Origin of the sequence: Plantactinospora endophytica, from assembly GCF_016862915.1 — a bacterium.
In the GTDB taxonomy this organism is placed as follows: Bacteria; Actinomycetota; Actinomycetes; order Mycobacteriales; family Micromonosporaceae; genus Plantactinospora; species Plantactinospora endophytica.
The window spans coordinates 230,687-288,357 of sequence record NZ_BONW01000005.1; the positions used below are offsets into that span (position 1 = coordinate 230,687).

General features: G+C 72.5%; 51 protein-coding genes and 4 pseudogenes (2 of these 55 running past the window's edge). 29 read left to right on the forward strand and 26 right to left on the reverse strand.

Translation table 11 applies throughout. The features are described from left to right. Positions 1-583, reverse strand: partial view of a TetR family transcriptional regulator gene (locus Pen02_RS08445; RefSeq protein WP_203865360.1) — the 5' portion only. 353 nt of this gene lie to the left of the window's left edge; 583 of the gene's 936 nt are visible here — the first part of the coding sequence; its start codon is at positions 581-583; its stop codon lies beyond the left edge, outside the window. 156 nt (positions 584-739) lie between these two features. Here Pen02_RS08445 and Pen02_RS08450 point away from each other — a divergent pair, with 156 nt between their 5' ends. Both Pen02_RS08450 and Pen02_RS08455 read left to right on the forward strand, forming a co-directional pair. Next, complete coding sequence (locus Pen02_RS08450) at positions 740-1,666, forward strand: ABC transporter ATP-binding protein (protein WP_203865361.1); 927 nt, start codon at positions 740-742, stop codon at positions 1,664-1,666. Further along, the gene (locus tag Pen02_RS08455; RefSeq protein ID WP_203865362.1) at positions 1,663-3,291 is read left to right on the forward strand and encodes an ABC transporter permease; all 1,629 of its coding nucleotides are present in this window, start codon (positions 1,663-1,665) and stop codon (positions 3,289-3,291) included. The genes Pen02_RS08450 and Pen02_RS08455 overlap by 4 nt, the downstream gene beginning before the upstream one ends. A 128-nt stretch (positions 3,292-3,419) precedes the next feature. Here the strand turns inward: Pen02_RS08455 and sigB are convergent, their stop codons facing one another. Further along, on the reverse strand, positions 3,420-4,463 hold the full coding sequence (gene sigB, locus Pen02_RS08460; protein WP_372445593.1) for an RNA polymerase sigma factor SigB: 1,044 nt from the start codon (positions 4,461-4,463) through the stop codon (positions 3,420-3,422). Between the two features lie 444 nt (positions 4,464-4,907). Between sigB and Pen02_RS08465 the strand changes: the two genes are divergently transcribed. Continuing rightward, positions 4,908-5,696, forward strand: coding sequence for a sporulation protein (locus Pen02_RS08465; RefSeq protein ID WP_203865502.1), 789 nt, complete (start codon positions 4,908-4,910; stop codon positions 5,694-5,696). Positions 5,697-5,780: 84 nt separating this feature from the next. Here the strand turns inward: Pen02_RS08465 and dtd are convergent, their stop codons facing one another. The 6 genes and pseudogenes from dtd to Pen02_RS08495 all read right to left on the reverse strand — a co-directional run bounded on the left by dtd (position 5,781) and on the right by Pen02_RS08495 (position 11,519). Continuing rightward, positions 5,781-6,203 carry a D-aminoacyl-tRNA deacylase gene (gene dtd / locus Pen02_RS08470; RefSeq protein ID WP_203865363.1) on the reverse strand — a complete coding sequence of 141 codons (423 nt, stop codon included), beginning with the start codon at positions 6,201-6,203 and terminating at the stop codon, positions 5,781-5,783. Positions 6,204-6,208: 5 nt separating this feature from the next. Beyond that, positions 6,209-7,693: a DUF7782 domain-containing protein gene (locus Pen02_RS08475; protein ID WP_203865364.1), complete on the reverse strand. Its 1,485-nt coding sequence runs from the start codon at positions 7,691-7,693 to the stop codon at positions 6,209-6,211. A 114-nt stretch (positions 7,694-7,807) separates the two neighbouring features. Continuing rightward, entirely contained in the window at positions 7,808-9,058 is a 1,251-nt protein-coding gene (locus Pen02_RS08480) for a CPBP family intramembrane glutamic endopeptidase (protein ID WP_203865365.1), read from the reverse strand. 287 nt (positions 9,059-9,345) lie between these two features. After that, positions 9,346-9,972, reverse strand: a pseudogene (locus Pen02_RS08485) (lytic polysaccharide monooxygenase auxiliary activity family 9 protein); the annotation flags it as partial. A 334-nt stretch (positions 9,973-10,306) separates the two neighbouring features. Further along, on the reverse strand, positions 10,307-10,747 hold the full coding sequence (locus Pen02_RS08490; protein WP_239140263.1) for a cupin domain-containing protein: 441 nt from the start codon (positions 10,745-10,747) through the stop codon (positions 10,307-10,309). 193 nt (positions 10,748-10,940) lie between these two features. Further along, positions 10,941-11,519 carry a hypothetical protein gene (locus tag Pen02_RS08495; RefSeq protein WP_203865366.1) on the reverse strand — a complete coding sequence of 193 codons (579 nt, stop codon included), beginning with the start codon at positions 11,517-11,519 and terminating at the stop codon, positions 10,941-10,943. Between the two features lie 474 nt (positions 11,520-11,993). Between Pen02_RS08495 and Pen02_RS08500 the strand changes: the two genes are divergently transcribed. From Pen02_RS08500 to Pen02_RS08520, 5 genes are all read left to right on the forward strand, one after another. Beyond that, on the forward strand, positions 11,994-12,392 hold the full coding sequence (locus tag Pen02_RS08500; protein ID WP_239140265.1) for a RidA family protein: 399 nt from the start codon (positions 11,994-11,996) through the stop codon (positions 12,390-12,392). Between the two features lie 885 nt (positions 12,393-13,277). Then, positions 13,278-13,643: a nuclear transport factor 2 family protein gene (locus Pen02_RS08505; protein WP_203865368.1), complete on the forward strand. Its 366-nt coding sequence runs from the start codon at positions 13,278-13,280 to the stop codon at positions 13,641-13,643. Positions 13,644-13,751: 108 nt separating this feature from the next. After that, on the forward strand, positions 13,752-14,396 hold the full coding sequence (locus Pen02_RS08510; RefSeq protein ID WP_203865369.1) for an ASCH domain-containing protein: 645 nt from the start codon (positions 13,752-13,754) through the stop codon (positions 14,394-14,396). Between the two features lie 17 nt (positions 14,397-14,413). Further along, entirely contained in the window at positions 14,414-14,992 is a 579-nt protein-coding gene (locus tag Pen02_RS08515) for an HhH-GPD-type base excision DNA repair protein (protein ID WP_203865370.1), read from the forward strand. A 295-nt stretch (positions 14,993-15,287) separates the two neighbouring features. Next, entirely contained in the window at positions 15,288-16,502 is a 1,215-nt protein-coding gene (locus Pen02_RS08520) for a low temperature requirement protein A (RefSeq protein WP_203865371.1), read from the forward strand. Between the two features lie 184 nt (positions 16,503-16,686). Here the strand turns inward: Pen02_RS08520 and Pen02_RS08525 are convergent, their stop codons facing one another. Further along, positions 16,687-17,094 (reverse strand): YlcI/YnfO family protein, encoded by a 408-nt coding sequence (locus Pen02_RS08525; RefSeq protein ID WP_239140266.1) that lies wholly within the window; start codon positions 17,092-17,094, stop codon positions 16,687-16,689. Then, on the reverse strand, positions 17,091-17,381 hold the full coding sequence (locus Pen02_RS08530) for a hypothetical protein (protein WP_239140268.1): 291 nt from the start codon (positions 17,379-17,381) through the stop codon (positions 17,091-17,093). The genes Pen02_RS08525 and Pen02_RS08530 overlap by 4 nt, the downstream gene beginning before the upstream one ends. A 149-nt stretch (positions 17,382-17,530) precedes the next feature. On the opposite strand from Pen02_RS08530, the gene Pen02_RS08535 reads away from it, so the two are divergent. Beyond that, the gene (locus Pen02_RS08535) at positions 17,531-17,890 is read left to right on the forward strand and encodes a DUF3099 domain-containing protein (protein WP_203865506.1); all 360 of its coding nucleotides are present in this window, start codon (positions 17,531-17,533) and stop codon (positions 17,888-17,890) included. A 101-nt stretch (positions 17,891-17,991) separates the two neighbouring features. Further along, positions 17,992-18,369 (forward strand): DUF4259 domain-containing protein, encoded by a 378-nt coding sequence (locus Pen02_RS08540; RefSeq protein ID WP_203865373.1) that lies wholly within the window; start codon positions 17,992-17,994, stop codon positions 18,367-18,369. A gap of 24 nt (positions 18,370-18,393) precedes the next feature. On the opposite strand, the gene Pen02_RS08545 is transcribed toward Pen02_RS08540, so the two are convergent. Together Pen02_RS08545 and Pen02_RS08550 are read right to left on the reverse strand one after the other, a co-directional pair. Next, entirely contained in the window at positions 18,394-19,317 is a 924-nt protein-coding gene (locus Pen02_RS08545) for a carbohydrate kinase family protein (protein WP_239140322.1), read from the reverse strand. A gap of 263 nt (positions 19,318-19,580) precedes the next feature. Further along, positions 19,581-20,495 carry a pseudouridine-5'-phosphate glycosidase gene (locus Pen02_RS08550; RefSeq protein WP_203865375.1) on the reverse strand — a complete coding sequence of 305 codons (915 nt, stop codon included), beginning with the start codon at positions 20,493-20,495 and terminating at the stop codon, positions 19,581-19,583. Positions 20,496-20,602: 107 nt separating this feature from the next. On the opposite strand from Pen02_RS08550, the gene Pen02_RS08555 reads away from it, so the two are divergent. The 3 genes and pseudogenes from Pen02_RS08555 to Pen02_RS08565 all read left to right on the forward strand — a co-directional run bounded on the left by Pen02_RS08555 (position 20,603) and on the right by Pen02_RS08565 (position 23,693). After that, the gene (locus tag Pen02_RS08555) at positions 20,603-20,821 is read left to right on the forward strand and encodes a DUF3039 domain-containing protein (protein ID WP_203860995.1); all 219 of its coding nucleotides are present in this window, start codon (positions 20,603-20,605) and stop codon (positions 20,819-20,821) included. Between the two features lie 39 nt (positions 20,822-20,860). Further along, positions 20,861-21,481: pseudogene (locus tag Pen02_RS08560) on the forward strand (trimeric intracellular cation channel family protein); the annotation flags it as partial. A gap of 484 nt (positions 21,482-21,965) precedes the next feature. Further along, entirely contained in the window at positions 21,966-23,693 is a 1,728-nt protein-coding gene (locus Pen02_RS08565) for a DEAD/DEAH box helicase (protein WP_203865376.1), read from the forward strand. 187 nt (positions 23,694-23,880) lie between these two features. Here Pen02_RS08565 and Pen02_RS08570 read toward each other — a convergent pair whose 3' ends face one another. Together Pen02_RS08570 and Pen02_RS08575 are read right to left on the reverse strand one after the other, a co-directional pair. Next, positions 23,881-24,114, reverse strand: coding sequence for a DUF7455 domain-containing protein (locus Pen02_RS08570; RefSeq protein WP_203860997.1), 234 nt, complete (start codon positions 24,112-24,114; stop codon positions 23,881-23,883). Positions 24,115-24,359: 245 nt separating this feature from the next. Further along, positions 24,360-26,003 (reverse strand): RNA polymerase sigma factor, encoded by a 1,644-nt coding sequence (locus tag Pen02_RS08575; protein ID WP_203865377.1) that lies wholly within the window; start codon positions 26,001-26,003, stop codon positions 24,360-24,362. 290 nt (positions 26,004-26,293) lie between these two features. On the opposite strand from Pen02_RS08575, the gene Pen02_RS08580 reads away from it, so the two are divergent. Further along, positions 26,294-27,118 carry an inositol monophosphatase family protein gene (locus Pen02_RS08580; RefSeq protein ID WP_203865378.1) on the forward strand — a complete coding sequence of 275 codons (825 nt, stop codon included), beginning with the start codon at positions 26,294-26,296 and terminating at the stop codon, positions 27,116-27,118. Positions 27,119-27,275: 157 nt separating this feature from the next. Here Pen02_RS08580 and Pen02_RS08585 read toward each other — a convergent pair whose 3' ends face one another. After that, positions 27,276-27,818, reverse strand: coding sequence for a LytR C-terminal domain-containing protein (locus tag Pen02_RS08585; protein WP_203865379.1), 543 nt, complete (start codon positions 27,816-27,818; stop codon positions 27,276-27,278). A gap of 421 nt (positions 27,819-28,239) precedes the next feature. Between Pen02_RS08585 and Pen02_RS08590 the strand changes: the two genes are divergently transcribed. Together Pen02_RS08590 and Pen02_RS08595 are read left to right on the forward strand one after the other, a co-directional pair. Continuing rightward, entirely contained in the window at positions 28,240-28,536 is a 297-nt protein-coding gene (locus tag Pen02_RS08590) for a DUF4193 domain-containing protein (protein WP_203861001.1), read from the forward strand. A gap of 201 nt (positions 28,537-28,737) precedes the next feature. After that, positions 28,738-29,688, forward strand: coding sequence for a hypothetical protein (locus tag Pen02_RS08595; protein WP_372445594.1), 951 nt, complete (start codon positions 28,738-28,740; stop codon positions 29,686-29,688). 207 nt (positions 29,689-29,895) lie between these two features. Here Pen02_RS08595 and Pen02_RS08600 read toward each other — a convergent pair whose 3' ends face one another. Further along, the gene (locus Pen02_RS08600; protein ID WP_203865380.1) at positions 29,896-30,387 is read right to left on the reverse strand and encodes a DUF3093 domain-containing protein; all 492 of its coding nucleotides are present in this window, start codon (positions 30,385-30,387) and stop codon (positions 29,896-29,898) included. A 93-nt stretch (positions 30,388-30,480) separates the two neighbouring features. Here Pen02_RS08600 and dut point away from each other — a divergent pair, with 93 nt between their 5' ends. The 4 genes from dut (at position 30,481) to Pen02_RS08620 (ending at position 33,196) form a co-directional block, all read left to right on the forward strand. Next, complete coding sequence (gene dut, locus Pen02_RS08605) at positions 30,481-30,987, forward strand: dUTP diphosphatase (protein WP_203865381.1); 507 nt, start codon at positions 30,481-30,483, stop codon at positions 30,985-30,987. A 110-nt stretch (positions 30,988-31,097) separates the two neighbouring features. Further along, the gene (locus Pen02_RS08610; protein WP_203865382.1) at positions 31,098-31,850 is read left to right on the forward strand and encodes a DUF3710 domain-containing protein; all 753 of its coding nucleotides are present in this window, start codon (positions 31,098-31,100) and stop codon (positions 31,848-31,850) included. A gap of 223 nt (positions 31,851-32,073) precedes the next feature. Further along, positions 32,074-32,454, forward strand: a complete 381-nt coding sequence (locus tag Pen02_RS08615) for an OB-fold nucleic acid binding domain-containing protein (protein ID WP_203865383.1) — start codon at positions 32,074-32,076, stop codon at positions 32,452-32,454. 43 nt (positions 32,455-32,497) lie between these two features. Further along, complete coding sequence (locus Pen02_RS08620; RefSeq protein ID WP_203865384.1) at positions 32,498-33,196, forward strand: DUF3159 domain-containing protein; 699 nt, start codon at positions 32,498-32,500, stop codon at positions 33,194-33,196. 92 nt (positions 33,197-33,288) lie between these two features. On the opposite strand, the gene Pen02_RS08625 is transcribed toward Pen02_RS08620, so the two are convergent. Next, positions 33,289-33,984 (reverse strand): potassium channel family protein, encoded by a 696-nt coding sequence (locus tag Pen02_RS08625; protein ID WP_203865385.1) that lies wholly within the window; start codon positions 33,982-33,984, stop codon positions 33,289-33,291. Position 33,985: 1 nt separating this feature from the next. Then, complete coding sequence (locus Pen02_RS08630; RefSeq protein ID WP_203865386.1) at positions 33,986-34,651, reverse strand: potassium channel family protein; 666 nt, start codon at positions 34,649-34,651, stop codon at positions 33,986-33,988. 198 nt (positions 34,652-34,849) lie between these two features. Between Pen02_RS08630 and Pen02_RS08635 the strand changes: the two genes are divergently transcribed. Then, on the forward strand, positions 34,850-36,973 hold the full coding sequence (locus Pen02_RS08635) for an APC family permease (protein WP_203865387.1): 2,124 nt from the start codon (positions 34,850-34,852) through the stop codon (positions 36,971-36,973). After that, on the forward strand, positions 36,970-38,418 hold the full coding sequence (locus Pen02_RS41620; RefSeq protein ID WP_239140270.1) for a class I SAM-dependent RNA methyltransferase: 1,449 nt from the start codon (positions 36,970-36,972) through the stop codon (positions 38,416-38,418). The genes Pen02_RS08635 and Pen02_RS41620 overlap by 4 nt, the downstream gene beginning before the upstream one ends. Before the next feature lie 63 nt (positions 38,419-38,481). On the opposite strand, the gene Pen02_RS08645 is transcribed toward Pen02_RS41620, so the two are convergent. Continuing rightward, entirely contained in the window at positions 38,482-39,264 is a 783-nt protein-coding gene (locus Pen02_RS08645; protein ID WP_203865388.1) for an RNA ligase family protein, read from the reverse strand. 103 nt (positions 39,265-39,367) lie between these two features. Further along, on the reverse strand, positions 39,368-39,619 hold the full coding sequence (locus tag Pen02_RS08650; RefSeq protein WP_203865389.1) for a hypothetical protein: 252 nt from the start codon (positions 39,617-39,619) through the stop codon (positions 39,368-39,370). Between the two features lie 459 nt (positions 39,620-40,078). On the opposite strand from Pen02_RS08650, the gene dxs reads away from it, so the two are divergent. Then, positions 40,079-42,079, forward strand: a complete 2,001-nt coding sequence (gene dxs / locus Pen02_RS08655; protein WP_203865390.1) for a 1-deoxy-D-xylulose-5-phosphate synthase — start codon at positions 40,079-40,081, stop codon at positions 42,077-42,079. 142 nt (positions 42,080-42,221) lie between these two features. On the opposite strand, the gene Pen02_RS08660 is transcribed toward dxs, so the two are convergent. After that, on the reverse strand, positions 42,222-43,412 hold the full coding sequence (locus Pen02_RS08660; protein ID WP_239140272.1) for a hypothetical protein: 1,191 nt from the start codon (positions 43,410-43,412) through the stop codon (positions 42,222-42,224). A 339-nt stretch (positions 43,413-43,751) separates the two neighbouring features. On the opposite strand from Pen02_RS08660, the gene Pen02_RS08665 reads away from it, so the two are divergent. After that, on the forward strand, positions 43,752-45,599 hold the full coding sequence (locus Pen02_RS08665) for a DUF6311 domain-containing protein (protein ID WP_239140277.1): 1,848 nt from the start codon (positions 43,752-43,754) through the stop codon (positions 45,597-45,599). Further along, complete coding sequence (locus Pen02_RS08670) at positions 45,596-47,527, forward strand: DUF6311 domain-containing protein (RefSeq protein ID WP_239140278.1); 1,932 nt, start codon at positions 45,596-45,598, stop codon at positions 47,525-47,527. The genes Pen02_RS08665 and Pen02_RS08670 overlap by 4 nt, the downstream gene beginning before the upstream one ends. 82 nt (positions 47,528-47,609) lie before the next feature. Here the strand turns inward: Pen02_RS08670 and Pen02_RS08675 are convergent, their stop codons facing one another. Then, on the reverse strand, positions 47,610-49,586 hold the full coding sequence (locus tag Pen02_RS08675; RefSeq protein WP_372445595.1) for a putative glycosyltransferase family protein: 1,977 nt from the start codon (positions 49,584-49,586) through the stop codon (positions 47,610-47,612). A 160-nt stretch (positions 49,587-49,746) separates the two neighbouring features. On the opposite strand from Pen02_RS08675, the gene Pen02_RS08680 reads away from it, so the two are divergent. The 3 genes and pseudogenes from Pen02_RS08680 to Pen02_RS08690 form a co-directional block, all read left to right on the forward strand. Continuing rightward, entirely contained in the window at positions 49,747-51,099 is a 1,353-nt protein-coding gene (locus tag Pen02_RS08680) for an outer membrane protein assembly factor BamB family protein (RefSeq protein ID WP_203865392.1), read from the forward strand. A gap of 81 nt (positions 51,100-51,180) precedes the next feature. Then, positions 51,181-51,867, forward strand: a complete 687-nt coding sequence (locus tag Pen02_RS08685; protein WP_203865393.1) for a response regulator transcription factor — start codon at positions 51,181-51,183, stop codon at positions 51,865-51,867. Between the two features lie 8 nt (positions 51,868-51,875). Then, positions 51,876-53,021, forward strand: a pseudogene (locus Pen02_RS08690) (sensor histidine kinase); the annotation flags it as partial. A 355-nt stretch (positions 53,022-53,376) separates the two neighbouring features. Here Pen02_RS08690 and Pen02_RS41625 read toward each other — a convergent pair. Further along, a complete protein-coding gene (locus tag Pen02_RS41625; protein WP_239140279.1) occupies positions 53,377-54,381 on the reverse strand; it encodes a DUF2637 domain-containing protein in 1,005 nt (334 codons plus the stop codon). 212 nt (positions 54,382-54,593) lie between these two features. Further along, positions 54,594-55,844: pseudogene (locus Pen02_RS08700) on the reverse strand (MFS transporter); the annotation flags it as partial. Between the two features lie 278 nt (positions 55,845-56,122). On the opposite strand from Pen02_RS08700, the gene Pen02_RS08705 reads away from it, so the two are divergent. Further along, positions 56,123-56,506, forward strand: coding sequence for a VOC family protein (locus Pen02_RS08705; RefSeq protein ID WP_203865395.1), 384 nt, complete (start codon positions 56,123-56,125; stop codon positions 56,504-56,506). A 310-nt stretch (positions 56,507-56,816) separates the two neighbouring features. Here Pen02_RS08705 and Pen02_RS08710 read toward each other — a convergent pair whose 3' ends face one another. Further along, positions 56,817-57,308: a roadblock/LC7 domain-containing protein gene (locus tag Pen02_RS08710; protein WP_239140286.1), complete on the reverse strand. Its 492-nt coding sequence runs from the start codon at positions 57,306-57,308 to the stop codon at positions 56,817-56,819. Then, positions 57,305-57,671: the 3' portion of a hypothetical protein gene (locus tag Pen02_RS08715; RefSeq protein ID WP_203865396.1), read on the reverse strand. 5 nt of this gene lie beyond the right edge of the window; only the last 367 of its 372 coding nucleotides appear in the window; the start codon falls outside the window, past its right edge — the gene reads right to left on this strand; its stop codon occupies positions 57,305-57,307. Before Pen02_RS08715 ends, Pen02_RS08710 begins: the two co-directional genes overlap by 4 nt.

Genomic DNA, 57,671 nt, shown 5'->3' on the forward strand with positions numbered 1-57,671 from the left:
GGGCCGCCGTGCCCGCCAAGGTCACCGGTGCGGGCGGTGCCGGTTCGCCGAGCAACCGGGCCACTCCGTCGAGCATGTCCGCCCGTAGTTCGTCGTCGGGTACGTCGGCGAAGAAGACGATCGGGTCACTGAGTACCGCAGTGGCCTGGATGGCGCGGATCCGCTCGCGCCGGGTCGCGTTCGGGCCGGCCACCAGGTCGTGCGCGTGGGTGGCGAGCCGCAGGATCCGGGCGTACGTGCTGCCCTGGGAGAGCAGCGTCATGTCGTGGTAGAGCGTCCCCAGTGGGCGACGGTGTCGCAGCAGGGTGTCGAGCCAGCCCTCCAGTGCCGCCCAGCGGGCCGCCGGCCAGGGCATCCGGGCCGCCCGGTCGAGCGCCGCCTCCAGATCCGAGATGAGCGGCTCGGCCAGCGCCACCAGGAGGTGTTCCTTGCTGGGGAAGTGGTAGAGGATGCCGGCCTTGGTCAGCTCCAGCCGGTCGGCGATCTGCCGCAGCGAGGTGCGCTGGTAGCCCTGCGTGCCGAACAGGTCCAGGGCGGTACGCAGGATCCGGCCCGGAGTGTCGAGGGTCGGCGGCGCGTCCACCCGTGCAGCGTACCGGGCACTGACCGACGATCAGAAATTTGTGACAGTCGTCCTACCATCGGTCAGTACACTGGGGATCGAGACACCGTCACGATCCCGCTCGACGCGTCGTCTGCACTGTGGACGACGCGGAATCGGCACTAGCAAGGGAGCGTCATGACCGCGATCTCGGTGGCCGGCCTGGTGAAGACCTTCGGGGCCACCCGCGCGCTGGACGAACTGGACCTGACCGTCAGGTCCGGTGAGGTGCACGGGTTCCTCGGACCGAACGGGGCGGGCAAGTCCACCACCATCCGGATCCTGCTCGGCCTGCTCCGCAGGGACGCGGGCCAGGTCAGCGTGCTCGGCGGTGATCCATGGCAGGACGCCGTGGGGCTGCACCGCCGGTTGGCGTACGTGCCCGGCGACGTGAACCTCTGGCCCAACCTCTCCGGCGGCGAGGCGATCGACCTGTTCGGTGCGCTCCGGGGCGGCCTCGACCCGGCCCGCCGGGACGAACTGCTGCGGCGCTTCGACCTCGACCCGACGAAGAAGTGCCGCACCTACTCGAAGGGAAACCGGCAGAAGGTGGCGATCGTGGCCGCGTTCGCCTCCGACGTGGAGCTGCTGGTGCTCGACGAGCCGACCTCCGGACTGGACCCGTTGATGGAGGCGGTCTTCCGGGAGTACGTCTCCGCGCTGCGCGACGCCGGCCGGACGGTCCTGCTCTCCAGCCACGTGATGTCGGAGGTGGAGGCGCTCTGCGACCGGGTCAGCATCATCCGGGCCGGCCGTACGGTCGAGTCCGGCACCCTGGCCGAACTGCGCCACCTGACCCGTACGCCGATGACGGTGGAGACCGAACGACCCGTCGACGGGCTCGCCGACCTCGCCGGGGTGCACGCGGTGACCGTCTCCGGCCCGACCACCCGGTTCGAGGTCGAGTCCGGCACCCTCGACCCGGTGCTGACCCACCTGGCCAGGTTCGGCGTACGCACGCTGACCAGTACGCCGCCGACGTTGGAGGAGCTGTTCATGCGGCACTACGGGGACGGATCCGACGCCGTCCCGGCGGAGCGTGCGGTGCCGGCGGGTACCCGATGACCACGTTCACCGGCACCGCCCGGCTGACCAGGCTGGCGCTGCGCCGGGACCGGGTCAAACTGCTGGTCTGGGCGCTGGCCGTGCCCGGGGTGGCCGCCCTGGTCGCGCAGAGCGTCGCCGGCATCTACGGCACCGAGCAGGACCGGATCGGGTACGCCACCACCAGCGCGGCGAGTGTGGTGGCCCGGGCGTTCAACGGCCCGGTCTCGGGACCGAGTCTCGGCTCGGTGGTGACCGCCGAGGCGTACACGATGCTGGCCCTGCTCGCCGCGTTGCTGAGCACCTTCGCGGTGGTCCGGCACACCCGGCAGAACGAGGAGACCGGTCGCGCGGAACTGCTCGGCTCGGCGGTGGTCGGCCGGCACGCCCCGCTCTCGGCGGCCCTGCTCACCACGCTGGCGGCGAACGTACTCAGCGGGCTGCTGCTCGCCGGGGTACTGATCGCCGGCGAACTGCCGGTGGCCGGCTCGCTGGCTCTCGGTGCCGCGATCGCGGGTATCGGGATCTCGTTCGCGGCGGTCGCCGCGGTAACCGCCCAGATCTCCGGTACGGCGCGCGGCGCGAACGGCATGGCCGCAGCCGTCGTCGGGCTCGCCTTCCTGCTCCGGGCGGCCGGAGACGCCTGGGGCGACGTCACCGTCGACGGGATGCGGGTGGTCAGTGCCTGGCCGTCCTGGCTCTCCCCGCTGGGCTGGGCCAACCAGGTCCAGGCGTTCGACGGCAACCGCTGGTGGGTACTGGCGCTGACCGCCGGGTTCGCGGCCCTCGCCGTCGGTACGGCCTTCGCGCTGACCTCGCACCGCGACCTGGGCAGCGGGCTGCTGGCGGTCCGCCGGGGACCCGCGACGGCGCCCCGGGCACTGCTCAGCCCCGTCGGGCTGGCCTGGCGGTTGCAGCGCGGCGTGGTGCTCGGCTGGGCGGTCGGCGTCGCGGTGATGGGACTGTCGATGGGCTCGGTCGGCGACGAGGTGGGCAGCTTCGTCGGCGACAACGAGGCCGCGAGCGAACTGATCGCCCAACTCGGCGGCACCGACGAGTTGGTCGACGCGTTCCTGGGCACCATGATGGCGATGTTCGCGCTGGCGGTGGCCGGGTTCGCGGTCCAGTCGGTGCTCCGGCTCCGGGCCGAGGAGACGGCCGGCACCCTGGAGGGACTGCTCGCCACCGCGCTCAGTCGGCCCCGGTGGTTGCTCAGCCACCTGTGCTGGGCCGCGCTCGGCACGGCCGGCCTGCTGGCGCTGGCCGGCGCGAGCACCGGGCTGGGCTACGGCCTGGTCAGCGGTGACGTGCCGGGCGAGGTGGCCCGGCTGACCGTGGCCGGGCTGGTCCAGGTGCCGGCGGTATTGGCGCTCGCCGGACTGGTCGTGGTGCTGTTCGGGCTGCTGCCCCGGCTGGCCGTGGCGCTGTCCTGGTCGGTCTTCCTGCTCTGCGTGCTGGTGGGTCAGCTCGGCGCACTGCTGGAGTTGCCGCAGGCGGTGCTGAACCTGTCCCCGTTCACCCACCTGCCGGCGGTGCCGGCAACCGACCCGACCGCCACCCCGCTGGTCGCGCTGCTCGTCGTCGCCGTCGCGCTGACCGGGCTCGGCCTGGCCACCTTCCGCCGCCGGGACCTGGCGATCGGCTGAGCAGCCGGGCACTGTCGCCATCCGGCGCAACGCGGACGCCTATCCGGTGCAACGCGGACGCCTATCCGGTGCAACGCGGACGCCCCCGCCACCTGTGCAGGTGGCGGGGGCGTCGACGTCGAAGGAGCTCAGCTCGCGTACGCCTCCAGCCGGTCGGCCCGGGACGGGTGCCGCAGCTTGAGCAGGGTGACCTTCTCGATCTGGCGGATCCGCTCCCGGGAGAGGCCGAACTCCCGACCCACCTCGTCCAGGGTGCGCTGCCGGCCGTCGTCCAGGCCGAAGCGCAGCCGGATCACCGCCTGCTCGCGCTGCGAGAGAGTGGCCAGCACGATCTCCACCTCGTTGCGCAGCATGCCCCGGGAGACCGTGTCGCCGGGCTCCTCGCGGGGGTCGACGGCGGCGACGAAGTCCCCGAGGGCGCTCTCGCCGTCCTCGCCGACGGCCTGGTCCAGGCTGACCGGCTCGCGGTCGTAGGAGATGAGTTCGATGACCTGGAACTCCGGCACGCCCAGCGCGGCGGCGACCTCGGCCACGGTGGGCTCCCGGCCGTGCTGGGTGGCCAGGTCGCGGCGGGTCCGGACCATCCGGTTGACCTGCTCGACCATGTGTACCGGGATGCGGATGGTGCGGGCCTGGTCGGCCATGGCTCGGGTGATGGCCTGGCGGATCCACCAGGTGGCGTAGGTGGAGAACTTGTAGCCCTTGGTGTAGTCGAATTTTTCGACGGCGCGGATGAGGCCGAGGTTGCCTTCCTGGATCAGGTCGAGGAACGCCATGCCCCGCCCGGTGTACCGCTTCGCGATGCTGACCACCAGCCGCAGGTTCGCTTCCAGCAGGTGGTTCTTCGCGGCCCGCCCCTGCGCGGCGACGGTGGCCAGGTCCGCCCGCAACTGCGCCGGCAGCGTACCCCGCAGGTCGGTGCCGAGCTTCTCCTCGGCGTAGAGCCCGGCCTCGATCCGCCGGGCCAGGTCCACCTCCTGCACGGCGGTGAGCAGCTTGGTCCGGCCGATACCGTTGAGGTACGCCCGGACCAGGTCGGCAGAGGCGCCGCGCTCGTCGGTGGCGTCGAGGTCGACCATGGCCTGCCCCGGCCCGCCGTCCCCGGTCGGCTCGTTATCGGTGCCGGCCGCGCTGGCCGGGTGAGTGTGGCTCTCGCTGTGTTGCAGGACCATCATCTGTCGCCTCCCCGCTTCGACAATGTGGCGCGTACCAGCGGACAACCGCGCTGGTGACACATAGCTTGGCCGGTAGGGCGTGAAGCCGAGGTGAGGAGAGCGTGCGGTTGGCATGAAACCGGGAGGTCGACGAACCCGGATTTGTCCGGTTCTTCGGCCTTGATCCGATTGATTACCGCCCGGCGGCCATGCCCGGCCCGGCACACACATCCGGGCTCAAGGCAAGGCGCATATCCGGGCTCGGGGCAGGCGCACATCCGGGCTCGGGCGAGCATGCATCCAGGCCCGGAGCAGGCGCACATCCGGGCCTCGGGGCGAGCACAGGTCCAGGCTCGGCCGGGCACACATCCGGGTTCGGGCCGGCACGGACCTGGGCGGGAGTTGCCGGCGGCGGTTACCGTGCGAGACGGACCGAGATCAAAATGACGGATGGAGGACGTGGTGGTCTTCAAGCGGTTGATGCAGGCGATGGGCGTGGGCGGTCCGTCGGTCGAGACGGTGCTGACCAACCCGAACTGCCGGCCAGGCGGTCTTCTGGAGGGCCAGGTCCACGTCTCGGGCGGCGACCACCCGGTCGACGTCGAGTACGTCTCGCTCGGCCTGGTGACCCGGGTCGAGGTGGAGAGCGGTGACAGCGAGTACAACACCACCCAGGAGTTCCAGCGGCAGCGGGTGACCGGCCCGTTCCGGTTGGAGAGCGGGCAGCGCCACGACATCCCGTTCCGTTTCGAGGTGCCGTGGGAGACGCCGCTCACCGAGATCGGCGGCCAGCACCTGCACGGGATGACCATGGGGCTGCGTACCGAGCTGGAGGTGGCTCGCGCGGTGGACAAGGGCGATCTCGACCCGGTGGCCGTGTACCCGCTGCCGGCGCAGGAACGCGTCATCGACGCTCTGGTGCAGCTCGGCTTCCGGTTCAGCCGGGCGGACGTCGAACGCGGCCACATCTACGGCGTACAGCAGACCCTGCCGTTCTACCAGGAGATCGAGTTCTACCCCGGTCCCCAGTACGCCCGGGCGATCAACCAGCTCGAACTGACCTTCGTGGCGACGCCGCAGCAGTTGCAGATCGTGCTGGAGATCGACAAGCGAGGCGGCCTCTTCACCGAGGGTCGGGACGCGTTCGGCCGGTTCGTCGTCGACTACGCGACCGTCGACCGGACCGACTGGACCCGGCAGCTCGACGGCTGGCTCCGCCAGTCGATGCAGAAGCGCGGCCTCTTCTTCTAGCCCCCGCATGCCCGGAGCCCTCGTCCGCGCCGGAGCGCTCGTCCGCGTCGAACTCCACCGATTGACCGGGGCGGCGCGTCCGGCTCACAGGTCGAGCAGCACCGTACGCGGCCCGACGTTGACGCTCTCGACCAGCATGTGCGCCCGGAACCTGCCGGTCTCCACCTTCGCGCCCCGGATCCGCAGCGCCTCGACGAAGGCGGTCACCAGCGGTTCGGCCACCTCGGCCGGGGCCGCCGCGCCCCAACTGGGCCGGCGGCCCTTCCGGGCGTCGCCGTAGAGGGTGAACTGGCTGACCACCAGCAGCGGCGCTCCGGCGTCGGCGGCGGACCGTTCGTCGTCCAGGATGCGCAGCTCGTGCACCTTCCGGGCCATCGTCTCGGCAGTGGCCGGGGTGTCGGAGTGGGTCACCCCGAGCAGCACCAGCAGCCCGTCGGAGACCGCCCCGACCACCTCGCCGTCCACCGTCACGCTGGCCCGGCTGACCGTCTGCACCACCGCCCGCACGGCGGTCAGTCTGCCACGGGCGCGATGACGCCGCGTTCCACCAGGTGCGCGATGATCGGCCCGGCCGCCTCCGCAAGATCATCTGCCGGTACGTCGTGCGCGAGCGCCAGCACCCCGAGCTGCTCACGCAGCGGCACCTGACCGTTGGCCCCGCCGACCAGCGCCAGCACCAGCGGGTCCACCTCCTCCGACCAGCGCAGCCCGTGCGACTGGACGAGCACCTGCCGGTCCACCGCCCAGCCCTCGTCGCCCATCGACGCCTCCTGGCGCAGCTTCAGCCCGTCGACCGCCCGGAACCGGGTGGCCAGCAGCGCCTCGCCGTCCCGGGCCCGCAACCAGTCCTGCCGGTCGAACCAGGCGGCGATCTGCTCGCCCATCGGCGGCTGTACGGCCTGCCGCAGGTCCTCGACCCGGAGCACCGGATCGGTGTGACCGCCCCGGCGCAGGTTCACCACCCCGAAGCCGACCGCCTCCACCTTCTGCGCGTCGAACCAGTCCAGCCAGGCCGCCATCCGATGCGGATCGGCCGCCTCGCTGGCGTCGGCCAGCCACAGGTCGACGTACGCCATCGGGTCGGCGACCTCGCGCTGGATCACCCAGGCGTCCAGGCCGGTACCCGCGAACCAGCCGGCCACCCGCTCGCCCCAGTCCTCGCCGGCCACGTGCAGCCAGTTGGCCAGGTACTGCATAGTGCCGCCCTCGGTGAGCAGCGTCGGCGCGGCGGCGGCCAGCTCGGCGGCGATCCCGTCGCCGACCCGGCCCGAGTCGCGGTAGCTGTGCGTGGTGGTGCCGGGGCCGACCACGAACGGCGGGTTGCTGACGACCAGGTCGAAGCGGCGGCCGGCCACCGGACCCACCAGGTCGCCCTTCAGCAGTTCCCAGGTGTGGCCGTTCAGGGCGGCGTTGGTCGCCGCGAACCGCAGCGACCGGTCGGAGACGTCGGTGGCGGTCACCGAGCGGGCGTGCTCGGCCAGGTGCAGGGCCTGCACACCGCTGCCGGTGCCGAGGTCGAGCGCGCTGCCGACCGGGCGCCGGACGGTCGCCCCGACCAGCGTGGTGGTCGCGCCGCCGATTCCGAGCACGTGGTCGGCGGCGAGCGGCTGGCCGGGTCGGGCACTGGCCGGCACGTCGGAGAGAACCCACCAGGAGTCCCCGTACGGCTCCAGGTCGACGCCCTGGCGGAGCCCGTCGCCGACCCGTTCGAGCAGCCCTCCGGCGAGCGCCTCGGCGAGCGGCAGCGGCGCGAAGGCCGCGCGTACCGCCTCTTCCGGCTCGGTCTGGGCACAGACGAAGAGCCGGATCAGGGTGGCCAGCGGATCCCGCTCCTCGGTGGCCCGCAGCGCAGCCCGGAAGTCGTTGCGGGCCAGACCGCTGGTCGCCCCCGGGCCGAGTCGGTCGGCGATGCCGGTCGACGTGTAGCCCGCGCTGGTCAGTGCCGTCCGGAGCTGGTCCACCCCGGCGGGGGAGAGCAGCATGTCGTTCCCGTCCACGGCGTCCATCCTGCCGGTCGGTCCTGTCGGCCCGAGCCGCAACCCCCGCAGTTGGCGGCCCGGAACCACCCCGTCGGGTGTAACCGGCGGGTACCCCGGCCGAGTGTGCCGAGGTCAGTCGGCCGGTCCGACCGGCGTCTCCCCGGCGCCGGGCGGCTGTCCCGGTGCCGTCGCAGTGGGTACTTCCACCGCCGATGCCGGGGCGTCGGGCGTCGGCGCGGCCACCGACGGATTTCCGGGCGCCGGGATCGGGTGACCGGGTGTCCCGGCCGGATACGCCAGCGCCGGATCCGGCTGTCCGATCCCGACCGGATACCCGACAACCCCACCGGCCGGGTACCCGACGGCCGCGTCGACCGGGTGCCCGACGCCGGCAGCCGGGTATCCGACCGGTACGGCGACCGGCTGCCCGACGGGTACGACAGGGAGGTAGCCGACGGGTTCGACGGTCAGCGGCTCGGGGGTGGTGGTCGACAGTCCCCGACGGCGGGCCAGCCGGAGCACCACCACGGTGTACGCGCTGTGCACCAGCATGCTGACCACGAACATCTCCCAGGGAGCGTCCGCAGCCGTCTCCTCAGCGCCGAGTTGACCCAGTGCCGCCGCACCACCCAACGCGATCACGTTGTTCACCACGTGCAGCGCGATCGCCGCCTCCAGCCCGCCGGTACGGATGGTCAGCCAGGCCATCAGGCCGGCCACGATCGCCAGGTCGACGAAGCCCCACCGGGTACCCCAGCCGTGGGCCAGCGCGAAGAGCACGGCCTGGAGGGCGATCGCCGGCCACGGCGTCCGGAGGAAGGCGCCGACGGCCTGCAACAGCCAGCCCCGGAAGACGTACTCCTCGGCGGCGGCCTGCAACGGGACCAGCAGGAGCAGCAGCGCCAGCGCGCCGAGGAAGCCGATCCAGCCGGGCCAGCCGGCACCGACGTCCGTACCCTCGTCGCTGCCGGTCAGCGTGAGCAGGCCGAAGCTGCCGCCGATCAACAGCAGCACGGTCGGTACGGCGACCAGCGCGCACCAGCCGAGCCAGCGCCAGCGCAGCCGGCCGAGCACCGAGGAGACCGTACCGGTCGGCCGGGCCTGCACCCAGCGCACCGCGAGCAGCACGAAGGGCAGCGCGGCGGCGACACCCGCCAGGGTCAGGACCAGTTCGCCCAGGGCGCCGAGCGTCGGCAGGCCGTCCGGGTCGGTCGGCCGTCCGGCGAGGGCGGCGATCGACATGCCGACGCCGGTCAGCAGGCAGACCACGACGAGTGTGCCGCCGAGGATCAGCAGCGTGCCGAGTACCGGTCGCCACCAGCGGTGCCGGTCGGTCCGGGCGAGCCGGTGGTACGGGGTACCCGGTGCGGGTGCGGTTGTCATGCACCAAGGGTGCGGCTTCGATGCCAGTGGGACATCGGCCACGTTCCCGAACCGGCCTCCGGTCCGGCGGCGTGGGCCGTTCGAACGGGTGGCCGGGCGCGCCGGCCGGCAGTGGCGGCCGGACGCGTCGACGCCGTGCGGGCGGGAGTTCTTCGCGCCGGTCGCCGGAGGGTCGTCCTCGACGGGATGCCGCCGGTTCGGGTCGGCGGCATCCCGTCGGGAGTGTCACGGACCGTCGCGCGCGGGCGGGCCGGGCGACGGGCTGGCGGCGGATGGACCGCAGGTCAGAACGTCACGTCCGAGCAGCCGTAGAAGGTCTCCGCGCTGTCGGACCGGGTCCACACCGAGTAGATGATGTGGTGGCCGCTCTTGCCGGTGGGCAGCCGGCCGGTCCAGTAGTAGTGGCCCTCGTTGCTGCCGACGTTGCCCCGCTGCGGCGGGTTGGTGACCGAGGAGAACGGGGTGGACTCGAGGTCGCTCCAGGCCAGCGGACGGGTGGGGCTCCAGCCGTTGCGGGTGACGTAGAGGTCGAAGTGGCCGGGGTGCGCGGCCCAGTTGCTGTACCGGAACTCGACCGACGCGCCCGAACTGACCTGGGCCTTCGGGAAGTCGCTCCGGGCCAGGTCCCAGCCCCGGAAGGTGGAGTTGCCGCCGCTGCACAGTTGACCGTCCGGCACGAAGCCCCGGGTCCGGCCGGCACCGTCGGAGCGGAGCACGCTGAACCAGTTGTAGAGCGGGTAGACGCCGCTCACGTTGGCCGCGGCGACGCAGCCGGGGTTCTTGTTCACGATGTTGCCCTGCGGGGTCAGGCCGTCCCGGTAGCACGCGTAGGTGCGGCTCCCCGGGATCATCAGCGCGCCGTGTGCGGCGGCCTGGTTCGGTGAGATCACCGTCAGGAGTCCGGCGGTCAGCACGGCGCTGACGCCGACGACCGTGAGTCTGCGCAGGAGTTTCACGAGTTGGGTCCCTTCTGTTCGACCACGGCCCGCAGTGGTTGTTCGTCGGGCGGCGCGGTCGGATGGAGACCGGCGGGGCGTACGGGCGTGGTGGTGGCGCCCGTCGCGCCCCGGCGCGGCTGTGGAGGGAAGAAAGTCGTGCCCGGATCCCACACTCGCCGTACGGTTGCCCCCGTACTGCGGCGATATGGACCATTGCAGCACGGGTGGCCGACTCAATCAATAGGTGTTCATCTATGTGCGGCGGACGGAAAGGTCCCGCATGTCCACCCCGGACCGGTCCGTCGGCGGATCAGGCCAGTTGGAAGTCGGCGAAGTCGAAGCCCGGTGCCACCACACAGCTGACCAGGACCGGCTGCCCGCCCGCCGGTTCGGCCGCCTGCCACACGCCGCCCGGGATCACCGCCTGCGGCGCTTCGCCGGCCGGCACGTCCGGGCCGAGCCGCACCTCCGTCGGCTCCGTCCCCGGTACCTCGGCCGAGCCGCCGAGCCACAGCCGCAGCGGGCCGCCCGAGTGCCACAACCACAGCTCGTCGGAGCGGACCACGTGCCAGCGGGACCGCTCCCCGGGGTACAGCAGGAAGTAGATCGCGGTCGCGGCGGCGCGCGGTCCGGCGTACCCCTGCGGGGTGAAGGCGTGCGTGGAGCGCCAGGTCTCGCGGAACCAGCCGCCCTCCGGGTGCGGAGCCAGGTCGAGCTGCTCGGCCAGCGGGGGTCGGCGCGGCGTCGTCACGGGTTGACCTCCACTCGGGTACGGCCGCAGCCAGGCCCGGCCCGCCGGCCCACGAGCCGACGACCGGAGTCTAGGCGAGCGGGGTACCGCCGGACGGAAACGCCCACCGGACGACCCGCCCGCGCCGCCGGCCGCCCGCCCGCCAGAGGTCACCGCCGGAAGGTCGGAGGCCGGCTGGTCGGAGGCGCGCTGGTCAGAGGCCGGCGGCGGCATCATAACGGCGGCGCAGGTCGGTCATCTCCGATTCGGCCAGCGCCTCCTTGAGGGCCAACTCCTCGTACTTGTCCGGGAACATCTCCCGGAGCCGGTCGACGAACCTGACCTCGGCGGTCGCCTCGACCACCTGGATGCCCGGCGGTTCCTTGGACATGTCCATGATCACCGGGCCGGCCAGCTTGACCGCCCAGTCCCAGGGACGCTGCTTCTCGGCGACCCCGCAGAGATGGAAGCCGTAGACCGTCTTGACCTCGGCCAGCGTGCTGACCTCGGCCGGTTCGAAACCGTAGACGTGCACTCCGCAGATCACCGCCGGCTTCTCGCCGTCGGTCGTCTGCTGTGCGTTGTGGCCCGCGTGCTGGTGCTGCTCCGGGTCGGCCGATTCCAGCGTGGTCCGCATCCGGGTCAGGATCTGCCCCCGCAGATCCGCCGGCCTGGCCTCCGAGCCGGCCGAATTCACCAGTACGACCGCTGTGGCCGACGCCGCCAGCAGGATGACCGCCACCCACACGAAGCGGTTGCGGTACCAGCCCGCGAAGCTGTTCCGGGTAATCATGATCGTGTCTCACCTCGTCGCCGGGTCTGTGCACATGGCAGATCTCGTCGGACGCGCCGTCGTTCGCGGCTACCTGTCCGTCGTCGTCGGAAACTGGCCCGGCGATGCAGCGCGGTCTCCGTACGAGTGGCGCGCTGCCGGCACTGCTGTGCTCCCGTGCTGGCCGTGCTCAGTGCGGTTGCCCCCGCACTGCGGCGATATGAGCCATTCCAGCACGCCCCGCCCCACCCCGGCAACATCGACGGTCCTCGCCGCCCCGCCCGCCCGGACCGGGGCACCCGCCCGCGCCGGGCTTGATCCGTCGGCCGGTGCTGCGTAGGTTCCCCACGCACCGCGATCAGCTCTCCCCACGCACCGCGCTCAGTTCTGTCGCCAGGCACCGCGAGCAGTTCTTCCCCACGCACCGTAAGCAGTTATTTCCCACGCACATGATCCATGATCGATGATCAGTACGTCGTGACGCAGGAGGGTGTTGTGACCGAGGTCGAGATCCAGCAGATCAACCCGGCCGGGCTGCCGGCGCCGACGGGCAACTACACCCACGGCACGCTGGTCACCGGCGGCAGCCGTACGGTCTTCGTGAGCGGTCAGGTGCCGTGGCGGGACGAGGCGGGGTACATCCCGGAGGACTTCGACTCGCAGTGCCGGCTGGTGTGGCGCAACGTCCTCGCCGTACTCGCCGAGGCGGGGATGGGGGTGCGGAACCTCGCCAAGGTGACGACGTACCTCTCCGACCGGCGCTATCGGGAGGCGAACTCGCGGATCCGCAACGAGGTGCTCGGCGACCACGCGCCTGCGATCACCATCATCATCACCGACATCTACGCAGAGGAATGGCTGCTCGAGATCGAGGCGATCGCCGTAGGCGACTGATCCGAGGCGGGGGCCGGGGCGGTCGGATCGCATTGCTTACGGCGGTGTTGGTGCCCGTCCCGTTCCGATGTCCTGTGTGTTCGGTGTCCGGCCGCTGCTCTTCGCCGGGTCTTCGCCGGGTCTTCGCCGGCCTGGTCTCGTCGTTACCGATAAACGGCTCCGCCTGGTTTCGCTGAAACCCCGGGTAGGGCCGAATCGGGCTCCTGTGATTGCTCGATCACGGTTTGTGTCACCCTGACCCTGTGTAGCTGGGCGGCGACAGTCCACTGTGGTTGGCCGAGGCATGCGCAATCCCGGAAAGAGTGAAGCATTTTCAGGTTACGTTTCCCGGGTTGTTGCGGGCGCGAATGTTGACGCAACACATAATGCTCGACCGATTCATCGCGCGATCGTGGCGAAGTTTTGCCCTTTCTTGACTAGCCCCGGCAGCGCCGCAATGGGATGATCCGAATTGTCGTTCGAGATCATCCGAGTTGGCCGCAACCGCTCGGTGACGGGGAATGATCTCCGACGATGGTCTGAACCGCTGGACCCGGCGGGTAACGCAGTGCGACTGCGAGGCGTTACCCGCCCTCGAAAGGGCAAGAGCCCGGTGATCGACGGGCTGGCCCTCCTGCGAGGCGGAAGCGACACCTTCCGGTCGGCACCGTCGCGCGAGCCGTCGACGACATCGACGATCCCGTACCCACCTCCACCGGCCGGTGCCGGTTGGCGGGCCGGCCGTACCCACAGATGGGGAAAAGACGGTCGGTAACCCGGCGCCACCTGACCTCGGAGGTAATCGACAGGCTCCGGCATGCGGTGGCAGGTTCGGTGGCGTCGGCGGTACGGATCGACTTCGACCGCCGACGCCACCTGCACCGTCGTCCGGAAAGGACCTGAACCGTGACCGATTTCAAGGGTCTCGTCGACCAGTACCTGGCGCTGTGGAACGAGCCGGATCCCGCCGCCCGCTCGGCCGGGATCGCCGACCTGTTCGTCGAGGACGCCACCTACACCGATCCGCTGGCCGACGTCGGCGGGCACGCGGGGATCGGCGCGGTGATCAGCGGTGCCCGGGAGATGTTTCCCGGGCTTCGTTTCGCACCGACGGGGGACGTCGACGGGCATCACGACGTCGTCCGGTTCGGTTGGCAACTCGTACCGCCGGCCGGTGGCGAAGCGGTCGCGGTCGGCTTCGACGTCGCCGGGCTCGCCGACGACGGGCGGATCCGCGCCGTCTACGGCTTCCTCGACAAGGTCCCCGGCTGACACCGAGGCTTTGGACTACCGTCGATCCTGCGACGGTGACGTACCGTCGTCCCGAGCCGGACGGGACGTGCGACCCGGCGGGGGCGGACCGCACCGAGGATGTCCCAGATGATCCTTAGCCGGGCGATCGCCGAGGGCGTGGCGGCTGGCAGGGTGACCCTCGTCTTCCGGCGCTGGGCCAGACCCGGCGTCCGGGCCGGCGACACCCTGGTCACCGCCGCCGGGGTTGTCGCCGTCGAATCGGTCACCGCCGTCGAGCCGACCGGGATCACCGATGCGGAGGCGCGGGGTGCGGGCGCATCCTCCGCCGAGGCGCTGATTGCGGCGCTCGGCGGTACGGCCGGCTGGCCGACGTACCGGATCGGGGTTCGTTGGGTGGGTCCCGACCCCCGGGTGGCGCTTCGGGCCGACAGCCGGCTCTCGGCGGAGCAGCGGACCGACCTGGTCGCCCGGCTGGCCCGGCTCGACCGGCACAGCCGGAGCGGCCCGTGGACCCACGCCCTGCTCCGGCTCGTCGCCGCCAACCCCGGTCGGCGGGCCGGGGACCTCGCCGACCAGGTCGGCCGGGAGCGGGATGCCTTCAAGCGTGACGTCCGCAAGCTGAAGAACCTCGGCCTCACCGAGAGTCTCGAAGTCGGTTACCGGATCTCTCCGCGCGGCGCCGCCTACCTCGCCGGTCTGCCCGCCGTACCGGCGGCGGGGTCCGCCGCACCGGCCGATCCGCTCGGGGGCGCTCCGCCACCGCCGGAGTGAGCAGGCAAGATAGCCGCATGACGCTCTTGCTGCCCATCGACGCCGAAGCCAACGAACTACTCCGGCGCGACCCGCTGGCGCTGCTGATCGGCATGGTCCTGGACCAGCAGGTCAGCATGGAGAAGGCCTTCGCCGGCCCGTACGAGTTGCGCAGGCGGCTCGGTCACGACCCGGACGCCGCCGAACTGGCCGCCTTCGACCCGGACGCGCTGACCGCGATCTTCGCCGAGCGCCCCGCCCTGCACCGGTTTCCCAAGGCGATGGCGGCCCGGGTGCAGGAGGTGTGCCGAACCCTCGTCGAGCAGTACGACGGTGACCCGCGCCGGCTCTGGTCGGAGGCCGAGGACGGCCGCGAACTGCTGAAGCGGATCACCGGGCTGCCCGGGTTCGGCAAGCAGAAGGGGCAGATCTTCCTCGCCCTGCTCGGTAAGCGGTTCGGGGTGCAGCCGCCGGGCTGGCGCGAGGCGGCCGGCGACTACGGCGTCGAAGGTGCCCACTACTCGGTCGCCGACGTGGTCGACGAGACATCGCTGGCCAAGGTACGCCAGCACAAGCAGCAGATGAAGGCCGCCGCCAAGGCCGCCGCAGCGGGCTGACCGCCTCGCCCGTGCCGCACGGAGCCGGCGGCGGCGCGGTGCCGGACGGCGGGAGTGGAGCCGGACGGCGGGAGAGGAGCGGGGCAGCGCGAGCGGTGCCGGACGGCCGTGGCGGAGCCGGTCGGCGAGCCGGATCGGGACGGCGGCGCGGATTCGGACGACGGCGGCGCCTCCGCGCAGGCTGGCTCGTTGAGTGTTGAGATCGTCGAGCATTCAGGGGGCGCTGTGGTGGTCCCGACGGCGCCGACCCGGGTACGACCCGGACCGCCGACCGCACCCGCCGGGCTGACACCGAATGGCTGACACCCCGGCGGACCCGGTACTGCGCGCCGAGTCCAGTTCGCAGCGCGCCACCTTCCTGGAACTGTTCCTGGACCTGGTCTTCGTCTTCGCGCTCACCCGGGTCTCCCAGCGGCTGGTCGAGGACTTCACCACCGACCAGCGCATCCTGCTCTCGGAGGCCGGCCAGACCCTGGTGCTGTTCCTGGCGCTCTGGCTGATCTGGGCGTCGACGGCCTGGGTCACCAGCACCCTGGAGCCCGAGGCGTTCGCCGTGCAGGGCGTCGTGGTGGTGACCGTGGTGTGCAGCATGGTGGTGGCGGTCACCCTGCCCCAGGGTTTCGGCGAGGGTGGCCTGATCTTCGTGGCCGGCTATCTCGCGGTCCAGTTCGTCCGGGTCGGCTTCTTCCTGATCGCCACGCGTGGCCGCGTCGTGGGCGACCCGGCGGCGCCGCGACGGGTGCTCTTCTGGGCCGGGCTGACCGCAGTGCCGTGGCTGATCGGTGGGATGGCCGGGGAGAGCCTCCTCCGGGGAGTGCTCTGGAGCGTCGCGGTCGGGGTGGACTATCTCGGGTTCACCCTCGGCTGGCCGACACCCCGACTCGGTCGCTCGGAGTACGGCGCGCAGCCGTTCGCCGGTGAGCACCTCGCCGAGCGCTACCAGCAGTTCCTGTTGATCGGGCTCGGTGAGCTGATCCTCGTCACCGGGGTCGCCTTCAGCAGCGGTGGCGGTGCCTTCGAGCCCGGTCGTACCGGCGCGCTGGGGCTGGCGTTGCTGACCACGGTGCTGCTCTGGCGGATCTACTTCTACCGGGCCGGACACGTGCTACCGGCCGCGATCATCAAGTCCCGGGATCCGACGCGGCTCGGCCTCGCCGCCACCTACACACACCTGACCATGATTGCCGGCATCGTACTCACCGGAGTCGGCTACGAGCTGTCGATCACGCACCCGTTCGGGCACATCGCGCCCGCCTGGCTGATCGCCATCCTGGGCGGGCCGGCGCTGTTCCTGGTCGGGCGGGCCGGGTTCGAGTTCCTGGTGTTCGGCCGGATCTCCCGGTCCCGGGTGATCGGCCTGGTCCTGCTGGCGGCGGCGGTGCCGGTTGTGCGGCGGTTGCCGCTGGTGGCGGTCGCCGGCACCACCGCCGGCGTGCTGCTCGGGGTCGCGCTTTCCGACCTGCGCCGCTCGCACGGCAAGGCACTCGAAGCGCCCGCACCGCCGATCTGACACCCGGCGCTCCCCAGCCGGCGCCAACGCGCAGGCGATAGCGCGCACGCGGCACCCCTCAGGCGGTGGCACCCAAGTGGTGGCCCCTCAGCCGGCTGTCTCAGGCGGCGATCTCCACACGCTGGTAGCCGGGCAGAGAAGTCCAGGCGCTGGTATCCAGGCGGCGATCTCCAGGTGCTGGCGCTCAGGCGGCGGTCGGGTGGGCGAGCGCGGCGAGGGCCCGGCGTACGTCGGCCAGTGACACGGTCGCCGAGTCGTCCAGGTCGGCCAGCCCGGCCTCGATCCACTGCCGCATCAGGGTGGTCACCCCGATGCCCCGCGCCTCGGCGGCCGAACGGACCCGTTCGTACGTGTCCAGCGGCAGGCGTACGGAGCGGCTGACCATCGGCACGTCGGTGTCCGGGGTGGGCAGCTCGACCGGCTGCGCGTCGTCGATCAGGTCCGCGAGCTGGTCGTCTCCGGCGTGGAACCGCTTGACGGCATCGTCTCGGTGCATCGTCACCGCCTCCTCCTCGTTTCCGTGCTCGATCTCGTGATCGATTCCGGTCTCCTGGTGCGCGATCTCGGGCCCGCCCGGCGGGGACGGACTCATCCTCGTCGTCGCCCCTGGATCGTTTCCTCGTAGCGCTTCGACTCGATGTCGGTCAGGTCACGCGCGGAGAGGATGTCCCAGTCGTTGTCCACTTGATCGGCCTCGGCCAGCAGGATGGCCAGTCGTCGCCCGCGCCGTGCGGTCGCGTAGACGACCATCACGTCGTCGCCGAGGTGCCGGATTACCCGTCGGGCGCTGTGCAGCGCCTCCCAGACCTCGCCGGGGGTGACGTCGTGGACTCTCAGGTTGCCCAGCGCCTCGTCGGTGAAGCTGAACCTGCTGCCCACGCGGGGAGCGTACCACGCACGTAACACGTCGAGGGAGTGTCGAGGCTGAGGCTGCCGCCCGCCGACCTGGCGGCGGAGGTGGAAGGATGGGGATGGCATCCCGGGACGGGAGAGTTCCGGGCGGACCGACCAGCATCCCTCCGGAGGCCGTGGTGAAGCGTCAGGCGTACCAGCCGATCCTGATCACCGACGCCTCGCGCAGCCAGGACGACCAGCTACGCACCCGCCAGCGCCGGTACATCGTCATGATGTCGATCCGGGCGCTCTGCGTGGTCGCGGGCGCGATCCTGGTCGGCGCCAAGGCGCCGCTGCTCTGGCTCTGGCTGCCGCTCTGTGCCGTCGGCATGGTGCTGATTCCGTGGCTGGCAGTGCTGCTCGCCAACGACCGTCCACCCAAGGAGCAGCACCGGATCGGTGCCCGGCTGCAGCGTACGCACCGCGACGAGACCCCGCCCCGGGCGCTGCCCGCCGAGGAGCGCCAGCACCGGGTGATCGACGCGGAGCCGTGACCGGTACCCGCCGATCCGGTCGGTAGCCTGACCCGGGCGGTGATCATGGGACGCCGGCCGAGACAGCGACGCGGCCGGGCGACCGGTCAGGAGGAGCAACGGTGGGTAACTGGGGCTTCGGCAACTTCGACAACGACACCGCCGCGGACCATCTCTCGATCCTCACCGACCGGCTGCTGACCGAGGTCGCCGAGGCGATGTCCGGCGATCCGGTCGAGATCGAGCCCGACGAGTACTGGGGCGTGGCGGTGCCCTGCAATCTCGAACTCCTCAACCGGCTCGCCGAACTGCCCTACGTCGGGGTGAGCCTGCCGGCGCCGGACCTCGCCGCCGAGTGGAAGCGGCACTACCTGGCCGTCTGGGACGAGAGCATCGGCGATCTCGTCGACTCGGCTGACGCCCGGGAAACCCGCAGGGCCGTCCTGGTGGAGACCTTCGACCGGTTCATCGAGGTGGCCCGGCGCGCGAGCACCGGCTGACCGGGCACCCGGCCGCCTCGACCGTCAGCCGTCGACGTCGGCCGGCCGTCGGGCCGGCGGTCGGGCGCCGAGGATGCCCACCGCCGCCGCGCCCAGTTCGGCCGCCCGGTCCAGCGCCTCGGCCGGAGCAGCACCGGCAGTCCAAGCCGCCAGCAGGCCGGCCGCGAACGCGTCCCCGGCTCCGGTCACGTCGCGCACCGGCACCCGACGGGCCGGCGCGGAGACCACCTCACCGTCGGGCCCGGCCCAGACCGCCCCGGCGGCGCCGCCCTTCACCACCACGTGCCGGGCCACCCCGGTCAGGACACCCGCCCGCTCGACCGGTGATCCGGGGCCGGCCAGCACCGCTGCCTCGTCCGCGTTGGCGAGCAGCAGGTCGGTACCGCGTACCCACTCCAGGAACGCCGCCGCGCCGACCCGGCGCAGCGGTTCGGCGGAGGCCGCGTCGACGCTGGTGGTGAGCCCGCGCCCGCGCGCTGCGGCCAGCGCCCGCCGGCCGGCCTCCCGCGACCCGGCGTCCAACAGGGTGTACGCCGACAGGTGCAGATGGGTCGCGTCCGCGCTCGCGCCGAGCGCGGCTTCGACGTGCTCCGGGGTCAGCCGGAGGTTCGCCCCGCGCTGGGTGACCATGGTCCGCTCCCCGTCGCCGGCCAGCACGACGACGGTGCCGGTCGGCGTGTCCGGGTACCGCCGCACGGCGCACCGTACGCCCAGCGCGGTCAACTCGGCGAGCCTGGACGTTCCGGCGTCGTCGACGCCGACCGCACCGACCAGGGTCACCGGCGAGCCCTGCCAGGCCAGCCAGGCGGCCGTGTTGGCGGCCTGACCACCGCCGGTGACCCGGATGTCGGCCGAAGTGTCCGAGCCGGCCGACACCGGCCCGGCCAGCAGGGCGAGTACGTCGGTGACGATGTCGCCGACCACGACGATCCGCCCCGTCGCCCTCACCACGCCCGCCGCCCTCGGCGCCCCGACCGGCCCGGGTTCGTTGGCAGTCCCGTCGGTCGAGCTCGCACCGGCCGGCCCGCTCGTGGCCGACCCGCCGGTAGCCCACCCACCCGTGACCGGCCCGCTCGTCTCCGGTCCGTTGGCAGCCGGCCCGCTCGTGGTCGGTCCGTTGACGGTCGACCCGCTCGTGGCCGGTCCGCTGGTGGCTGGTCCGCTCGTGGTCGGCCCGGTCCTGCCCGGTCCGCCGGGCTCCGGCGTGTTCATCAGCGGGCGGCGGCCACGGCGATCCGGGCCGCGAGGGCCGCGTTGCGCAGGATGATCCGGACGTTCACCGCCAGGCTGGCGCCCTCGGTGGCGGAGTGGAAGTGGGCCAGCAGGAACGGAGTGACCGCCTTGCCCGTCACTCCTTGGGCGGCCAGTCGGGCCAGCCCGTCGGCCAGGGTGCGGTCGTGCAGGGCCGGGTCGAGTTGTTCGTCGGCGGGCAGCGGGTTGGCCACGATCAGCGCACCGGGCTGGACCCCGTGCGCGGCGCGGGCCGCCAGCACGGCGGCGGCCTGCTCCGGTGAGTCGACCGACCAGTCCAGGTCGAAGCCGCCGTCGGTGACGAAGAAGCCGGGGAACCGGCGGCTGCGGTAACCGACCACCGCCACGCCCAGCGTCTCCAGCCGCTCCAGGGTCGCGCCGACGTCGAGGATCGACTTCACCCCGGCACAGACCACCGCGATCGGGGTACGGGACAGCGTGGTCAGGTCGGCCGACTCGTCGAAGGTCTGCGCGGCCTCCCGGTGCACCCCGCCGAGCCCGCCGGTGGCGAAGACCCGGATCCCGGCCGATGCCGCCACCGCACTGGTCGCGGCCACCGTGGTCGCCCCGTCCGCCCCGGTCGCGGCGGCCACCGCCAGGTCGCGTACGGAGAGCTTGGCCACCCCGTCCGAGGTGGCGAGCCGAGTCACCTGGGCGTCGTCGAGCCCGACCACGAGAACACCTTCGACCATGCCGATGGTGGCCGGTACCGCCCCTTCGGCGCGTACCGCCGCCTCGATCTCGCGGGCCACCCGCAGGTTGTCCGGGCGGGGCAGGCCGTGCGAGACGATGGTGCTCTCGAGGGCGACGACGGGACGGCCGGCGCGCAGTGCCTCGGCCACCTCGGCGCCGTACCGGATCTGAGAATCGGTCACGGCTGACCACCGTACGGGCCGGGGTCGGGGGGTGTTCCGGTGGACCGCTCGGCAGTGACCTGCCAGACTTGACCGTTGGCGGGGTCACTTAGGGAGGAATCACTGCCGTGAGCACTCAGGTTCTCGAGCGTCCGGAGCTGAAGGACGCGGACACCGGGCCGGAAATGTTCCACTACGTCCGGAAAGACAAGATCGCCGAGAGTGCGGTCATGGGGACCTTCGTTATCGCACTCTGCGGTGAGACGTTCCCGGTCACCAAGGCCGCCAAGCCGGGCTCGCCGGTCTGCCCGAAGTGCAAGGAGATCTACAACTCCATGCGGGACTGATCCGCCGTCCTCGCCGTCGCCACGGCGTAACATCCTGCGGTGACCGCCGCAGCCGCCCTGCTCCTCGCCGACCTCACCGGTGTGGCGATCTTCGCCGCCTCCGGCGCGTCGGCGGCGGTGGTGAAGCGGCTCGACCTGTTCGGCGTGGTCTTCGTCGGCTTCGTCGCCGCGCTCGGCGGCGGCATCTTCCGGGACCTGGTCATCGGCGAGGGCCCACCACTGGCCTTCGCCGACTGGCGGTACGCGGTCACCGCGACGGTCACCGCGGCGGCGGTCTTCTGGCTGCACCCCCAGTTGGCCCGACTGCGTACCACCGTGCTGGTCCTCGACGCGGCCGGGCTCGGCCTCTTCACCGTCACCGGCACGCTCACCGCGCTGGACGCCGGGCTGCCACCGGTCGGCGCCTGCATGATCGGCATGCTCACCGGCATCGGCGGCGGGTTGGGCCGGGACCTGCTCACCGGGGAGATCCCGGTGGTACTGCGTCGGGAGATCTACGCGGTGGCGGCGCTGGCCGGCGCGGTCGCGGTGGTCGGCCTGGACCGGACCGGAATGGCCGGGCCGGCACCGCTGATGGCCGCCGCACTCTTCGTCTTCGCGGTCCGGCTGGTGGCCCTGCGTCGCCGCTGGTCGGCTCCGGTCCCGGCCAATTCGCCGCCCGGTCCCGAGCCCGGCCCGGCAGCGCCCACCGAGACCATCGCCGGTGGTAGGTCGGGGTCATCCACGGCGACCTCCGGTGGAACATCGGCGTCATCTGCGGCGACCTCTGGCGGAACGTCGGCGTCGTCCACGGCGACCTCTGGCGGAACGTCGGCGTCATCTGCGGCGACCTCCGGCGAGACGTCCTCGTCGTCCACGTCGCGGGGTGGAGTTCGCCCGCCCGACCAGCCGGACCGGCCCGCTGAGCGCCCCGCTGACCGGCCCGGACGTCCCACGGACCAGGCTCGCTGACCCACCGCGTGCGGCGGGACCGGTGTGCCAATTGTGCCCGCTGTGGCATCGGTGTCGCCTGGGTCGGCCGCGTCCCGCTGGTTATGCTGGTACGGCCTTCGCGCTCGGTCCGGTCGCGGGGGCGTTTTCGTGTGGTCGGCTACCTGGCCGTCGAGGTGTGGTCGGCTACCTGGCCGTCGGAGGGGAGTGTTGCGTGGGGGCCCGACTGCCGGTTCTCGAGTCGTTCCCGGCGCTGCGGGCGTGGCAGCGCAAGGCGTTGGTGGAATATCTCCGGCGCCGCTCCGAGGACTTCATGGCCGTCGCCACGCCCGGTGCCGGCAAGACCACCTTCGCGCTGCGGATCGCCGCCGAACTGCTCGCCGACGGCACCGTCGAGGCGGTTACCGTGGTCGCCCCGACCGAGCACCTGAAGACCCAGTGGGCCAGCGCCGCCGCCCGGGTCGGCATCCAGCTCGACGCCGCGTTCCGCAACGCCGACCTGCACTCCTCGGCGGACTTCCACGGCGCGGTCGTCACCTACGCCCAGGTCGGCATCGCCCCGCAGGTGCACCGCCGCCGGACGATGACCCGTCGGACCCTGGTGATCCTCGACGAGGTCCACCATGCCGGCGACTCCCGGTCCTGGGGCGACGGGGTGAAGGCCGCCTTCGAGCCGGCCGTACGCCGGCTGATGCTGACCGGTACGCCGTTCCGGTCCGACGACAATCCGATCCCGTTCGTCACCTACGAGCGGGGCGGCGACGGCCTGCAACGTTCCCGGGCCGACTCCGTGTACGGCTACTCCGACGCGCTCGCCGACGGCGTGGTCCGCCCGGTGATCTTCCTAGCGTACTCGGGTGAGACGCGGTGGCGGACCAGTGCCGGGGACGAGTTGGCCGCCCGGCTCGGCGAGCCGATGACGCAGGACCTGATCGCCCAGGCGTGGCGTACGGCGCTGGATCCTGCCGGGGACTGGATGCCGCAGGTGCTGCGGGCCGCCGACGCCCGGCTCCAGGTGCTCCGGGCCGGTGGGGTCTCCGACGCCGCCGGGCTGGTGATCGCCACCGACCAGCAGTCCGCCCGCTCGTACGCCCGGCTGATCGAGCGGGTCACCGGGGAGCGCGCGGTGGTGGTGCTCTCGGACGACCAGGGCGCCTCGGACCGGATCGCCGCGTTCACCGTCTCCGACCAGCGCTGGATGGTGGCGGTACGGATGGTCTCCGAGGGGGTCGACATCCCCCGGCTGGCCGTCGGCGTCTACGCGACGAGCGCGTCCACGCCGCTGTTCTTCGCCCAGGCGATCGGGCGGTTCGTCCGGGCTCGCCGGCCGGGGGAGACCGCGTCGGTCTTCCTGCCCAGCGTGCCGCACCTGCTCGGGCTGGCCAGCGAGATGGAGGTCGAACGGGACCACGTGCTGGGCGAGCCGAAGCGGGACGACGGGCTCGACGACGACCTGCTGGAGCGGGCACAGCGCAACGAGCAGGCCAGCGGGGAGTTGGAGAAGCGGTTCGAGGCGCTTTCCGCCACCGCCGAACTGGATCAGGTGATCTTCGACGGGGCGTCCTTCGGCACCGGCGCCCAGGCCGGTACGCCGGAGGAGGAGGAATATCTCGGCCTGCCCGGCCTGCTCACCGCGGACCAGGTGGCGGTGCTGCTGAACAAGCGCCAGGCCGAGCAGTTGGCCGCCCAGCGCCGCCGGAAGGCCGGCGAGGCCGAGCCGGTGCCGGCGCCCCGGCCGGAGAGCCGTCCGCTCAGGGCGGCGGAACGGCGGGTCAACCTGCGTCGTCAGCTCAACGCGCTGGTCGCGGCGCACCATCACCGGACCGGACTGCCGCACGGCAAGATCCATGCCGAGCTGCGTCGGCGGTGCGGTGGTCCACCCAGCGCGCAGGCCACCATCGAACAGCTCGAGGAACGGATCGCCACCGTACAGACGCTGTGACCGCCGTCCCGGGACGCGATCGGCGTCGCGTTCAGGACGGGACCTGGCACTGCGTCCGAAACGCGACTCGGAGCACCGGGTCCAGGACGTGATCGGCAGCGCGTCCAGGACGATCGGCACTGTCGGGGAATAGACGACCGGAGGCGCCCGCTCGGGGCACCTCCGGTCAAACTATGTCCTGGTCGGTCTAGTTCGCCATCAGTTCGGCGCCTCGCCAGCTGAACTCGGGGTCAACCGCGTACCGGACCGTGATCTTCACGAGATCCTCGGCGTACTTGTTCGCGTGATGCCCACAGAACACCAGTTCGCTCCCACCCGCGAGGGTGATCCGGAGCTTGCCGGCGGCGTTACAGCGGTCGCACCGTTCATCGGCGGCTGGGGGAGCCACCGTCTCGGGCGGCGGCGTGAGGGTCGGGGTCATCGCCTTCCTCCTGCGGTCGTCACCGATGAACACTCTCGTCGGTCATTGCTCACCTATCGTGCAACACCCTTGTGGGGCTTGGCCTTCCCAGTGTGCCCCCGGGGGACCGATGTCACACGTGGTAGAGACAGTGTGCCGTGCCACCAGGGTGCCACGTCAACGATCACAAGTGGGGAACCAGCCGATCACCACGCGCCCGATGTACGTGTGGTGATCAGATGGACACGACTGGTTGACTTTTGGGGTCAGTCAAGATAATCGCGGAGTACCTGCGAACGGGACGGATGGCGCAGTTTCGACATCGTCTTCGACTCGATCTGCCGGATCCGCTCGCGGGTCACGCCGTACACCTGGCCGATCTCGTCCAGCGTGCGTGGTTGGCCGTCGGTCAGCCCGAAGCGCAGTCGCACGACCCCGGCCTCCCGCTCGGAGAGGGTCTGGAGCACCTGCTGGAGCTGGTCCTGGAGCAGCGAGAAGGAGACCGCGTCGACGGCGACGACCGCCTCGGAGTCCTCGATGAAGTCGCCGAGCTGGCTGTCGCCCTCGTCACCGATGGTCTGGTCGAGCGAGATCGGCTCCCGGGCGTACTGCTGGATCTCCAGTACCTTCTCGGGTGTGATGTCCATCTCCTTCGCCAGCTCCTCCGGGGTGGGCTCGCGGCCCAGGTCCTGGAGAAGCTCGCGCTGGATCCGGCCGAGCTTGTTGATCACTTCGACCATGTGTACCGGGATGCGGATGGTGCGGGCCTGGTCGGCCATGGCTCGGGTGATGGCCTGTCGGATCCACCAGGTGGCGTAGGTGGAGAACTTGTAGCCCTTGGTGTAGTCGAACTTCTCGACGGCGCGGATGAGGCCGAGGTTGCCCTCCTGGATCAGGTCGAGGAACGCCATCCCCCGCCCGGTGTACCGCTTGGCCAGCGACACCACCAGCCGCAGGTTCGCCTCCAGCAGGTGGTTCTTGGCCCGCTCGCCGTCGCGGGAGATCCACATCAGGTCGCGCTGCATCTCCCGGACGAGCTTCTCCTCGCCCTCCTCGGCGGCGCGCAGCCGCTCGGCGGCGTAGAGCCCGGCCTCGATCCGCTTGGCGAGTTCGACCTCCTGCTCGGCGTTGAGCAGCGGGACCTTGCCGATCTGCTTGAGGTAGGCCCGGACCGAGTCCGCCGAGGCGGTCAGCTCGGCGTCCCGGCGCGCCTGCTTGAGCGCCTCGGACTCCTCGTCGTCCCACTCGAAGTCGTTGTCGGTGGCCGCGTCCGCGGCGTCGGCCTCGGCCGCCTTGGTCAGCTCGGCCGGCTCCTCGACCACCACGTCCTCGATCTCGGCGGCCAGCGCCTCCGGATCGATGTCGTCACCGGGGCCGTCCGGGTCGCCCTTGCCGGGAGCGCCGGCCTTGGCGGCCTTTGCCGGGCCGGTGCCGGTGGCCTTGGTCGCGGCACGGCCGGCCTTCGCCGGGCCCTTGGCGGGCGTCTCAGCGGCCTTCGCGGCCGGCCTGGGTGCGCCGGCCGGAACCGTGCCGTCGGCCGCCAGCGTCGGCTTGCGGGCCGCCGGCTTGCGCGCCGCGCCGGCCGCCTCGTCGGCGGCGGGCGCCTGCTTCGGCGCGGGCGGCGCCGACTTCTTGGTCGCCTTGGCGGTGGTCGCCCGCGACGCGGGAGTGGCGGACCGGGCGGCGGAGACCCGGCGGCGGGTACTCGCCGAGCCGTCGACCACGACGGTGACCCCCGCGTCCGAGAGCGCACGGAGGATCTTCTTGGCCTGGGCCGGAGTCACCTCAGCAGACTCGACCGTACGCGCCAGCTCGGCCGACGTGAGCTGGCCGCCGGCGTTCTGCGCATGGGCGATCAGGGTGTCGGTGAGCGAGCGTACGTCGGCGCCGATGTGGCGGGGTTCTGTCACGAATGACCTTCCGGATGGCGATTAACGAGCACGGCCGGGATCGGCCGGCGCAGCGCTACGCGTTGTGTCGGGCCGATGTGGTTGAGGGACCCCCGTGTCCCGGGCCGTCCGGTGCTTGGCGGTCCGTGGCGCGTGGGCAGGCGTGAATTGTAGCGCCGTCTGCGGCGATCATCCCGCGCCGCACGCCGGAGACGTGGTCCGGGGCCACCGACTCGATGGGCGTGTTGACTTTGTAAGGATGATACTCGCGCCGGGGGCGGGACGTCACAGGCGTGCGGGAAGGGGACGTCATGGACGGTACGACACCGGCTCCGGAGGAGCTGCTGAAGATCGCGGTCGAGGTCGCCCGGGAGGCGGCGGAGACCGCGTACCGGATGCGCGCCGAGGGAGTGTCCGCGGTCGCCACCAAGAGCACCGTCACCGACGTGGTCACCGCGGCGGACCGGGCGGTCGAGCGGCAGGCGGTCGCGGCGCTGCGGGCGGCCCGGCCCGCCGACGCCGTGCTCGGCGAGGAGTACGGCGACGCCGACGGCGCGGGTCTGGCCGGCGGCAGTCGGGTGCGGTGGATCCTCGACCCGATCGACGGCACCGTGAACTACCTCTACGGACTGCCGCACTACGCGGTCTCGCTGGCCGTGGAGGTCGACGGAGAGGTGGTCGCCGGAGTGGTCCGGAACGCGGCCACCGGCGACGAGTGGACGGCCGTCCGGGGCGGCGGCGCCCACCGGGCCGGCCGACGGCTGGGCGGCTCGACCGAGACCGACCTCGGCCAGGCGCTGGTGGCCACCGGGTTCGGCTACGACCCGGCCCGCCGGGCGCACCAGGCCGGGGTGGTGCACCGGCTCATCCCGTACGTGCGGGACATCCGCCGGTTCGGGGTCGCGTCGATCGACCTGTGCCTGGCCGCCGAGGGGATGGTCGACGCCTACTACGAGAAGGGCCTGAACCTCTGGGACCACGCGGCCGGCGGGCTGGTCGCCGTCGAGGCCGGGCTCCGGGTCGACGGGCTGGCCGGTACCGGCCCGGGCCCGGACCTGGTGATCGCCGCACCGCCGGCCCTGTTCGGCCCACTGCACGAGCACCTGGCCCGGCTCGACGCGGCCGGCGGCCCGTGAACCGGCGACCGGTGATCCGATGGCTGGTGATCCGATGGCCGGTAGGTCGGCGGCCGGTGGCCGGGGGCCGGTGATCAGGCGGTCGGTGACCGGGCGACCGGTGACCCGGGGCGGCTGCGGGTCGGCGGCGGCCCCGGATCCGACGACTGCCCCGGGCTCAGGTCAGGTTCGGGTCGGCGCAGGTCCGCGGCGGCAACTGCGCCCCGCCGCTGCCCTGGGTCAGCGCCTGGTTGACCTCGGTGATGGTGGCCAGTTGCTTGAACTCGCCGCCGATGACCACGTCCACCACGTCGTCCTTGCGGTCGAGCTGGAACTCCGGCTCCGCCTCGTTCAGGAAGTACGCCTTGAGGACGTGGTACGAGCCGACGCCCTTCGGCCCGTACCGCAGCACCGCGACGGCGTCGTCGACGCCCTTCCGGTTCGGCTCGTCGCCGGCCTTGAGGACCTGGAACTGCCGGTTGCGGAAGTCGGTCTTCACCGTGTTGGCCAGGCCGACGGTGTCGGTCGCGTTGTAGACGTTGATCTTGATGTCCTTCGGCAGCCGCAACCGGGTGTCGGCCAGCTTGTCGCCTTCCTGGCAGTTGGTGGCGGCCTCCTTGCCGGCCTGGGTGTCCCGGACGAGAGTGACGGCGACGAACACGATGGCGATCGCCGCGAGCACGCCGACGACGAGAAGGGCTCGGACGCGCGCGAAACTCATCTGGTTGGCTCCCCGAAGCTGGTTTTGGAACAGACGCCGGCCGCCCGGCCGCGTGGGCCGCCGTGGCTACCGAGTATGCCGGTGACGCTAGCGGTTGTCCGACCGGGTGTTGAATCCGCCAGATTTGTCGGCGCGGCGACGACGATCGGCCGACCACTACCCCTATCTTCGTGTCGCCTGAGTCACATTGGGAACAACTCCGCGCGCTCGGACGTACATGCATGCCGCAGGGACGGTATACATGCCTCGCCCGAAGGGGGGTAAGGTACCCCGCTCGCCGGGGGAGTTCCGCCCGGCGGCCACGACCCGGAACGTGCGCCGGGTCGGGCGACCGGAAGTAAGGCCGGCCAGCGGGAACCGAAACAGCGTCCTCCGGCGTTACAACCGGAAGCGACTATATCGATATGGGAGAGTGAGACCGATGGCCACCGACTACGACGCCCCGCGTCGCGACGAGGTCGACCTCGGCGAGGACAGCCTGGAAGAGCTCAAGGCTCGGCGGGTCGACTCACAGTCGGCCGCAGTGGACGTCGACGAGGCCGAGGTCGCCGAGAGCTTCGAGCTGCCCGGTGCCGACCTGGCCGACGAGGAGCTCACCGTGAAGGTGCTGCCGATGCAGTCGGACGAGTTCCGCTGCGCGCGCTGCTTCCTGGTGCACCACCGCAGCCAGCTCGCGGTGGAGCGCAACGGTGAGCTGATCTGCCGCGAGTGCGCCTGACTTCCGCTGCCACGGCCGGGGTGGCTGCCCGGGACAGGGGAGCCGGTCCGCCGGGGACGGGGTGAGTCTTCCGGGACGGGGGGAGCGGCGGCCTCCACGGCTGGAGGTCGCCGCGCGTGATTCGACATGCGGGGACGGCGGGTAACTGCTTGACTCGATGCGCGTGGTGGCATGCCCCACCGACGACACGTGCTGGAGGTCATGATGAGCCGCTCCGACCGGGCGTCCGACGCTTCCTCGCCGGCACCGACCGACTCCGCCGGTCCCGGTGGCTCCGGGCGAGCCACGCCGGGCGACAGCACGGTGCCGGGCGATGACGCCGCGCCGGTCGGGGGTGACAGGTCGGCCACGCCGGCCGACCGGGACGCGACCGCCGGCAGGACGTCGTCCGGCGAACTCGTGCGCAGCGACGAGCCGGGTGCGGACGACGAGTTGAGCGCGACCGTCGCCGCGCTCACCGCCGACGAGCTGAACCAGTCGCGTCGGCGGCGGCTACTGGGCCGGCTGGTCGGCCAGGTGCGTACCGCACGACCGGGCAACCTGTTCAAGCCGAAGGCGGCGATCCGCTGGCTCACCGACACGGTGACCGAGGTCGCGCCGCACATCCCGGTGCGCGACCGGGAGACCCTGCTGCGCCACTTCGACGGCCTCGACGGTGACGCCCTGGCCGACCGGCTGATCCGCAACGCCGTACGGGCCACCGCCGGGGTGGGCGCGGCCGGTGGCGGAGTGGCGGCGGTCGAGTGGGCGGTCACCCCGACGCTGCTCTCGGCGCCGGTGCTGCTGGCCGCCGAGACCGTCGCCGTGGTCGCCATCGAACTCAAGCTGATCGGCGAACTGCACGAGGCGTACGGCGTGCGGCTGCCGGGCGCCACCAGCCAGCGCGCGGTCACCCTGGTCCGGTCCTGGGCGGCCCAGCGCGGCGTCAATCCGCTGCTGCCCGGGGTCGGCGTCGGCGCGGTGCTCGGCACGGCGGCCCGCAAGGAGTTGCGGGACCGGCTGCTGCGGCGGTTCGGGCGCAACCTGACCACCCTGGGGCCGTTCCTGACCGGGGCGGCGGTGGCCGGCTTCCTCAACGGCCGGGCCACCAAGGGACTCGGCGAGCGGGTCCGGGAGGACCTCCGCCACGGCCCCAAGGCGCTCGACGGCTAACCGGACGGGTCGGCCCGGCCCGGTGCCAGGGTCGGTCCTGCCTGTCCCAGGCCGGTCCGGTCCGATCCGTGGTCCGGTCCGATGCGTGGGCCGGCCGGGTGGCGGGCTGGTCCGGGCGCGGGTCGGCGCGGATGTCGGGCTGGTCCAGGGCGGCGGTCAGTCCGGGTCGCGGCTTAGTCCGGGGCGCGGGTCAGTTCGGGTCGCGGGTCAGTTCGGGTCGCGGGCCGCGAGGATCGCCTCGGCCAGGCGTACCGGGTGGCGGGAACTGACCACCCAGTAGGGCGTCGGGTCGGCCGGGTCGTCGAGGACCACCTGCACCGCACCGGGCACCCACGGACGCTGCACGACGAACGCCAGCGGGTCGGCGCCGACCCCGAGCACCTCCCGGCGGCCCTCGACGTCCAGCGGGATCGCGTCGGCGACGAACCGGACCGGCAGCCGGGCGTCGTCGACCAGGAGTTCCGAGTCGCGTACGGCGATCCGGATCCGGCCCAGCCAGCCGAGGCCGACGAGGGCCAGCGGCAGCAGTACCACGAACGGCAGCCAGGCGCGTACGCCGGTGGAGCCGAGCCAGAGTTCGGTGGCCAGCAGCCCGGCGGTGGCGACTCCGGCCAGCCAGAGCCACCAGGGCAGGGTCAGCCGCTCGGCGTACCCGGCCCGGGCCGGTGCGGCGGGGGCGTCGGAACTTGTCGGGGCCACGCTGGAAGGGTACGGCCCGGTGCGGCCGGTCGAAGCGGCAGGATGGGGGCAGCACCGGTGGATCCCGTGAACCTGCCAGGAGAGTGAGAGAGCGTGACGCACGTGCTGTCGGTACCCGTCCGGCGACTCGACCCCGACCTGCCGCTGCCGGCGTACGCCCATCCCGGCGACGCCGGGGCCGACCTGGTCGCCGCCGAGGAGGTCGAGATCCCGCCCGGCCAGTGGCGGCTGGTCCGGACCGGTGTCGCGCTGGCCCTGCCGGCCGGGTACGTCGGGCTGGTCCATCCGCGGTCCGGGCTGGCGGCCAGGCTCGGTGTGACGGTGCTGAACGCCCCCGGCACGGTCGACGCCGGCTACCGGGGCGAGATCCTGGTCAACCTGATCAACCACGACCGGGTCTCCCCGGCGAAGATCTCCCGGGGCGACCGGATCGCGCAGCTCGTGGTGCAGCGGGTCGAGCGGGCCGAGTTCCAGCCCGTCGACGAGCTGCCGGACTCGGTGCGCGGTGCCGGCGGGCACGGCTCGACCGGCGGGCACGCCGGGCTGGTGGGCGCCGCCGACGACCCGGGCGAGCGGGTGGCGGAGGCGGGCAGCCGGTGAACCGGTCGGAAAATGGTGCCCGGGTCGGCTGCCGGGGTACGCCGTGGCGGACAATGCGAAGCAGATCCGCCCACCCGTCAGCCGGAAACGGAAAGTAGCAGGTAAGCAGGATGATCTTCTCCCGAGGACGCGGCGGGCGCCATTCCCGCGACGAGCGGTCCGGTCGGCAGTCGGCCGACACCCAGGACCTCGCCGCCGCGGCCGAGCCCGCCGCGCCCGGCCGTGGCCCGTACGACATCGGCGACGCGCCGCCCGAGGTGCAGCGGCTCGACCTGGGCAGCCTGCGGATCCCGGCCGTGCCGGAGGTGGAGGTACGCGTCCAGGCCAACCCGGACGGCGTGATCCAGCAGGTCGTCCTGGTGCACGGCGAGAGTGCCCTCCAGCTCGGGGTCTTCGCGGCGCCGCGCACCGAGGGCATCTGGCCGGAGTGGCGGGAGGAAATCCGCACCTCGCTGGCGGCCGACGGGGTGGTGGCCGAGGAGGTCGACGGCGACCACGGCACCGAGCTGCGGGCCCGGGTCCGTACCCCGGACGGCGGCGTCGCCGACCTGCGGTTCGTCGGCGTCGACGGGCCGCGCTGGATGGTCCAGGGCGTCTACCAGGGGCGTGCGGCCAGCGACCCGGTCGCGGCCGGACCGCTCGCCGAGTGCCTGGACGGGCTCGTGGTCGACCGGGGCCAGGAGGCCAAGCCGGTCCGGGAGCCGCTGCCGCTGCGGCTGCCCCGCGAGGCGGCTGCCGGGGCCGACAGCCAGCCGGACGGCTCCGAGGGTGCCGCCAGCTCCGGCGCCCCGGTCAACGGCGTCGTCACGGGTCACCAGACCCCGCACCGGTCCGAACCGCCCCGCCGCCGGGACGGCTCCTGACCGCTGCCCCCTGCTCCCTGCCCTCCGCCGGTGACCACCCAGGGCGCCGGCACTGATCACCCGAGGCACCGGCACCGGCAATGACCACCCCGGGCACCGACAGCGGCAGCGGTGCCGGGCGGCCGGGCCGGACGTGCCGAACCGGCGTACGCTTGCGGGACGGTTTTACGGAGCCGTGTCGAGCACGTGCCGGGCGGCGCGTCGAGGAGGGTGACACCGGGTCATGGCGACCGACCAGGGCCGAGTCTCGTGGCGGAGCTTTCTGCAACGGCTGACCGCGAGCGAGGCCGAGATCGAGGCCGAGGAGCTGCTCCGGGAGAGCGCCGAGTGCGGCAGTACGCCGGCCGGGCAGTGCAGCCGGGGACAGGTGGTGTCGGTCTCGGGCCGGCTTCGTACCGTGGTCTACACGCCCAGGACGAACCTGCCGACCCTGGAGGCCGACCTCTACGACGGCAGCGACATCGTCACCCTGGTCTGGCTGGGGCGGCGGCACATCTCCGGGATCGAGCCGGGCCGGCAATTGACCGCGCGTGGTCGCATGGCGGTACGGGATGACCGTAAAGTCATCTACAACCCGTACTACGAGCTGGAGTCGCCCAAGTGAGCACGGACACCGGCGACCCCGGCCGCGACCGGAAGATACCCAGATGACCGCTGGACAGCCCCGCACCGACAGCCCGGGCAGCGACCCGAACGCCGGCCGGCCCGAGGAGGAGGAACCCCTCCCCAGCCTGAGCGAGCAGATGGCCGAGCAACTCGGCGGCTGGCGCGGGATGGTCGAGTCCAGCGTCCCGGTGGTCGTCTTCGTCGCGGTCAACATCATCACCGAGCTGCGCCCGGCGGTGATCGCCTCGGTGGCGGTCGCGGTGCTGATCGCGGTCGTCCGGCTGTTCCAGCGGCGGCCCGTCCGGCACGCGGTCAACGGCCTGGTCGGGATCGGCATCGGCGCCATGATCGCCTGGCGGACCGGGGACGAGCGGGACTTCTACCTGCCCGGCATCCTCTACGGCATCGTCTACGGCCTGGTGCTGCTCGGCTCGGCGGTGATCCGGCAGCCGCTGGTGGGCTGGATCTGGTCGATCATCGCCGCCGGTGGCCGCTCGGAGTGGCGGCAGGACCCCCGGCTGGTCCGCACCTTCACCCGACTCACCGTGCTCTGGGGCGTGGTGTGGCTGGCCAAGGTGGGCGTGCAGGCCGGGCTCTACCTCGCCAACATGGACACCGCGCTGGGCATCGCCCGGCTGCTGCTGGGCTACCCGCCGTACGCGCTGCTGTTGGTGATCACCATCTGGACGGTCCGCCGGGTGAACCGGGTGCCGACCGTACCGGCCCCGCTCGGCGGCTGACCCGCCCGACCGGGGCACAAACGGCACCCGCTCGGCCGGGGCACAAAACGGCACTCGCCCGACCGGGTCACGGAACGGCGGGGCGACGGCTGTCAGCCGTTGCTGCTGCCCCGGGTCCGCTCGACGCTGTCCGGGCCGAGGATCACCTTGCGCACCTCGTCCTCGACCTCGGCCGTACAGACGAAGATCAGCTCGTCGCCGGCCTCCAGCGGGTCGTCCGGGCTGGGCACCAGCACCCGCTTGCCGCGCAGGATGGCGGTCAGTGCCGAGTCCCGGGGCAGCGGCACGGAGTGGATCGGATGCCCGACGTACGGGGCGGTCGGTGGCAGGGTGATCTCGACCAGGTTCGCCTCGCCCTGCCGGAACGTCATCAGCCGGACCAGGTCGCCGACGGTGACCGCCTCCTCGACCAGGGCCGCCATCACCCGTGGCTTGCTGACCGCCACGTCGACGCCCCACTGGTCGGTGAAGAGCCACTCGTTCTCGGCCCGGTTGATCCGGGCCACCACCCGGGGTACGGCGAACTCCGTCTTCGCCAGCAGCGAGACCACCAGGTTGACCTTGTCGTCGCCGGTGGCGGCCACCACCACGTCGCAGCTCGCGAGGTCGGCCTCCTCGAGGCTGGCCAGCTCGCAGGCGTCGGCGAGCACCCACTCGGCCGCCGGTACCCGTTCCGGGCGGAGCATCTTCGGCTTCCGCTCGATCAGCATCACCTGGTGCCCGTTCTCGATCAGCTCCTGGGCGATCGAGCGGCCCACGTTGCCGGCGCCCGCGATGGCGACCCGCATGTCAGCGCCCTCCTTCCGGCGGCGAACCCGCCACCGTCGTCACCTGGTCGGCGATGTCGTCGGTGACCAGCATGGAGACCTGGTCGCCCTCCTGGAGCACGCTGGACGCGGTGGGCAGGGCGGCGATGCCGAACCGGGTCAGATATCCGACCCGGGCCCCGGTCGCCTCCTCCAGGCTGCGGATCGGCCGGCCGATCCAGTCGTCGTGCACCGGCACCTCGATGATCGACACGGTGCTGGTCGGGTCGCGGAAGATCTCCACGTGGCCCTCCGGCACCAGGTGCCGGACGATCCGGTCGGCGGTCCACCGGACCGTGGCCACGGTGGGGATGCCGAGCCGCTCGTAGACCTGGGCCCGCTTGGAGTCGTAGATCCGGGCCACCACCCGGGAGACGCCGTACGTCTCCCGGGCCAGCCGGGCCGAGATGATGTTGGAGTTGTCGCCGCTGGAGACGGCGGCGAAGCCGTCGGCCCGCTCGATGCCGGCCTGGCGGAGCACGTCCGCGTCGAATCCGGCGCCGGTGACGGTGATCCCGCCGAAGTCCGGGCCGAGCCGGCGGAACGCGTCCGCGTCCTGGTCGATCACGGCCACCGAATGGCCGCGCGACTCCAGGTTGTGCGCGAGGGTCGACCCGACCCGGCCGCAGCCCATGATCACGACGTGCAAGGTACGTCCTCCCGGGTCACCGCGGACCGACCCGTCCGGTGGGTGCTGTCACCCCGAGCGTAGTCATCCGTCCTCCCGCCCGTACCGCCCGACCTACCCGTGACCGGGCGCACCCTCCGGTACCGCCCGACACCCCACCCCGGAAAGATCGCCGCACCGCCCGATCAGGCGAATCCGGCGCCCGTACCCTTAGCGGTTGTGGCCAGACCCACCTCGTTAGTCAAGCGCCTGCTGCTGGGCAGACCGTTCCGGTCCGACAAGTTGCAGCACACCCTGCTGCCCAAGCGCATCGCGCTGCCGGTGTTCGCCTCCGACGCGCTCTCCAGCGTCGCGTACGCCCCGGACGAGATCCTGCTGACGCTCTCGATCGCCGGCACGTCGGCGTACCTCTTCTCGCCGTGGGTGGCCCTGGCCGTCGTCGTGGTGATGCTGACCGTGGTGGCCAGCTACCGGCAGACCGTGCACGCCTATCCCTCCGGCGGCGGCGACTACGAGGTGGCCACGGTCAACCTCGGGCCGAAGTTCGGCGTCGGGGTGGCCAGCGCGCTGCTGGTCGACTACGTGTTGACGGTGGCGGTCTCGGTCTCCTCCGGGGTGGCCAACCTGGGCTCGGTGCTGCCGTTCGTCTCCGAGCACCGGGTGGGGGTCGCGGTCACCGCGGTGATCCTGCTCACCGCGATCAACCTGCGCGGGCTGCGGGAGTCCGGCACCGCGTTCGCGATCCCGACCTACGGCTTCATCATCGTCATCGTCGGGATGATCCTCACCGGACTCGTCCGGATCTTCGTCCTCGGGCACGACCTGCGGGCGCCGAGCGCGGATCTGGTGGTCAGCGCCGAGCACGCCAACCTGACCGCCTTCGCGATGGCCTTCCTGCTGCTCCGGGCGTTCTCCTCCGGATGCGCGGCGCTGACCGGGGTGGAGGCGATCTCCAACGGCGTACCCGCGTTCAAGCCGCCGAAGAGCCGCAACGCCGCCACCACGCTGCTGCTGCTCGGCTCGGTGGCGATCGTCATGATCGTGGGCATCATCTGGCTCTCCCGGCTGACCGGTCTCCAGTTCATGGAGAACCCGGCCCGGCAGCTCGAACACGGCCCGCTCGACTACGTGCAGAAGACCGTGACGGTCCAGCTCGGCGAGGCGATCTTCGGCAACGGGATCCTGCTCTTCGTGGTGGCCGGCGCGACCGCGCTGATCCTGTTCCTGGCCGCCAACACCGCGTTCAACGGCTTCCCGGTGCTCGGCTCGATCCTGGCCCAGGACCGCTACCTGCCCCGGCAACTGCACACCCGGGGCGACCGGCTGGCGTTCTCCAACGGCATCGTCTTCCTCGCCGTCACCGCCTGCCTGCTGATCGTCGCCTTCCAGGCCGAGGTGACCCGGCTGATCCAGCTCTACATCGTCGGCGTCTTCGTGTCGTTCACGCTCTCCCAGGCCGGCATGATCCGGCACTGGAACCGGATGCTGCGTACCGAGCGGGATCCGGTGGTCCGGCGCCGGATGGTCCGGTCCCGGGGTATCAACGCCTTCGGCATGGGCCTGACCGGGGCGGTGCTGGTGATCGTGCTGATCACCAAGTTCCTGCTCGGTGCCTGGATCGCGATCGCCGCGATGGCGGTGATCTACGCCATGATGCTGGCCATCCGCCGGCACTACGACCGGATCGCCAACGAGCTGACCCCGCCCGAGGGACGGCCGGTGCTGCCGGCCCGCAACCACGCGATCGTGCTGGTCAGCAAGGTGCACCAGCCGACCCTGCGGGCCATCGCCTACGCCCAGGCGACCCGGCCGGACACGCTGACCGCGCTGACCGTGAACGTCGACGAGGTGGACACCCGGGCGGTGCAGGCGGAGTGGGAACGGCACGGGGTGCCGGTGCCGCTGACCGTGATCGACTCGCCGTACCGGGAGATCACCCGGCCGATCCTCGACTTCGTCGCGTCGGCCCGCCGGGAGTCGCCGCGCGACGTGGTCACGGTCTTCATCCCCGAGTACGTCGTCGGGCACTGGTGGGAGAACCTGCTGCACAACCAGAGCGCACTGCGGATCAAGGGGCGGCTGCTCTTCGAGCCCGGGGTGATGGTGACCAGCGTGCCGTGGCAGCTCGCCTCCACCGCCCGGAAGAACCTGGACCGGTTCGACGCGACGCTGAGCCGTGGACCGGCCCGGGGGCCGCGGGGCGGTGCCGGCGTCGGCGGGCTGCTCGGGCCGCCCCCGCCGTCGAACACCGCCGCCGCGGCACCGCCACCGCCCCCGCTGGCCGGTACCGACCTCGAAGAACCTCCGCCCGGTCCGGGCCGCGACACCGCCGGACCCCGATGAGTACGGGCGAGCGCTCGGCGGCACCGGCCCGGCTCCCCGGCGGTCCGGGCGAGGCGGAGCGGGTCGAGTTGACCGTCGGGGCGGTGGCGCACGGCGGGCACTGCGTGGCCCGGCTGGACGGGCAGGTGGTCTTCGTCCGGCACGCACTGCCGGGTGAGCGGGTGGTGGCCGAGATCACCGAGGTACGCCGGGACTTCCTGCGGGCCGACGCGGTGACCGTACTCGACGCCTCGCCGGACCGGGTCGCGCCGCCCTGCCCGTGGGCGGGGCCGGACCGGTGCGGCGGCTGCGACCTCCAGCACGTGGCACCCGCCGCCCAGCGGCACTGGAAGACCGAGGTGGTACGCGAGCAGTTGCGCCGGCTGGCCGGACTGACCCCGGAGGAGGTCACCGCGCTGGACGTCCGGGTCGACGAGCTGCCCGGCGGCCCGCTGGGCTGGCGCTCCCGGGTCCGGTACGCGGTCGACGCCGCCGGCCGGGCCGGACTGCTCAAGCACCGCTCGCACGAGGTGGTCCCGATCGACCGTTGCCGGATCGCCCGGCCGGCGATCCAGGAACTGCCGGTACTGGCGCCCAGCGGTCGACTGTGGCCCGACGCCGACCTGGTGGAGGTGGTCGCCTCCACCGGCGGCGACGTGACCGTACGCGGTCGGCGGTCCGCAGGTCCGGCCGTCGGCGGGGACCTCGGCGACGCCGCCGTCCCGCCCGCCGGTGGCCCGACCGGTGCTGACGGCGTCGGTGCTGGTGCTGGTGCTGGCGCGGCCGCCGCCGGTTCGAGCGGGTCGGGCGGCTCGGGTGGTCTGAACGGGTCGGGCGGTTCGGGTGGTCCGAGCGGGTCGGGCGGTTCGGGTGGTGCCGGGAACGGGGCGGGGGAGCGGGTCCGGGAGGTGGCGGTCGGCCGGACGTGGCGGCTGCCGCCGGAGGCGTTCTGGCAGGTACATCCGGCTGCTGCCGACACGCTGGCGGCGGCGGTGCTCGACCTGCTGGCGCCCCGGGCCGGCGAGTCCGGCTGGGACCTCTACGGCGGCGCCGGGCTGTTCGCGGCGGCGCTGGCCGACCGGGTCGGGCCGACCGGCCGGATCACCCTGGTCGAGTCGGCCGGGCCGGCGGTCGAGGCGGCCCGGGACAACCTGCGCGACCTGCCGCAGATCGAGGTGGTCCAGGCGTCGGTCGCGCCGGCGCTGCGGCGACGCCGGATCGTCGGGCCGGTCGACCTGGTGGTACTCGACCCGCCGCGCGCGGGTGCCGGCGCCGAGGTGGTCCGGGCGGTCGCGGCGGCCACCCGCCGGGCGGTGGCCTACGTGGCCTGCGACCCGGCCGCCTTCGCCCGGGACGTACGGACCTTCCGGGAGGCGGGCTGGCGGCTCGCCGCGCTGCGCGGGTACGACCTCTTCCCGATGACCCAGCACGTGGAGCTGGTGGCGTTGCTGCTGCCCGCCTCCTGAGCCAGGCTGCTGCCTCGACTGTCGACGGCGGCCGACCGGATCGGGGTCGGCCGCCGTCAGCGCTCAGCGGGCGGTACGGCGCCGCTTGAGGGTGCGCTCGTAGTCCTGGAAGCGGGCCTTGGCGATCGCCGAGCGGTCCACCGAGCGCAGCACGATGCCCTCGGCCCGGCCCGGCGTACCGTCCAGGGCCACCCTGGTCTGCGGCAGGTACTCGCCGAGCAACTGGTGCGTCTTGTCCAGGTCGGTCGGCAGTTCGGCGGCGTCGACCGCGTCGAGCCGGGGCACGGTCGGCAGTCCGGCGGCGTCGGCCCGGGCCAGCAACTCGGGCTCGGCGAGGAACCGCTGCCCCGCCGCCTCCCGCCAGTGCGAGATCCGCTCGACCGGCTGGTCCAGCAGTTCGGCGTAGTCGTCCAGTACGGCCACGTCGAAGAGCCGGGCGCCCACCGTGCGGTTGCCGGTGTAGTGCTTCGAGGCGGCGGTCACCTTGCCGCCGTAGACCTCCAGGTAGTGCACCACGACGGCGTCCCGGTCGACCCGCGGCAGCCGCTCGGCGATCGGGCGGAGCGCCGCGACGATGCCGAGGGCCGGGTTGCCGATCAGGTCACCCCGGGCGTAGAGCAGCTCCTCGCGGCTGCCGATCAGGTAGCTGCCATCCGGCAGCGAGACGATCCGACCATTCGTGCCGTCGACCTTCTCGGTCAGCAGGACCTGGCCGGCGAACGGGACCGTCTCGTCGAGCAGTCCGCCGTCGCGCGGGTCCAGGGAGTGGTAGGTCGGAATCGACGGGTACTTCGTCAGCGAGTTGACGGCCGTCAGGTTCGCCGTACGGACGTTGAAGTTGGTCACACTGCCTCCCCGTAATTCGCGCCACCACCCGGTGGTGGTTCCGGCAACTGTGCGGGAACGGCAGCGGGTGGGCAACGCGAATTTCGGGTGCCGGGCCGGGTGGTCAGGAGGCGGCGTGCAGGGCGGACCGGGGCGGGGTGTGGACCGCCTCCGTATCCCGGCGGGCGGCCCGGGCGGCGGCCCGGTCGCGGAGCCGGATCCAGGCGACGATCAGCAGAATCAGCGGAAGCAGCGGAAGGGCGATCAGCAGCACGATGCCGACGGCGAGTATCTGGCCGGCCGCGTACGGGCCGGATGTCGGGGTGGTTCGGTCGCGGCCGGAGGACCGGTCGGGGCGGGAGCCAGCAGGCGACATGTCGAGACCTTAGGGGAGGGTCGGGTTACCGGCCATGCTACGGCCCTTGGCGGCATCTGCCCGATTTTTCGGTCGTTCGGCGGAGCCCCTCCCCGCCACTCGCGGTGGGCAGTCGTCGACTGTCCGCTACCGTCCACCGTCCGGTCAACGGGACTCTGCTGATCGCCAGGCTCCTGGCACCGGCCGGCGAAGCGGTTCGCCAGCCGGCGCGGTCGCGATCGGCTACCCTGTCGCCCCGGTTGTCGCACCCGGTATGCGACAAGTCGCCGCCGCCGAAAAAATCGCCGGCATCCGCTGGCTTCGATCTTTAAGCGGAACCCGTACCCCCGCTTCGGCGGCCGGGCTGCGGCCCCGGCCGGCCCCGATAGACTCTGCGGCTATGAGCCTGTGTAGGGAGCGAATCAGCCAGCCCAGCGCCGAGCGGCCCGATACCCCTGCCGAGCGCGGCGAGGTGACGGCATGACGGTGGAGGAGGAGTCGGAGACGTCCGCCGGACGGCTGTTGGGCGCGGTCCGCGGGCCGCAGGACGTCAAGCGGATGTCCGCCGAAGACCTGGCGCTGCTCGCCGCCGAGATCCGGGACTTCCTGGTCGCGAAGGTCTCCCGGACCGGTGGGCACCTCGGCCCCAACCTCGGGGTGGTCGAGCTGACCCTGGCCATGCACCGGGTCTTCGACTCGCCCCGGGACCGCTTCCTGTTCGACACCGGCCACCAGGCGTACGTGCACAAGATGCTCACCGGGCGGCAGGAGGGCTTCGACCAGCTCCGCCAGCGCGGTGGCCTGTCGGGCTACCCGAGCCAGGCGGAGAGCGAGCACGACCTGATCGAGAACTCGCACGCCTCGACCGCGCTCTCCTACGCCGACGGGCTGGCCAAGGCGTACGCGCTGCGTGGCGAGGCGCGCAACGTCGTCGCCGTCGTCGGTGACGGTGCACTGACCGGCGGGATGTGCTGGGAGGCGCTGAACAACATCGCCGCCGCCCGCAACCCGCTGGTGATCGTGGTCAACGACAACGGCCGGTCGTACGCGCCGACGATCGGCGGCCTGGCCGACCACCTGGCCACACTGCGGCTCAACCCCGGCTACGAGAAGGTGCTGGACACCGTCAAGGAGGCGCTCGGCTCCACCCCGCTGGTCGGCAAGCCGATGTACGAGGTGCTGCACGCGGTCAAGAAGGGCATCAAGGACGCGGTCGCGCCGCAGGCGATGTTCGACGACCTCGGCATCAAGTACTTCGGCCCGGTCGACGGGCACGACGTGGCCGCGATGGAGTCGGCGCTGCGCCGGGCCAAGGGCTTCGGCGGGCCGGTGATAGTGCACGCGGTCACCCGCAAGGGGCTGGGCTACCGGCCGGCCGAGGAGGACGACGCCGACTGCCTGCACGGCCCGAGCAGCGCCTTCGACGTCGAGACCGGCAAGCTGCTGGCCGCGCCGTCGGTGAAGTGGACGCACGTCTTCGCCGACGAGCTGGTCGCGATCGCCGACGAGCGGCCGGACGTGGTCGGGATCACCGCCGCGATGGCCGAGCCGACCGGCATCGCCGCGCTGGCCCGCAAGTACCCGAAGCGGGTCTACGACGTCGGCATCGCCGAACAGCACGCGGCCACCTCGGCGGCCGGCCTCGCCCTGGGTGGCCTGCACCCGGTGGTGGCCGTCTACGCGACGTTCCTCAACCGGGCCTTCGACCAGGTGCTGCTCGACGTCGCGATGCACAAGCTGCCGGTGACGTTCGTGCTGGACCGGGCCGGGATCACCGGCCCGGACGGGCCGAGCCACTACGGCATCTGGGACATGTCGGTCTTCGGCGTGGTGCCGGGTCTGCGGATCGCCGCTCCCCGGGACGCCGCGACGCTGCGCGAGGAACTGCGTGAGGCGATCGCCGTCGAGGACGGGCCGACCATCCTGCGGTTCCCGACCGGCTCCGTCGTCGCCGACCTGCCGGCGGTACGCCGGGTCACCGCCGCCGACTCGATCTCCGGCGGCGTGGACGTGCTCGCCGAGTCGACCCGTACCGACGTGCTGCTGGTCGCGGTCGGCGCCTTCGGGCAGCTCGGTGTCGAGGTGGCGGCCCGGGTCGCCGAGCAGGGCTACGGCGTGACGGTGGTCGACCCGCGCTGGGTCCGGCCGGTCCCGTCCGAGCTGGTCACCCTGGCCGGCAGCCACCGGCTGGTGGTCACCGTCGAGGACGGCGTACGCGCCGGCGGGGTCGGTGACGCGCTGGCCAAGGCGCTGCGCGACGCCGACCTGCGGGTGCCGGTACGCGACCTCGGTGTGCCGCCGGTCTGGCAGCCGCACGGCACCCGGGCGCAGATCCTCGCCGACCTGGGGCTGACCGCGCAGGACGTGGCCCGGGACGTCACCGGCTGGGTCTCCCGGCTCGACGACGAGCCGATCGCCCCGGTGCGGGTGACCGCCGCCAACGGCGGCCGGGGAGCGAAGGGCCGCAACGGCCGAGGCTGAACGCGGACGGGTGGGCGCCGACCCACCGGTCCACCCGACCGGTCCGTCGGCGCCGACCCGCCACCGTCAACGCGAGTCTTGGCGGACCAGCCGAACGTCGAGGGGCGCGCTGAGCTTCGGTGGGCCGGAGGGCGAACCCCGGTCAGTTGCCGCCGGCCGAGCGGTCGGTGGTCTTGTCCGAGGTGATCAGGCTGAACGTCTCCCGTTCGGCCGGCTTCGGCACCACGACCAGCCCCGGGCGGTCCACCAGGCGGCTCGTGTTCGGCGGCAGCGCGAGGCTCGACTCCGGGCTCGGCTGCCAGACCAGCACCACGACGGGGCTGGCCAGCGGCAGGACGTACGCCTGGAGGGGTTCGAGGCGGTCGGCGGCCGACACCAGCGGCGGCCCGGAGGCCGGCCGGAGCAGGGCAGCCGTCATCATGCCCTCGTCGGTACGCCAGCTCAGTTGTTCGAGCTTCGCCGGCTCCGTACCCGCGCCGGCCAACTCCACCTCGGCCAGCGACTTCGTGGTCAGCCGGTCGATCGGCCAGGAGACCGGTACCGAACCGGGATGCGCCACGCCGTGCACCCGGTGCGGAATGCTGCCGAACGGCCCGGTCTTGGCGCCGAGCGCGCAGGTGTCGAGGCCGTTCAGCAACGGGGCGCCGGCGCCGGTGTCGTCGCCGACCAGCGGATAGCGCGGCCCTTCGGTGCCGGTGCCGAGGTCGATGAGCCGGTCGGCGGACTTGCCGCTGGGCAGCGACTCGCTGGGGCGCAGCCGGGCGGTGACGGTGCTGGCGGCGCAGGCCGGCAGCGCGACCGGGCCGGTCAGGCCGTCGGTGACGGCCAGCGGCTGGCGGTTCGGTCCGAGCAGCCGGTCGACCCGGGCCGAGACGAGGTAGCGCCGGCCGGTGGGCAACTGCACCGGCAGGACGTCGGAGTAGACCAGGTAGCCCGGCTCGGTGTATTCGACCGCCCGCTCGACCCGGAAGTCCGCGCCGTCCCCGGTGAGCTGCAACAGCCAGGAGCCGGCCTCGCCGGGTACGTCGGCGGCGACCAGCGCGAGCCGGTTGCCGTCGACCTCGCCGAGCCAGAGGATGCCGGAGGAGGGCAGGTGCACCCGGTCCTCGACCGGTGAGCGCCACTCGTCGACCGCCCGGGCCACCGCCGTGGTCGCTTGTGGATCGCCGGCGAGTGTCCCCCGGGACGGCCACACCTGGAGGGTGCCGTCCAGTGTGTCGTAGCCGACCCGCAGCGAGACCGGAGGTTCCTTCGGAACGGTGCCGCAGCCGCCGACGAGGAGAGCCAGCGTCAGAGCCGTGCCGACGATCCCGCTACGAGGGAGTGAACCCACCGCTGTGCTCCCGATCCGCCTCAGCTGTCTACAGAAGCCACATCCTACGAGATCTCGGACGTGGTCCGGGCCTGACCCGGAAAGCCCCGCCGAACGGGGACGCCTGGCAGAGTGACACGACTCGCACTGCGGTAACCCGCCGCCCAGGCAACTGGGACCAATCGGGTACTCCTGTAGACTCCGCCGACTGTGACGCTTGCCGAGCCACGCCTGCACACCACGCCGGACCCGGAAGGCCCCGAGCCGGGGGGTCGAACCGCGACCGGAACCGACGGGGGCGCGGCGGAGTCGGCGGGTTCGGGTGCCGGTTCCGAGAGCGGCTCGGATGTCCGGCCCACGGTGGCGCCGCCCAGCGACCGCGAGCCCGGTCCGGGATCCGGGGACGCGGGCGAGGACCCAGGTACGCCGGACCGGAACACCGGCCACCCGGCCACCCGCCCCGCCCGCTGGCCGACCTGGCGGCGCGACCTCGCGGTGTACGCGTTCTTCCTGGTCGCCGGCTTCTGGGTGACCAGCCAGATCTGGCTCGACCCGGCCGGCCGGGTCGCCTCGCTCTACAGCAGCGACCCCGCCCAGGTGCAGTACTTCCTCGCCCACTCCGTACGGGTGGTGCTGCACGGCGAGTTCCCGTTCTTCACCGACCGGTTGAACTATCCTGACGGCGTCAACCTGATGGCCAACACCGCCATCCTGGGGTTGGGCATCCCGATGGTGCCGATCACGCTGCTGTTCGGCCCGGCGGTGTCGTTCGTGGTACTGGTGACGCTCGGCCTGGCCGGCACCGCCTCCGCGTGGTACTACGTGATCTCCCGGCACCTGGTCAGCGCGCCGATCGCGGCCATCGTCGGCGGCTGGTTCTGCGGCTTCTCCCCGGCGCTGCTGTCGCACGCCAACTGGCACCCCAACATCATCTCGCAGTTCCTGCTGCCGTTCATCGTCTGGCGGGTGCTGGTGCTGACCCGCACCACCCGGCCGCTGCGCGACGGTGTGATCCTCGCGGTGCTGGTCACCTACCAGGCGTTCATCAACGAGGAGATCCTGCTCTTCACCGCGATGGCCTGCGGGATCTTCCTGCTGGCGGTACTGGTGCAGGAGCCGGCCCGGTGGAGGGCGGTGTGGCGACCGCTCGGCGCCGGGCTGGCGGTCTGCGCCGTACTCGCCGGGGCGCTGCTGGCGTACCCGCTGATCGTGCAGTTCGCCGGGCGGCAGGCGTACCACGGGCTCAGCGACGCGGTCCGGGACTACGGCAACGACCTGGCGGCGTTCTTCGTGCCCGGCTCCACCACGCTGGGCGGGAACCAGCGGGCCAATCTGGACCTGGCCCCGAACTACTCCGAGGAGAACGCCTTCTTCGGCTGGAGCCTGGCCCTGCTGACCGTGGCGATCGTGGTCTGGCTGCGCCGCGAGGTGCTGATCCGGGCGCTCGCGGTGACCGGCCTGCTCTTCGCGATCCTGTCGCTCGGCGAGCGGATCTCCTGGTGGAACCGGGGCGCCTTCTGGGGGCCGTGGGACGTGCTGGTCAAGGCCCCGCTGCTGGACGCGGTGGTGCCGACCCGGTTCGGTCTGATCACCACAGTGGTGATCGGGCTGCTGCTCGCGCTCGCCACCGACCGGGCCTGGAAGCTGGAGATCGCCGACCGGAAGGCGCTGCGTACCGTGGTGGTGGCCGCCCTGGCGATCGCGCTGGTGCCGATCCTGCCGCTGCCGCTGCGCGAGGTGAGCCGGCCGCCGGTGCCGCACTTCATCACCTCGGGCCAGTGGCGGCCCTACGTCGGCCCCGACCAGACGCTGGTGCCGGTGCCGGTACCGGCGATGGGGCACACCAACGGGATGCGCTGGGCCGCCGCCACCAACCTCGACTTCAAGATTCCGGGCGGCTACTTCCTGGCCCCCCGCAACGGGAACACCGGTGATCCGGGACGGTTCGGCGGCCGGCCCAGCGGGCTGAGCGCGGTGCTGGACCGGGTGGCCACCAGCGGCCAGCCGGCGACCCTGACCGACCGGCAGCGTCGACGGGCCCTGGACGAGCTCCGGCACTGGCGGGCCGCGATCCTGGTGCTGCCGCTGCGGCAGGACAACGCCGAGGCGCTGCGCAGCACCGTCGACCAGCTCGCCGGCCCGGCCCGGCGTACCGCCGACGTGTGGGTGTGGGACGTCCGCGCCCTGACCGACCGCACGGCTGGGTGAGCGGGCTGGGCCGACCCGCCGAGACCGCGCCGGACGTCGCGGTCCCGGCGGCCGTGCCGGTGGCGACCGCCGGCCCCCGGCCCGGTCGCGGGGCGGCGCTGCGGCGGGCCGCCGTGCACCGGCTCGGTTCGCTGCGTACCTGGTCGAGCCGGCGCCGGGGATCGCTGGTCGACGTCGCCGTCGTGCTGCTCTACCTGGCCTCGGCGGGCTACGTCAGCGCCGGGCTCTGGCTGCACCGGGACCGGATGACGTACGCCGGCAACGACATGATGCTCTTCGAGTGGATGTTGGCCCGGGCCGCCCGGGCGGTGACCCACCTGGAGAACCCGTTCTACAGCACCGCGTTGAACGCGCCGGACGGGATCAACCTGATGGCGAACACCTCGGTACTCGGCCTGGGCGTGCCGTTGACCCCGGTGACCCTGCTGTTCGGCTCGCAGACCAGTTACCTGCTCGCGCTGCTGCTCTCGCTGGCCGGTACGGCCACCGCCTGGTATCTCTTCCTGTCCCGTCGGGTGGTCGGCTCCCGCCTCGGCGCGGCCGTCGCCGGACTGTTCTGCGGGTTCGCCCCCGGGATGATCTCCCAGGCCACCGGGCACCTGCACATGATCTCGCAGTTCCTGGTGCCGGCGATCCTCGCGGTCGTCTTCGACAGGCGTACCGACCGGGTGGTCCGGCGCGGCGTACTGCTCGGAGTGCTCGTCGGCTACCAGGTCTTCCTCGGCGAGGAGGTGCTGGCCTTCCTGGTACTCGCCTGCGGGCTGTTCACCGTCGGCTACGCGGTCTCGGCCCCGGGAACGGCCCGACGGCTGGCCCCGGCGTTCCTCGGCCGGCTCGGCGTCGGCACCCTGGTCGGGGTGGTGCTGCTGGCGTACCCGCTGTGGTTCCAGTTCTTCGGGCCGGGGCACTATCGCGGGCTGCCGTTCGACCCGAAGGCGTACCCGCTGGACCTGGAGTCGTTCGTCGCCTCCTCCCGACAGACGATCACCGGGCACGACTCGGTGCCGGGCATGCTCTCGCCGAACCTGACCGAGGAGAACTCCTTCTTCGGGCTGGGACTGCTGGTGCTCTGCGCGGTGGTGGCGATCTGGCAGTGGCGGCGCCCACTGGTCCGGGCGCTGGTGCTCTGCGTACTGGTCTTCGCCGCGCTGTCGCTGGGCGAGAACCTGCGGCTGGGCGGCGAGGTGCTGGACCTGCCCGGCCCGTACCGGCTGGTCTCCGGGCTGCCGCTGATCGACCTGGCGGTGCCGGCCCGGTTCCCGCTGATCTGCGTACCGGCGCTGGCGATCCTGCTGGCGATCTCCTTCGACCAGGTCTCCCGCCGTACGGCAGCAGACCTCGTACCGGAGCAGCCTGGTGGACGGGCGCGGTCTGACGCGGCGGTGGGCGGCCGGCGGGTACCGGTGCGACTGCTCTGGACCGGTGCGGTGGCCGCCGTACTGCTGCCGTCGACGCCGACGCCGTTGCAGACCAGGCCGGTCTGGCCGGTACCGGAGTTCGTCGCGACCGGCGAGTGGCGCTCGTACGTGCCGCCGGGGCGCACCCTCGTCCCGGTACCGCCGACGAGGGGCTCCGAGGCGACCGCCGGGATGTACTGGTCGGCCCGGACCGGGCTGGCGTTCACCGCGCCGGGCGGCTACTTCATCGGGCCGACCGGCCCTCACGACCCGCAGGGCCGCTGGGGTGCGCCGGACCGCCCGACGGCGGTACTGCTGGACCGGGTCGCCGCCACCGGTGAGGTGCCGCCGATCGGCGAGGTCGAACGGCGCCAGGCGATCGAGGATCTACGGCACTGGCGGGCCGCGATCGTGGTCCAGGGCGGCCTGCACCGGGGCGTTCCGGTCAAGGAGACCCTCGACCGGTTGCTCGGGCCGGGCCGGGACATCTCCGGCGCCTGGGTGTGGGACGTCCGCCACCTCGTCGACTGACCCGGCCGGCCCCGCTCGTTGAGCGCACCCGGCCGGACCAGCCGACCGGGTGCGGTCGGTTCGTCCGGCGCCGGGGGAGAGGTCAGCCGCCGAGCAGCGGGCGGACGTCCCAGAGCCAGACGTCGTCCACCCGCTGACCCGGGCCGAGCAGCCCGGCCAGCAGGACGTGCAGCGCGGGTGCGGCCGGATGGTCGCCGAGCACCACCACGGAGGCCCGCCAGAACCGCAGGTCCTCGATCGCCTGCCGCCGGTTCTCCTCGGTGAGCAGCGGCGCGGCGCCCCGGTCCATCGTCCCGTAGATCAGCAGGCTGGTCGGCCGGGACGGTGCGCCGAACACCCCGTAGCCCTCCGCGTCCGGCCCGATGAAGTAGCCGGCCGGAATCGGGAATTGCTGCCCGGTCAGCGCGCTCCAACGCAGCGTGGAGAGGCCGTGCACGTTGCTCGGAATGGGCACCGGCACCAGGGTCCGGCCGGCCGGCACATAGGGCCGCCAGGCGCCGGAGGTGATGAACTGCGGCGGCGGGTCGATGTGCATCGCCGGCAGCGGACGGGGGAAGATCGGCAGCAGCGCGAGCGCGATGGCCGCGTACGCCAGGATCCGCAGCCGTGGCCCGACCGGCTCGACCCGGCCGGCGGTGGCGAGCGGGCCGCTGCCCGGTGCCGGATGGCCGTTCGCCGCCGCCACTCCGTTCGCCGCCGTGACCCCGGCCGGGGGTGTGGCCTCGGACGGCGGGCCGACGGTCGCGGCGACGCCGTTGTGGCCGCCGCCGGCCGTGCCGTTCGCGGCGGCCGGCCGTGGTCGGGTCTTCGCGACCTCGTTCCAGCCGACCGCGACCAGGACGCCGACGGCGGCCACCGTGACCAGACTCAGCCGGGTCGGCATCATCATCTCGACCAGCGGCAGGTCCTCCGGCAGCAGGTGCCACGGCCCCTCGTGCTCGGTGAGCCGGCCGTCGTAGCGGATCTGCCGGCCGAGCGAGAGGAGCCCGAACCCGAGCCCGAGCACCGCAGCGATCCGGGCGGCCAGCGAGGTACGCCAGAACAGCACCGCCACCAGCACGACCAGCCCGACGAGCGGCCAGCCCAGCCAGGTGTTCTGCTCGGTCACCCCGATGGTCTTCTCCACCTCCGGCGAGCCGGCGATGGTGTCCCGGGAGTAGGTGACGAAGGCCCGCAGGTCCTCGCCCCAGTTGTGGAAGACGCCGCCCTGCAACCCCCGGTAGGACTGCGGACCGTTGAACTGGTACCAGATCGGGTAGCCGGCCAGCAGCATCGCCAGCGCACCGCCGACGCCGAGCGCGCCGAGGAAGGTCCAGATCCGGGTCCGCATCACCGACCACCGGAAGGCCACGTACAGCGGCACGATCACCGCGCAGGCCAGCGCGGTGAGCAGCAGCATCTCCTCGTTGACGAAGATCTGGTACGCCACCAGCAGCCCCAGCACCACGCCGTTGCGCAGCAGGCGGCCGGGCTCGCCGAGCCGGAGCACCCGGACCACGATCAGCGGCAGCAGGAAGTTGGAGACGAAGTTCGGCTGCCCGTTGGCGTGATGGATGATGCCGGGCGCGAAGCCGAGGAACGCCCCACCGGCGAACGCCGCGCCCCGCGACTCGACCAGGTACCGCGACAACATCCAGTACGACGTGGCGGCGGTCGCCGCGAGCGCACCGCCGAGGTACAGCGCGTACGTCACCTGCGGGCCGAACAGCCAGGTGAGCGGGGCCAGCGGCAGGGTGACGCCCAACAGCGACGTGTTGGCCATCATGTTGACCCCGTCCGGCATGTTCTGCCGGCTGGAGAAGAGCGGGTTCTCCAGATGCTGGACCGAGTACGCGCCGTGCGCGAACAGCCACTCGAACCAACTGTGGTCGGTGGGCAGGTGCGACGACACCCGGACGTTCACGTCCGCCCAGTAGTTGGCGCACACGAATACACCGAGCAGGACGTACGCTCCGATGGCCAGTAGGTCGACCCGGGCGGGAGTTCGGAGAACTCGCCACTGTCGAGATCGACCGGCTTCGGTCGGGCCGGCTTCGGCATCCGAAGAGTTGTCCACCACCGGAACTGCCACGAGGCGCCATCGTACAGGTGGCTTCGCGTCCGAATTGCGGCTACCCGCTCGGTGTATCCGGAGTGTGCCCGGTCGCTGCGGGAACGACGCCGGACGATCCGGTCCGAGCGCCTCCGGCCAGGCCCGGAGGAAGCAGGGAGGGGAGGACGTGCCCACCATCGAGCTCGGTGAGTTGACCGCCGCCTTCCGGCCGGAGCCGTCCGGACCGCCGCCGGCCACGGGCCCGCGCCCGGCCGCCCGGTCGGGGTGGCTCGGGATCGTGCTGGTCGCCCTGCTCGGCACGGTGGCGGCCGGGCACCCGTTCCCCCGGCCGTGGCCGGAGGTGACGCTGCCGACCCGGTTCGGTGCGACGGTCTACGCCGACCGGAACCTGCTGTTCGTCGCCGGGCCGGAGCGCTCCGACCGGGGCGGCGTGATGCTGGCCGGATACCGGCTGCCGGCGGTCGAGCCGCGCTGGCGGGTGGCGCTGCCGGCCGGCGACCTCGGCACCGTCCAACCGGTCGGCGATCACCTGCTGCTCGCGACCTACACGGATCTGTCACTGCCCCGGTTCGCCCGGCTGACCGTGCTGGACGTGTCGACCGGCGTCGTCGCCTGGGAGCGCGAGGCGAGCCTGATGGCGGTGAGCAGCGCCGGCCTTCTCCTGCTCTGGACGGAGGCGCCGGCGGTGTGGGCGGACCCGAGGCGGCCGTCGCCCCCGGATCAGCAGCCCGGGAGGCTGGTGGCGGTCGATCCGGCGACCGGTGCCGAGCGGTGGTCGCTGCCGGTGCCGGCCGGGGCGCTGCCGTCGTTCGACCGGCCGATCCGGGACCCGACCGGCGCCGGCCGGGTGTCGACCCTGGTCCTCGCGCTGCCCGGCGGCCGGGTCGAGGTGCACGACCTCGACACCGGCGCCCTGGTGCACGCCGGGCACCTGGCGGAGCCGGGCGACGGACCGCGGGCCCGGGTGCGCGGCGAGGCCGTCGGCGGCCTGTTCCTGAGGTACGGGGAGAGCACCGTCACCGCGTACGGGCTGCCCCGGCTGGACCGCCGCTGGTCGGCCCCGCTCGACCTCGTGGTGGAGAACGGGCCGTTCCCCTGCGGAGTCGACCTGTGCAGTTTCCGGCCGCAGCGCGGGGTACGGGTCTGGGATCCCCGGACCGGGGCCACCCGGTGGGCGGACGACCAGTGGAGCACCCTCTCGTCGCTGGGCGATGCCCTGATCGGCTGGGCGACCGGGGCCGGCGACGCCGACACCATGTCCGTGCTCGATCCGGCCACCGGACGGGTACTCGCCGACCTCGGCGCCTGGAACGTCTTCGAGGCGTACGGGCAGCGCTTCGTCGGCGTCCGGTACGGCGCCGACCGGCGGGCCTGGGTGGTGGAGTTCGACCCGGCGACCTGGCAGCACCGCCTGCTGACGGTGCTGCCCGGGATCTCCGGCGGCTGCGGGCTCACCGCGACCGCGCTGTACTGCCGGCGGCTCGACGCGTCGACCGGAGTGTGGCGACTGCCCGGATAATCCACCCGGCCGGACGCCTGCGAGCTGTCACTTGTCGGGCACGGATAGGTTGTCCCCTACAGGAAGCCGGGGAGGTCCGTGGTGCGGGTACTGGTGGTCGAGGACGAGCGCAACCTGGCCGACGCGATCGTCCGAGGGCTGCGCCGGCAGGGGATGGCGGTGGACGTCGCCTACGACGGCTCGACGGGTCACGAGATGGCCTTCGTCACCCGGTACGACGTGGTGGTGCTCGACCGGGACCTGCCCGGCGTACACGGTGACCAGATCTGCGCCGACCTGGTCACCTCGGGTGCCCTGACCCGGGTGCTGATGCTGACCGCCAGCGGCACCGTCGCCGACCGGGTGGAAGGGCTCCAACTCGGCGCCGACGACTACCTGCCGAAGCCGTTCGCCTTCGACGAGCTGGTCGCCCGGGTGCAGGCGCTCGGTCGCCGGGCCACCCCGGTCACCCCGCCGGTGCTGACCGTGGCCGACCTGGTGGTCGACCCGGCCCGTCGGGTGGCGACCCGGGGCGGGGTGGCGGTCGACCTGACCCGCAAGGAGTTCGGCGTGCTGGAGGAGCTGGTCAAGGCGCGTGGCGCGGTGGTTTCCAGCGAGGAACTCCTCGAACGGGTCTGGGACGCCAACACCGACCCGTTCACCACGACCGTCCGGGTGACCGTGATGACGTTGCGGAAGAAGCTCGGTGAACCACCGCTGATCGAGACGGTGGTCGGTGCCGGCTACCGGGTACCGGACCCGTACGTGCCAGGGCAGGTGAGTGCATGACCGTCTATCTGACCCGTCGTCGGCCCCGGGTGCGGCCCACCCTGCGGCTCCGGTTGACCCTGCTCAACGGCGTCCTGCTGATCGGGGCCGGGGCGATCCTGGTGCTGCTCGCCTGGCTGCTGGTCGGCGACGCGCTGACCCCGGACATCCAGCTCAGGTCGAACCCCACTCTGGAGCTGTCCGACGGCCGGCTGGTCCAGGCCAGTCAGTGGCAGCAGGAGATGGCCCAGACCGCCACCCGGGAACTGCTGGTCAAGGGGCTGCTGGCGCTGCTGGCGATCAGCATCGTCGGGGTGGCCGGCGCGTACGCGGTGGCCGGCCGGGCGCTGCGCCCGCTGCATCAGGTGACCTCCACGGCACGCCGGCTCGGCGAGGCCACCCTGGACCAGCGGATCCGCTACTCCGGCGCGGACGACGAGGTGGCCGAGCTGGCCGGCACCTTCGACGCGATGCTCGACCGGATCGGGGACGCCTTCGAGGCGCAGAAACGCTTCGTCGCCAACGCCTCGCACGAGCTGCGTACGCCGCTGGCGGTGATGCGTACCGAGATCGACGTCACGATGGCCGACGACGAGGCGGACGTGGCCGAGTACCGGCGGATGGGCACCGTGGTCCGGGACGCCTCCGAGCGGGCGAACAACCTGGTCGACGCGCTACTGGTGCTGGCGCGCAGTGAGGCGCAGTCGGGGCGCCGGCTGGCCCGGAAGGCGCCGACCGATCTCGCCACCGGTGCCAGCGCGGCACTCTCGGCGGTGCGGGCCGAGACCACCCGGCTCAAGCTCCAGGTCGAGACGGCGCTGGCCCCGGCACCGGTGGTCGGCGATCCGGGCCTGCTGGAGCGGCTGGCCGGCAACCTGATCGAGAACGCGGTGCGCTACAACCACCTGCACGGCCGGATGTGGGTGCGTACCGGCTCCGGTCCGGAGCACGCCTGGCTGGTGGTCGGCAACACGGGCTTCGAGGTGGAGCAGGCGGACGTACCCGGGCTGTTCGAGGCGTTCCGGCGGGGTGGGCGCGAGCGGACCGGTGCCCGGGGTTCCGGCCTGGGGCTGTCGATCGTGCGAGCGGTCTGCGACGCGCACGGCGGTACGGTCAGCGCGATCGCCCAGGACGGTGGCGGGCTGGAGGTGACGGTGACCCTGCCGGCGGCCGAGACCACGCCGGTGGTGGCCGCCTCGGCGGTGGTCGGTGGCGCCCCGCTGGCCGCACCCATCCGGCCGGCGAGCGTGCCGGGCGCGGTCAGTACGGCGAGCACCGTCCCGCTCGGCTCGGCGGCCAGCCGGATCGCTCCGGCCGGCGTACCGGTCGCGGGCACGCCGGACGGAACCGCCGGTACCCCGAACGGCCTGGCGGAGGCCGGCCCCGGCGCCGACCCGCCGCGCGGCTGATCCCGCCTGCCGGCCTCGGACACCCGGGCGACAGTTCGATTTCCGGGCCTCAGTTCCGGGCGACCACGTCCAGGTCGAGGATGTTTGTTCAGGCGACCACGTCCAGGTCGCGAATCTTCGTTCAGGCGACGAGGTCCAGGTCGCGGACCTCGCGGCGGATCGCCCGGAGTCGGGCGGTGGTGATGCCGAGTTCCTGCGCCACGTCGGCGTCACTGGCGTCCGGGCGTTCGGCCTGGATCGCCGCAGCCAGTGCGGCGGTCTCGGTGATCGGGCGGCGCGGGCGGGAACCGGTCGCGGGTTTGGCCGCCCGGCCGGCGGCGGGCCGTTTCCGGGACGCACCGACGGCTGTCTTCCGGGCTCCACCAGCGCCGGTCGCGGCAGGTACCACCGTCGGCGCGCTGGCGGTCACCGACGAACCGACCGCCGAAGGCCCGGTCATAGGCCCTGCGGCCCACCCGACTGCCCCGTTCTGCCCGGCTGCCCCGCCCATCCCGGCTGCCCCCTTCTGCCCGGCTGCCCCGCCCAGTTCGGCCGATCCGGCCTGGGCGCCCGATCCGAGCTGGGCGCTCGGATCGGGTTGCCGGGCTGGCCCGAACTGCCGCGCCGGCCCGGTCGTTGCCGGCCATCCGGCCTGACCGACCGAGCCGGGTCGACCGGCCGGTGCGGTCGACTCGGCTCCCGGCGCCGGATCGGGCGCCGGGGCAGGCTGGGCGGCGCTGGTCTGGGCCGCCTGCGCGGCGGAGATCCGGCCGCCCAGCTCGACCAGGCAGATGCTGGCCACCACGATCAGTCCGTCGACCGAGAGCGGCAGCAGGTACGGCGACGCGCCCGTCTCGCCGTACCGGGCGGCGACCCCGACCATGTGCCAGTACGACACCCAGGCGGCGATCCCGGCGATGGTGGCGGTGGCCGCCCAGCGGGCGAAGGCCAGCGAGCGGCGGTGCACCGGTACCCGTGAGATCAACTCGACGGTGAGCAGCAGGGCCAGTGGTGGCCAGGCGGCGATGGCCTGGCTGATCGGGTTGTCCCGGGCGTGCAGGATGTTGGCGACCACCGAGGCGGCGACCCCGAGGGTGAGGGTGGCGCGTACAGCCCAGCGGACCCGGCGAAGCTGTGGGAGGGGCACCGGTCGCTCCTTGTCTTCGTCGTGCTGCCTCTCGGTCCAGCGGACCAGCCGGCCCGACCGCTCATCCTTACGGCCGAACCGGTCCAGCCCGTGTACCGCCCGAATCTCCGGCGTGTCGCTCACCGCCTGCTGCCCGTCCGTGTGCTTGGCGTTGCCTCGCCGTCCCTTCTCCGGTTCCCGCGTTCGGTCATCGGCCTCCGGGTGCCGCCGGGCTGGTCGGCGTCGCGTTCGGCGGCGTCCATCCGGTCGTCGGTGACCACCGCCATCCCGGCGAGGAGGCCGAGTTGGACCAGGGCCATCAGCGCGAACACCGCGCGTAGCCCGAGGAACTGTGCGAGCAGTCCACCGGCGGCGGCACCCAGCGGCAGGGTGCCCCAGGCGACGAGCCGGTTGACGCTGTTGGCCCGGCCGAGCAGCCGGTCCGGGGTGATCCGCTGCCGCAGCGACACGGTGATCACGTTCCAGATGGTCCCGCCCGTGGCACCGACCAGGAAGGCGGCACCGACCAGCACCGGGCTGGTGGTGACGGCGGGGACGCCGTACATCAGGACGTGGCCGACGACGGTCAGCCCGAGGGTACGGGCCCGGCCGAGCCTCCGGCTGACCCGCTCGGCGACGAACGACCCGAGTACGCTCCCGGCGGCGACGCTGGTCAACAGCACCCCGTACGCCTGCGCGGAGAGTCCCATCGCAGAGTCGGGGCCGACCGCGTACAGGACGAGGACGGCCAGGATCGCGCTGCCGGCGAAGTTGGCGACGCCCACCATCACGGCGAAGGTCCGGAGCAGCCGGTGCCGGCCGACGAACCGGAGCCCTTCGAGGATGTCGGCGCGGATTCCGCCGGTCCGGTCCCGCTCGACCCGGAACGTCCCCGGCATCAGCAGCAGGGCCAGCACCGCCGCCACCCACAGCGCCGCCGGTACGGCGAAGGCGGCGGTGATGCTCGCCGCGACCAGGAAGCCGGCCAGCGGCGGGCCGACGAACTCGCTGGCGGTCAGCTCCGCCGCGTAGAGCCGGCCGTTGGCCCGGGGCAGGTGGTCACGCCGGACGAGTTGCGGCAGGATCGCCTGGGCCGAGGTGTCGTAGCTGGTCTCGGCGACACCGATGGCGAACGCGACCGCGTACAGGGCCCAGATTGTGTCGACGTCGAGGGCGACCGCCGCCCCGAGCAGGGCGAGCAGCAGGGCCCGGACGACGTTGGCGCCGAGCATCGTGCCGCGCCGGTCCCACCGGTCGGCGAGGGCGCCGGCCGGCAGCGCGAAGAGCAGCCACGGCAGCCGTGCCGCGAAGGCGACTCCGGCGATCAAGAGGGGTGAGCGGGTCAAGCCGACCGCGACCAGGGGCAACGCCACCCGCATGGTGCCGTCGGCCAGGTTCGACAGCCCGGCGGACGTCCACAGGCGCCAGTAGCGGGAGCCGAGCGGAGCGGGGGACCGGTCCGGGGCCGAGCCGTCGGGACGCATCGGTGGAGGATCACACACCGGTGGAGGTCTCCGGCACCTGGGCGACGCGGGGCTGCCGGAGCGGAGCGCGGCGCCTGCCGGGAGCTGCGGGAACGGGCCGACGGAAATGGGGTTGCCGATCCGGTACCCGCCGTGCGACGCTTGCCGCCGTCAGCCCGGATCATGGGAGGGAGGTGCGGTAGATGTCTGCTTCGTCCTGTCCCGCGCCTCGCCTCGGCCACCGCTGACCGATCCGAGTTCTGCCTGCGAGGCGCGCACTCCACTTCCTGGAGGATCGCGTGAGTTCCATGATCCATAATGTCAGCTTCGACTGCGCCGACCCGTACCGGCTGTCCGGCTTCTGGGCGCAGGTGCTGGACCGGTCGCTGCGTCCGGAGGACCAGCCCGGCGACGACGAGATCACGCTGCTGGCGCCGGACGGCGTCGGGCCGCAGGTCTTCTTCCAGCGCGTGCCGGAGGGCAGGTCGGGTAAGAACCGGCTGCACCTCTGCCTGCAACCGACCGACCGGACCCGGGACGAGGAGGTCGACCGGCTGTTCGGGCTGGGCGCGACCATGGCCGCCGACCATCGCCGGCCGGACGGCACCGGTTGGGCAGTGCTCGCCGACCCGGAGGGCAACGTGTTCTGCGTCGAGCGGAGCGCCGCCGAGCGGGCCGGCTGAAGGTTCCGGAGTCCGTCGATGAGGTACTGGGGGTTGGAGCCGACAACCCGGCGACGAGCTGACGCCGGGCGAGCCAGCCGACCGGGCTCCCCGGTGGCCGTGGGCGACTGGGCACGACAACCCGCGTGACCCGCCGGTCCGCCGAGCGCGCCGGCCGAGCCGGTACGCCCGGCGGACCGTCGGCCGAGCCCGGTCGGCGGTCGAGCCGGCGGGGCGCGACGGCCCCTCCGTACCGGTGGCGGTGCGGAGGGGTCCGGGTCGACCGGCCGGCCGGGTGAGCTGCGGTTCGCTGCGGGGATCCGCCCGGAACTCAGGCGTCCCGGGCGGAGGAGAGCAGGGTGGCGAGCCGTTCGGCCGCCGCCGGGGCGTGCAGGTGCAGTCGGGCCACGTTGATGGTGTCCTCGCCGATGACCCCGAGCAGTGCGCTGGGACCTGCGGCGTAGACGCTGAGGTAGCCGTTCGTGCTGCGTACGGTGGACTCCCGGAACGCGCCCTGACGGAGCCGGAACCCGACCTGCCGGCCGATCCCGAAGGTGGTGGCGGCGAGCGCCGCCAGGTCGCACGGGTCGGCGTCGTCGGGCAGGTTGTGGGTGATCAGCAGGCCGTCGACGCCGCCCAGGACGCAACCGCGTACTCCGGGAATCAGCAGCCGTAGGTCGGACAGGACGGTATTGATCGCGATGTGCGGAAGCTGCTCGAAGCGGGGCGTCGGCATGCCGTAGCCCTCGTCGCCGCGCTGGTCCGACCGGTATTCGGGCACCCGTCTGGGCAGGGTTCTCTCGCCGTTCTCGACCGTACTCACAATTCCAGGGTCTCCTCGATCCCGCGTAGTTGGTGCCGGGCGAGCGCGAGGTTGGACCGGCTCTTGCTGAGCATCAGGTAGAGGAAGAGGCCCATGCCCGTCTTCGAACGCAGCGGCCGGATGATGTGGTACTGGCCGCCGAGCGTGATCAGGATGTCCTCGATCGTGTCGTTCAGCTTGAGCATCTCCATCGTCCGCATCTTGGCCCGCACCACCTCGGTGTTGCCGGCCGCGGCGACGGTCAGGTCGAGTTCGGCGGTGCCGCCCGCGACGCCGAGCGTCATTCCACTGGTGTAGTCCACCAGCGCGACGCCGATGGCGCCGTCGATGCTCATCGCGCCCTTGAGTGCGACATCGAGGTTG

Bases quoted from the DNA above. Each gene is read 5' to 3' on its own strand.
- Pen02_RS08450 (WP_203865361.1), top strand. From the start codon at position 740: ATGACCGCGATCTCGGTGGCCGGCCTGGTGAAGACCTTCGGGGCCACC.
- Pen02_RS08455 (WP_203865362.1), top strand. From the start codon at position 1,663: ATGACCACGTTCACCGGCACCGCCCGGCTGACCAGGCTGGCGCTGCGC.
- sigB (WP_372445593.1), bottom strand. From the start codon at position 4,463: ATGGTCCTGCAACACAGCGAGAGCCACACTCACCCGGCCAGCGCGGCC.
- Pen02_RS08480 (WP_203865365.1), bottom strand. From the start codon at position 9,058: ATGACAACCGCACCCGCACCGGGTACCCCGTACCACCGGCTCGCCCGG.
- Pen02_RS08495 (WP_203865366.1), bottom strand. From the start codon at position 11,519: ATGATTACCCGGAACAGCTTCGCGGGCTGGTACCGCAACCGCTTCGTG.
- Pen02_RS08510 (WP_203865369.1), top strand. From the start codon at position 13,752: ATGATCCTTAGCCGGGCGATCGCCGAGGGCGTGGCGGCTGGCAGGGTG.
- Pen02_RS08515 (WP_203865370.1), top strand. From the start codon at position 14,414: ATGACGCTCTTGCTGCCCATCGACGCCGAAGCCAACGAACTACTCCGG.
- Pen02_RS08520 (WP_203865371.1), top strand. From the start codon at position 15,288: ATGGCTGACACCCCGGCGGACCCGGTACTGCGCGCCGAGTCCAGTTCG.
- Pen02_RS08525 (WP_239140266.1), bottom strand. From the start codon at position 17,094: ATGAGTCCGTCCCCGCCGGGCGGGCCCGAGATCGCGCACCAGGAGACC.
- Pen02_RS08570 (WP_203860997.1), bottom strand. From the start codon at position 24,114: ATGACCCCGACCCTCACGCCGCCGCCCGAGACGGTGGCTCCCCCAGCC.
- Pen02_RS08580 (WP_203865378.1), top strand. From the start codon at position 26,294: ATGGACGGTACGACACCGGCTCCGGAGGAGCTGCTGAAGATCGCGGTC.
- Pen02_RS08585 (WP_203865379.1), bottom strand. From the start codon at position 27,818: ATGAGTTTCGCGCGCGTCCGAGCCCTTCTCGTCGTCGGCGTGCTCGCG.
- Pen02_RS08590 (WP_203861001.1), top strand. From the start codon at position 28,240: ATGGCCACCGACTACGACGCCCCGCGTCGCGACGAGGTCGACCTCGGC.
- Pen02_RS08595 (WP_372445594.1), top strand. From the start codon at position 28,738: ATGATGAGCCGCTCCGACCGGGCGTCCGACGCTTCCTCGCCGGCACCG.
- Pen02_RS08610 (WP_203865382.1), top strand. From the start codon at position 31,098: ATGATCTTCTCCCGAGGACGCGGCGGGCGCCATTCCCGCGACGAGCGG.
- Pen02_RS08615 (WP_203865383.1), top strand. From the start codon at position 32,074: ATGGCGACCGACCAGGGCCGAGTCTCGTGGCGGAGCTTTCTGCAACGG.
- Pen02_RS08620 (WP_203865384.1), top strand. From the start codon at position 32,498: ATGACCGCTGGACAGCCCCGCACCGACAGCCCGGGCAGCGACCCGAAC.
- Pen02_RS08625 (WP_203865385.1), bottom strand. From the start codon at position 33,984: ATGCGGGTCGCCATCGCGGGCGCCGGCAACGTGGGCCGCTCGATCGCC.
- Pen02_RS41620 (WP_239140270.1), top strand. From the start codon at position 36,970: ATGAGTACGGGCGAGCGCTCGGCGGCACCGGCCCGGCTCCCCGGCGGT.
- Pen02_RS08650 (WP_203865389.1), bottom strand. From the start codon at position 39,619: ATGTCGCCTGCTGGCTCCCGCCCCGACCGGTCCTCCGGCCGCGACCGA.
- dxs (WP_203865390.1), top strand. From the start codon at position 40,079: ATGACGGTGGAGGAGGAGTCGGAGACGTCCGCCGGACGGCTGTTGGGC.